Consider the following 57,671-nt stretch of genomic DNA (forward strand, 5'->3'; position numbering starts at 1 on the left):
TTTCGAACCACTTTTCCAACACGTTTTTCGACATTTGGTTAAATGTGTAATCAAAAAGCGGAACAATGTGTTCCCGTATATATAAGTCTCGTGTATTGGTCATAAAAAAAGGTATATATGATACACAAGTTAAAAAAAATGAAAAGCCATTGTGTCCGCTTTAAGTTTTTTTAACAATTCGTGGGCAGCTTCACTATAAAAAACATGCGATGGTTTACCATTGCCATCTCTTGGGTATGTGTACGGTGTCCGTTACATCCGCATGCCGATGATAATGCGTAAACGGCATGTATACCGGATTAAGCCATGCACATCTCATGGAAGCAAAATCGCCTTACGTTCACGGGACTATAGGATGCGGCGTTAGAACCCGTTGAGATTCTATTCCATCTATTTTCGGAAGTATAGCAAACAAATTGCTTTAACAGGAGTTTAATAGTTAGCTAATGATTTAGTCATCTGAAAGATAGACTTTTGTACCATGAATAGTAAGCTTAGCTTTTATCTGCGGATAATGGCTGGTCTTTTCGGACTTTTTTTTGGCGCGGGATGTAGCCCAACTAGCGAATCCATCAAAATGAAGGGCTCGGATACCGAGGTTAACCTCGCCGTCAATTTAGCGGAGAAGTTTACCAAGCAGGATCCTGATTTTAATATTGCGATTTCAGGCGGAGGATCAGGACTAGGAATTACTTCTTTGCTGAATGGGCAAGCCGATATTGCCAATTCTTCACGACCTCTTTCTGCAGAAGAAATAGAACAGTTTAAACAGAAAAAAATAGCAATCCGGACGGTCGTATTCGCGGAAGATGCAACGGCTTTTATCGTTCATCGGGATCTTCCGCTGGAGGAGATTGATCTCGAAACATTAGGAAAAGTACTAAGCGGTCAGCTGAGAAATTGGTCCGAGATAACATCTGTCAATTTACCTATTAACATCTATGGGCGTCAAAGCAGCTCGGGCACACATTCGTTTGTGAAGAAAAAGCTGGCAATTGAATTTTCCACAGCAGCAAAAGAGATGACCGGGAATGCACAGATCATCGAGGGAGTTAAGGCCGATCGTTCCGGCATTGGCTATGTCGGAGCAGGATACGTAGCACACGATCCCCATGCTGTACAATACATTAAAATATTGAAAATCAAGGAGACAAAGGCGGGGGCAGCTGTGTCGCCTGTTGATCCGGGAGCGATAAAACAACGATTGTATTTCTTTCAGCGACCACTTTATCAGTACGTACTTTCATCATCTTGGGAGAAAGTTGCACCTTTTATACAATTCGAAAAAGGTGCAATAGGACAATCCGTTATCGAAGCACACGGCTATTACCTGATTAATTAATCTATCGCTCATGAAACTTAAAACGCGCCTTTCCATTGATGTTTGCTTTAAATATATATTTAAAGTTACCGGACTACTTGTTTTGCTTCTTTTAGGCGCGATATTGTTCATGTTGATCTATAATTCCATCTCTTTTTTTCTGGATGTCAGGCCTATTGATTTTATCACAGGACTGGAATGGAATCCCACTGGCGATACACCGAAATACGGTATCTTACCGTTGATTATCAGTACAACACTTGTCACGATGGGCGCGATGGCTATTGCTATTCCTTTGGGGATAGGAACAGCCGCGTTTATTGCTGAATATGCCAGTCCACGGTTAAAAAACATGTTGAAACCCATCATTGAAATGTTAGCTGCGATTCCCTCAGTCGTTATCGGCTTTTTAGGTATTGTTGTTGTCGGGCCGGGTATAGCGAACTTGGCCGATTTGCAAAACGGCCTCAACGCATTGAACGGTGCTATTTTGTTAGCGGTTATGGCTTTGCCGACGATAATAACAGTGGCCGAGGACGCGATTCACGCTGTACCGAAAACCTATAAGGAAGCGAGTTACGGCGTAGGAGCGACTAAATGGCAAACATTACGAAAAATAGTTATCCCAGCGGCTGCACCAGGCATTATAGCAGCAGTCATGCTCGGTGTTGGGCGTGCTATTGGCGAGACCATGACGGTGCTGATGGCCACAGGCAATGCTGCGTTGCTGCCAACAGGGATGTTTGCTTCTGTGAAAACCATGACAGCAACCATTGCTATCGAGATGGGTGAAGTGCCCTATCAGACTACGCATTATTATGCGCTTTATGCTATTGCGACAGTGCTTTTCTTTATGACATTGTTAGCGAATATCTTGGGAGAATATTTTATTAATAGGTTTAGAAAATACCATGCGGTTTAGAGCTGAAAGAATAACGACGATTGTCGAATGGGGGACGCTGTTACTGAGCACAGGACTAGTCTGTTTTTTTCTGGTTATTATTTTGTGGGAAATTGTTTCCAAAGGTGCAGCAGTTATCAGTGCGGAGTTTGTTTTGCAAGTTCCTAAAGAGGGGATGACCGCGGGAGGGATACTAACACCGATTATCGGTACAGTGTTACTTACCTTGCTAACAGCGCTCTTCGCAATTCCATTTGGCGTGTGTTGCGCAGTCTATCTGCAGGAGTATGCTTCAAATAACTGGTTTACGCGAACCATTAGGGCTTCTATTCGAAATTTGTCTGGCGTACCATCAATCATTTATGGACTGTTTGGTCTAGCTCTTTTTGTTCAGGGATTGCAATTCGGAACGTCGTTACTAGCTGCAGGCTTAACGTTAGGATTACTGTCGTTGCCTTACATTATCACGACCGCCGAAGAAGCGTTGATGCGTATCCCGAACAGCATGCGGGAAGCCGCGTTGGCTGTAGGCGCTACCAAATTTGAAACTATTCGAGATGTTGTACTACCCTCCTCCATGTCGGGTATACTGACGGGTGTGGTATTGACCTTATCACGCGCAGCTGGCGAGACTGCCCCGATTTTATTCACGGGGGCGGCTTTTTATATTAATCAAACGCGAGCTTCCGTCAATCAAGAATTTATGGCCTTACCCTATCACTTATATATGTTATCCACGCAACATCAGTCCATCGACGCCGTCCGTCCCATTGCGTACGGTACTGCCTTGGTGTTGGTGTTCGTTGTATTTGTGTTAAATCTTGCCGCATTTTATATTCGGTATACGTATAGAAAAAATGAAAATTAAACTGTCCGCAGAAAATTTAAATATCAGTTTTGGCTCGAAGGATGTCCTCAAAAATATTAATGTTTCTTTTGCAGAGCACGAGGTGACAGCGCTGATAGGTCCCTCTGGTTGCGGCAAGAGTACGCTTCTTCGCAGTTTCAACAGAATGCATGATCTGTCCGCTGATGCGAAGATTTCCGGAACACTCAAATTAGACGGTTTGGATCTCTACGGTAGCGAAACTCGAGTCACACAGGTGCGCAAACGCATTGGTATGGTATTTCAAAAAGCGAATCCATTTGCAAAAAGTATTTATGATAATATTACCTACGGGCTGAAAATAAATGATTTGCCCCATGGTAAAAATGTTGTAGAGAAGGCTTTGCAGGAGGCCTTTTTGTGGGATGAAGTTAAGAATGATCTGAATATGCCGGCAACACGTCTATCAGGTGGACAGCAACAGCGTTTATGTATCGCGCGAGCCGTGGCTTTACGGCCGGAAATTATCTTAATGGATGAACCCTGTTCTGCCTTAGACCCGATCAGCACGCTTAAGATTGAGGAACTAATCGTTCATCTTAAAAAAAGATATACAATCGTTATTGTTACTCACAATATGCAACAGGCGCAACGTGTAGCCGATAAAACGGTATTTATGTATTTAGGTGAAATTAAGGAAGAAGGCCCGACCCAGCAGCTATTCCATTATCCCAAAGAAGAAATGACCGCGCGGTATGTCAATGGTCAATTCGGTTAGCGGAATAAATGTTTCCATTAGGTTTCGCTAATTTCTGTATTTTGTTGATTATCAATAAGATTATGTTAAAGGATGTTAAAATGTAACAAAATAGATACGTTTGGTGAACTTTTTGAAGAAATTGATTGTTGACTTAGAAAAAAGATTATTCAACACCATATTTGTTCACTAAAAAGATCGAACTATGAAAAAGTTAATTTTAACGGGGTTAAGCTTTTTATTTGCGCTTAGCCTGACCTTTGCACAGCAAGGTACGCCAGAAGAAAAAGCGAAAGAAACAGTGGCCACATTGACGGAAAAACTGACGTTGACAGATGCACAGCAGACCGCTATCTATGACATCGTCTTAGAACATAAAAAAGCGAAATGGGCGCTAAAGTCGGATACCACCATAACACCCGATGCCGCTAAAGAGCAAGCTGCGAGCTTAAAAGCGACGGCAGATGCAAAAATAGCGGAACAATTGACGGAAGAACAAAAACCAGTGTATACGAAATGGGTGGAAGAGCGTGACGCAAAGAAAGAACAACAATAGTGCGAGCTGGATGATCCAGACTTGTATAGTGTTTCATCCCCGTCGTTCAACGACGGGGATTCTTTATACCATGGGCATGATGCTTCACGGTAGATCTATTTGGTCAGGATAGACTGGAATGCCATATCAAGGCGTTAGCTTCTTTCTCTATAATTCGCAGATTGCCGTCTTGGCCCGAAAGTGAGGCCAATTTAAGTTCGAGCGGTTTGAACGTTTGAACTTAGCTGAATGCGTGTCAGCGATAGACTTTCTGGATAAGTTGTGCGGATGTAGTCGATCATCTGCTCCCGAATAAAGCAGCGCAAATCAAAGGCTTGTCCGGCGTTGCGACAGCTCACCAAACAACGTATTTCCATGGTATGCTCCCGTAGGTCCGTAACTTGCAGCACACTGACTTTTCCGTCCCACAATGGATGCCCCTCAACCAATGTCATAAACTTTTGCCGCAATTCATTTACAGGGATATTGAAGTCGATATAAATAAAGACCGTGCCCAATATTTCCGCCGTCGTACGCGTCCAATTTTGGAACGGCTTTTCTATAAAATAGTTAATCGGAAGCACCAGACGGCGTTTGTCCCAAATGTTGACAACAACGTAAGTCAGGTTGATTTCCTCAACTTTTCCCCATTCGCCTTCGACAACCAGCACATCATCCATACGGATCGGTTGCGTAAAGGCTATTTGAAATCCGGCGAGCAAATTGCCCAACGATTTTTGCGCAGCAAATCCAATGATTATACCGCCCACGCCGACCCCAGTTAAGAGCCCCGCACCAATCTTTCGCATATTCTCAAAGCTGAGTAGGATAATGGCAAGTGTGACGAGGACAATAATTGTAATGAGGAGTTTTCGGATAAACACGATTTGTGTTCGCACTTTTCGCTCGCGGAGGTTATTCTCCTTATTTACATCAAAGCGATGGTAGAGATAATCTTCGAATACCTTGATCGAGCGGATAATCAATAAGGCAAACATGCCAATAAGCAGTATCTCCACAATCTTACTAACTGTGACGGACGTTGGTGGATTAAACCGAGTTAAAGGCAACATGCTGTTGAAAACAACTAACGGTATAAAAACACTGATAACTTTATTGAAATGTCTGATAAATGAACGAAATAACGAATAGGACGATTGTGCAATGGCCTGCTTTCTGACTAACGGAATACAGATAATCTTAATGAGAATACCCAACAGGCATGAAAAAACGATAACTACGATATTCCATACCCAGCCGGGCATTTCTTCGGACAATCTGATGAGTTCTTCGGTCATAGTATACTGTGTGTTTTTTTGTTTATAAAGGAACGGTCAGCTCGTGGCAACGTTTTTAAAAATGTAGATTTGCTCGTTGACGATCTTATTTGTACGGAATAAGTTGTAAATGTTGGATTATTGCCTTACTTTTAAGAAAAAACGAATTAGAAGACATTGAAATTTACTGAGTTTGGTTTCTCTTCGACACTTGAAGAGGGACTCGATAGCATGGGGTTTGAAGAGGCTACCCCTATACAAGAACACGCTATACCTGTCATATTACAACAAAAAGACCTCATTGCCTGCGCTCAAACTGGTACGGGAAAAACGGCATCTTACCTATTGCCTATACTCAATCGGATTGCAAATAATCCGCAAGAACGCATAAATAGTTTGATTTTAGTGCCCACGCGTGAGCTTGCTTTACAAATTGATCAGCAGATCATGGGGTTTGGGTATTTTACCGGGGCCACCTCTATATGTGTTTATGGAGGAGGAGATGGTATAGGATACGAACAACAGAAGCGAGCAATTCGTGATGGCGTGAATATTATCGTTGCAACGCCTGGTCGGCTCATCGCACACATCTCGTCGGGTAAGTTCAATTTCAGTGATTTGGAGACCTTGGTTTTGGATGAAGCTGACCGTATGTTAGATATGGGTTTTCTCGATGACTTGATGCGAATCATCAGCTACCTGCCGAAAAAAAGACAAAGCCTGTTATTTTCAGCGACAATGCCGCCTAAGATCCGAACGCTAGCGAAGAAGATTCTCCATGATCCGGCGGAAATTAACGTAGCCATATCTAAGCCCTCCGAAGGGATAGATCAGCAGGCTTACGTGGTTTACGATGAACAAAAAATTAAGTTGATTAAGCACATCTTAAGCAATCCTGTTTTTGAAAGCACCATTATTTTCGCTTCTAAAAAAGAGATCGTAAAGCGATTAACACGCGAACTAGTGAAAATGGGCGTGGTAGCAGAAGGATTCCACTCGGATTTAGAGCAAGTGCAACGCGAGGAAATCATGAACCGTTTTAAAGCTAGAAGAGTTGCTGTCTTGGTGGGAACGGACGTTATCTCCCGGGGCATCGATATTGTCGGAATAAGTTTGGTCGTGAACTATGATGTCCCGCCGGACCCGGAGGATTATGTGCACCGTATCGGGCGAACGGCTCGCGCTGCCACCACAGGTACAGCCATCACGTTCATTAATGATAAAGATCAGAATAAATTTGCTCGTATTGAACGACTCATCGAAAAAGAAGTGCCAAAACATGCATTGCCTGATGGCTTTGGTGAGGGACCCGCTTATACACCCAATGCCAAAAGCAAAAAGAAACGATCCGGAAACAAAAATAAGAAAAAGCGTCATCCTAAAGCCTCAATGCCGAAGCCAGAAGGGTAACCCGTCTATCGAAACTCCTGATAAGCGTCTGTAAGTACTCTCGTCGATTATATGTAGCATTGTTTGCTGCTGAGGCCATGGATCAAGTTTTGGAACTTCGCTTTTGGTTAAGGGGGCAAACAATCCATTCGTTCCTGCGTTTAGATAGTGGTTAAGCAATCTAAACGCAATGGTATGACACAGATCGATCAAATCGTACATTATTTAGGCGCAGAAGCAGAAGCACTTCTAAATTATCAGAGCAAGGCAATACCTCGGGATCTTTTACAACTTCCGTCTTCGACATTTATTGATGATGTTTACGGTCTCTCGGATCGTAACCCACAGGTGCTTCGAAATTTGGGATGCTTGTTCGGACACGGACGGTTAGGTGGAACAGGCTATCTATCCATCTTACCGATCGATCAAGGAATTGAGCATAGTGCGGGCGCATCATTCGCTGCAAATCCATTATACTTCGACCCCGTCAATATTGTAAAGCTAGCTATGGAAGGAGGCTGCAATGGTGTGGCGACTACATTCGGCGTGCTTGGTGCTGTTTCTAGGCGCTACGCGCACAAAATACCATTTGTCGTAAAGATTAATCATAATGAACTGCTCACATATCCCAATAAAAGCGATCAAGTTTTATATGGTACGGTGCGCGAAGCGTGGAATTTAGGTGCCGTCGCTGTAGGTGCTACCGTTTATTTCGGTTCACCGGAGTCCAGTCGACAGATTGTAGAAATTGCTCGCGCATTTGAAGAAGCGCATGCATTGGGAATGGCGACGATTTTATGGTGTTATATACGGAATGATGCATTTAAGATCGGAGATAAAGATTATCATCAGTCTGCCGATCTAACAGGCCAAGCCAATCACCTAGGAGTGACGATACAGGCAGATATTATTAAACAAAAACTGCCGGAGTTAAACGGCGGATATCGGGCGTTAAATATGGAGGAAAGCAGCTATGGAAAGCTCGATCCGCGGATGTATAGCGAGTTGACTACGAATCATCCTATTGATTTGTGTCGTTATCAGGTGCTTAATTGTTTTTGCGGGCGCGCCGGCTTGATTAATTCAGGAGGGGCGTCGGGCAAGCATGATGTCGAGGATGCGGTCCGTACGGCAGTGATAAATAAGCGTGCTGGAGGTACCGGATTGATATCAGGTCGAAAGGCGTTCCAACGTCCGATGGAAGAGGGGATACAACTTTTAAAAACTATACAAGATGTTTACCTGTGCCAAGACGTAAGCATTGCTTGATAATTTAATTTTGCACGCTGTATTGGTTCGAAATCGTTAAGTTTTCTTTTCGAATATCAGTCTCTCGATAGTCCGATCTAGCAAAAATATCGGTTTCCTGTGCAGCGACGGATAGCTTATCCCGAACTCCCGGATTAGCACTGTAATGGATGACCATTGCCTAACGTCTCCTCTATTGTCAGGGGAAAAGTGAATAATCTACACGCAAAAGAAACAGATAAAATTTAAAAGATGGTGTAACACATTTGAAAATCTTTTCTATATTTGGCGTCAATTTAAATCAAGTCTAAATAAGCTTAGAAATGACGCGTAATAGAAAGCCCTGCTTAAAACGTCTGATAACGACGGCGATGGTTGCTGCTGGCACACTAGCCTTCGGACAACAGGTTCAACGTTCCGTAATCGATACTAAACGAAATGCCCTGGAGCATGCCAATATCTGGATCAATGACGTACATGAGGGAGTAACGGACAGCCGGGGACAGTTTTATTTTTCATCTAGTACATCTGTCTGTAAAATACGGGTATCGCATACAGGCCTCCTAGAGCTTACTCGGGAAGTTTCCTTAGATACGGTGAATGCGCCTCTGCAGGTAATTCTGCAAGACCCACGCAATTTAGAAGAAGTGGTAGTTACTGCGGGACGGAAACCTGAGAGCATTTCTACGATACCATCTTCCATTTCGATTTTAACGACCAAAGAGATAGAAGCCCAGAGCCAGATCAGTACGAATATCGCCAGCGTACTAGGGAATACCGTTCCCGGACTAGGGGTCTCGGTAGGTAAGGGTACGAACTCGGGGCAAACATTGCGTGGTCGTGCCGTACTGGTGTTAATTGATGGCATACCTCAATCTACGCCACTGATGAACGGTTCGCGAGATATTCGTTCCATTGATCCCAGTGTAATCGAACGCGTTGAAGTGATTAAAGGAGCTACCTCCATTTACGGAAACGGTTCTGCAGGGGGGATTATTAACTATATCACCAAAAAAAATGATCACAATGCCCCCCTTATGGGAGGAAGTACAACTATTCGCGGTACCGTAAACCCTTTTCATAGTCGTGAAACTGAAGGATACCGTCTGTCGCAAACATTGTACGGAAGAACAAACAAATTCAGCTATACCGCTAGTGGAGCCGTGGATTATACAGGATTACAGCGCGACGGTGACGGACTGCCATTAGGGCAAACTGATGGTTTGTCTAATAATAACCAATACAATGCCTTTTTGAAACTGGGGTATGATCTGAATGAGGACGCCAGTCTGTCGTTGGTGTACAACTTCTTTAACAGTTTGCAACGTGCGCGCTACATCAGTCAGACGGGAAAATACCTAGAAACCCCAACAATTGGTGTGCGGGGTAAAGATCCTGGCGCGAATACAGGAACGCGATATAACCATAATGCAATGTTAACCTACGCGCAACACGCGCTATTTGGACAAACGTCCCTACATGCATCGATCTTTTACAATACGTTCCGTTCAATGAACCGCTATGTAGAAAAAGCAAACTCCTGGTATGGACCTGGACAATCGCAAATCAATTCCTCAAAAATAGGATTTCGGACGGATTTTAATACGCCGTTCCACGTGGGAGCAATTACTGGAGAAGCCACCTATGGACTCGATCTATTGAACGACGTGACGTATCAAGACCTCACGGACGGTCGTGTTTTTGTACCTAAAATGGATATGTTCAATTATGCACCATTCGTGCAGCTGACCGTAAATTTACTCGAAAGTTTGATCTTTAAAGGCGGAATTCGATATGAAGATGCTACGGTGAAGATCAAAAACTTTTCGACGTTACCAACGGGGCCTGGAACAGAAGGTAGTGTTGCTGTAGAAGGGGGGACTATTCCTTACAAAGGCACAACTTTCAATGCTGGTTTACGCTACAATAAGTATGCGTACCTTAACCCATTCGTCAGCTTTTCGCAGGGTTTTACAATCAATGAGCTTGGAAGGATTGTTCGAACAGCTAACGATAGTGACCTGAAAAATATTCAGACTGATCCAATTGTTACGAATAACTATGAGGTTGGATTTTCCAGTCGCATTAGTGTTGTCAATTTATCGGCAGCCTATTTCATCAGTACATCCAAATTGGGGGTTAATTTAAGGGCCGATGAGCGCGGTTACTTTTTTCCGGAGCGATCACCGGAACGTATTCAAGGATATGAGATCGCATTGGACGCACGTTTGTCCGCCGAATGGAACTTAGGAGGAACATACTCCTACGTCGACGGAAAGGCAACGCAAGACGACGACACGAAAGTGTATTTAGCCGGTAGCCGAATTATGCCTCCAAAAGCCACGGCTTACCTCCAGTTTATGCCAACAAGCACATTCGATTTCCAACTATCATGGGTGCACACCGGTAGCAGAAACCGTTTCGAACCAAACGATAAAGGGGGTTACCTGGCAAATGAAGGCCCAGTGAAGCCGATTGATTTGCTTAATTTCAATGCAGGATTTAAAATTAATAGACAATGGTCGTTAGGTGTTGCCGTCGCCAATTTACTCAATACGGATTATTTTACGGCATACAGCCAATTCGACGCACGGGATGTGAATTACGTGAAAGGAGAAGGGGCCAATATGTCTCTCAATATAAATTATAAATTCTAAGAGTGTTCAGAAAAGCTGTTATTTGGTTGCACAAATGGTTGGGTATAATCACCGGGATCATCGTATTTTTAGTGAGTCTGAGCGGGGCGGTGTACTGTTTTCAAGATGAACTCAAATTAGTGGTGTACACCGATCGCTATATGTTGCCATCATCAGAACAATCTATGCCAACTAGGCCTTTATCGGAGTTACTGGATGTGGCCAAATCTCAATTAGCAGATGGACAAGACGTGTCCCGGATCGATCTCTATCCTGCGAGAGACCGCAATTGGGTGTTTCGAGCTGTAGGTACCGACGAGCAAGCCCTTGGACATTGGAATTATTTCCGATATTATAAACGCATTTTTGTGAATCCTTACAATGCGGAGGTAGTGGGAATCGAAGATTCAAAGAACGAATTCTTTCAGTTAGTCCTGCAGCTTCACATGAATTTGCTGCTTGGAAAAACCTATGGTCATGCCGTTGTCGGCTACAGCACGGCTATTTTTGTCGTGCTCCTCCTGTCCGGTATCGTACTTTGGTGGCCGAAAAATCGGAAGCCAAAAACGTTGAAAAGAAGTTTTTGGTTCAACGCTCGAGTAAAATGGAAACGATTGAACTACGATTTGCACAATGTGCTGGGGTTTTACAGCTTTTTCATAGCATTATTATTGTGCGTGACAGGCCTCGTCTTTAGTTTTCCCGGTTTTAAAAAAATCTACCTCGGATTCTTTGATCGGATGACTTCCGAAGCCCAGACAGAAACACATCCTCAACTGGGGGAACGCATACCGTCGATTCAACCTGATGCCTTAGATAATACCGTGATCTTTTTGCTAAACAAATACCCAGAGGCGGGGATGATGTCTATTCGTCTGCGCGATGCCGAAGAACCGCTCATTGATGTACAAATACGAATGGAAGAAGGACGGAGTGGAAACTTTAAATGGTACTATGTACGACGAAAAACACTTCAAATTGAGAAGATCATACAGAGTGAAGACCTAAAGGGGGGCGCTAAGATGGCGGCTCTTAATTATGATCTGCATACCGGAAATATTGGTGGATTCGGCACAAAACTCCTAGCTTGCCTCATCGCTCTTTTTTGCGCTAGCCTGCCCGTTACCGGCTATATCTTATGGTGGCATAAAGCGAAAAAGCGCCGAAAAACGTATAAAAAATAGAAGGATTAGGCGTCACGTCACAGGCAGGTTTATTTATTTTTTAGCACGTGACATCAATATGCTTGGCGGTCCTTTACCTAAACCTTACTACGCGGTCCTGTTCGATATACTCCAATAGGTAAGTAATAAAAAAGACAGGATATTTTTTTATCCTATTCTTGCTTTCTAAATATTTAACATTTGTTTGTCAGGTATTTATACTGTCTATTTCAACATGTCATTTATGTTCGATTGAGCGAAATTTAGGCACGAATCAAGCGCAAGATAGGGTTAACGATAAGATTAGCGTTTTCGATAAATAGTGGTCTCCGCTTTATTTTCTAGATGCGGTATCGACACAGGTATCGTTATGCGCAATACTCGCGTTAACAAAGGCAGGTTTCTAGAAATAACGTGATTCGAAACTAGTGTGCTTTGATACGAACGTATAGTGATCATGGAAGATGTTCTTAATTGACGATCGCATTATAGCTTGAAAATATCTTATTTTTTTAGTTATATAAAAGTTCCTAATAATCTTATTGTTAATAGACTATATTTTTTCGTTTTGATAAATTGTCATTTTCATAATGTTTTTTTCTATCTCCTGTAACAAAATATAGAAATCTGCGACCTATTGAATAAATGGCGAAGAATCATGTACTGATCATTCCGAGGATACACGTTGTATGATTGACGGGTTCCTAACGGAGCATTTGATCAGTTTCGCATGTTCATGACCACGTATTAGTGACTTAACTCATAAAACTAAAAATATATGAAGCAAATTTTCTTTTCGATGGTATTCGTAATTTTGGGCATGACAAATACGATTGCACAAATAAAAGGGGACTGGAAAGGGACGTTGAGCGTCCAAGGTGTCTCGCTCGATATTATTTTTCATCTTACTGGACCAGATGATGCATTGCAGGCGACAATGGATGTTCCCATGCAGGGGGCGACCGGCATTCCCGTTAGTGAAGTGACGTTTGTTGACAAGACACTTAATCTTGCTGTTGAACAAGCCGGCATCAAATATTCGGGTACGTTTGCTGACAACAAAATTACTGGGACCTACAGTCAAGCCGGGCAGGAGCTGCCACTTGTGCTCGCGAAAACCATTGTCACCAAGCCGGGTGACACGACGTTGGTATCAACCAAGGAACAACTTGATTTATTAACAGCCTTTGATAAGGGTAATTTTACCTATAAAGTGGAAGATTACTTTGCTAAACCCAAGATGTCTAGCTTCCAGCTCTCGCCGAATGGAAAGTACATTTCTTATCGGGAGAAGGACGAAAAAAACAAAAGACATGTCATGGTGAAGGAGGTTGCGACAGGCAAAGTTCTCCGTGCCATTGAGGAGAAAGATGAACTCATCCGCGGCATGGGATGGATCAACGATGATCGTCTTGTATATGTAATGGATCAAGGCGGAAACGAAAATTATCACTTGTATGCCATAAATGTAGACGGAACTAACAATATTGATCTTACGCCTTTTGACGGAGTACAGGCGTCCATCCTAAATATGTTAAAGGAACAAAAGGACTATATCATCATTCAGATGAATAAGGATAATAAGCAGGTTTTTGAACCTTATAAAGTTCATGTTCAAACAGGTGCTATGGAGAAGCTTTTTACGAATGACGACCCAGCCAACGCAATTGTAGGTTACGAGTTTGATAAAGACGGGAACTTACGAGGCTATGCAAAAATGCTGAACGGTGTCCAAACTCAGTTTTACTACAAACCCTATGGCGCTACTACTTTTGAGCTCTTTCATACAACGAAATGGGATGAAACCTTTAGTGTGATATCGTTCAACTACGCATCAAAAAATCCAGACGAAGCGTATGTGTTGACCAATTTGGATTCTGACAAGACACGTATCGTTTTGTACGATCTAAAGGCTAAAACGGTTGTTAGCGAGATCTATTCCAATTCAGATTATGACGCAAATCTCATAGCATTGTCCCGTAAAAGAAATTGGGAGATTGATTTTGTAGGTTACGAAGGTGAAAAGGTCGTTATTGAACCAGTCAGTTCCACGTTTAAAAAAATATACGCCCAATTGGAAAAGGAGTTTAAAGGATACGAATTTTCCATTGCCGGTAAAACCGATAATGAAGATCAACTATTGGTAGTGGTGCAAAGTGATAAATTGTATGGTCGATATTATCATTATAATACCCAAACAGGAGCGATTACCCTGTTGGTCGACTTGATGCCGCAACTCAAGGAGCAGGATATGGCAGAAATGCGCCCCATCACGTTTAAATCTCGTGACGGTTTAACACTCCATGGTTATATTACGTTGCCCAAGCAGGCTTTAGCCGGAAAGAAAGTTCCGCTGATTGTCAATCCGCACGGGGGGCCACAGGGCGTTCGTGATAGTTGGGGATTCAATCCAGAGACACAATTGTTTGCTAGTCGCGGATATGCGACTTTGCAGGTCAATTTCCGTGTTTCGGGGGGGTATGGAAAAGAATTTTTACGTGCTGGATTTAAACAGATCGGACGTAAAGCTATGGACGACGTAGAAGATGGTATACATTATGTCGTCGAGCAAGGTTGGGCCGACAAGGATAATATCGCGATCTACGGCGCAAGCCATGGCGGTTACGCCGTGCTTCGTGGGCTAACGAAAACTCCAGACCTCTACAAGGCAGGGGTAGACTATGTTGGTGTGTCGAATATTTTTACTTTGATGAGTTCTATTCCCGAGTATTGGAAGCCTTATAAAGATATGTTGTATGAAATCTGGTACGATCTTGATAACGAAGAGGAGGCTGCGATCGCAAAAGAGGTATCTCCTTTATTCCATATCGACCAAATGAAAGCACCTTTGCTTGTGGTTCAAGGGGCTAACGATCCACGGGTAAAGATTGCGGAAGCTGACCAAATCGTAAAAGCATTACGTGAAAAGGGCGTTGATGTCCCCTATATGGTCAAATACGACGAAGGGCACGGTTTTGGAAAAGAAGAAAACCAGATCGAGTTTTATAAAGCGATGATGGGCTTCTTAAATAAGCACCTGAACTAACTACTTTGCCGATCGTATGAACAGACCGAGAGCGAGTTTCTTTACATAGGAAACTCGCTCTTTGTGTTTCTTATTTCGTCTTATTTTTTTACGATGACGACTTGAAAGAGCGTGGACTCCGTCCAAAATGCCGTTTAAAAGCAACGGTGAACGATGAAGGGGCGGAGTAGCCCACTTGAAATGCGATCTCTTTCAACGAGAGTTCGGTGTTTTTAATTAATTCTAAAGCGGTTTCCATGCGTACCACAGCGGTGTACTCGAATACCCCCATGCCAAAAAGATCCTTAAAACCCTTTTTTAGTTTATAGACATTTATAGCATACTCTTTTGAGAGCTGCTCGATGGTGTAAAAGTGTTCTGCATTCTGCCCCAAGAACGCTTTGATTTTTTGCAGTTTTTGGATATCGCTAGCTTTCCAATTGTATTGACGTATGCGTGCTGCCCCCTCAGCAGCACTGCTTGACAGTAGAAGAGCGAACAGTTGGTATACGTTACTTTTCAATCGGAAGTAGTGACGGACTGTGGATACATCGGGTTCTTCGCAGATACGGAGGATAATTTCCTTCATGGTAGAAGTTATTTCTCGACCTCTTTCGAACAGCATGGTCCGTTTGTCTGCACGTACATCATCAATAAACTGCTGTATTTCTGGTAAATGCGGAAGTTGCTCATGCAATACGTTTTTGTCCAAAAGGATATGAACGCTTTGATAGACCGTATCGCGTTTAACGTTCAACTTGACTTCCGTTCCCGAAGGCCGATAAGACACGTATAGCCTATTTTGTTGATACAGATATTCCTGCTCCTGACCCGATTCTACTGTAGAAATGGGGCGTAAAAAATAACTCAACGAAATTCGATTTTCATGCTCAAATTGAAAACGTAACACCTGATCCCGCCGAGCCGTTATTTGATATTCCCTGATTTCAACATCCACCAATGAAAATATTTGCCGTATGGTCATCTCTCCCCATTCGCCCTGAGCTAAAATTTCGGGCTTAGCCGGAAGTTCCGAAGTTTCCACTGTGCCTATTTTTCCGAAAATCTTGGTCATTGTCGTTCCATAAGACCGTATAAAGCTTTTGGCCGTTTCGGTAAAGAAACGGAATCGCTTTTATTTAAATAAAATCTAAATAAAGAAAAAAGGACGACTTATAAAAGCACCGAAGCGAAAATGATAAAAAAATTGTGATCTTGTTTCCAAAGGAACAGTATTCGAGCTTTTACGGAATTCGCTCCATCTCGCTAGACCCGTTTTTCCGGAATATGATACCGTTAGATATTGTTTTCAACTTTTAAACCGGTTAAGCCCGTAGCGCGTCTGCTTCCAGCCTGTGTACCGAGAAGCAAAATCCTGTTTTTGTATCACTAAAGCACGGGTAGACAGTTATGTCTGCGCTCACCGAACCTACCGGATGGATACGAGTCGGAAAATAAAAGGGGGATTTTCCAAAAGAACTTTCTTTCAAGGGGTATTCCATAGGGCTTCCGTCGGATCATTTTCCTTGTAGTGTTAGGTATAACATTACCCTAAAATGGATTCTTTTTGAAAAGGTGGGTTTTCAAAAAAAGACCAGAAAGTTACGATTTCTGGTCTTTTCTGTAGAAAGAACTTACTTTTTCTTTCCTTTTTTAGGGGCATCAACTGCCTCTTTAAGTGCTTTGCCTGCGGTAAACTTCGGAAGCTTCTTAGCAGCAATTTTAATAGTAGCGCCCGTTTGCGGATTTCTACCATTACGTGCAGCACGATCCGAGATACCAAATGTTCCGAAACCGATTAACGTCACCGTATCACCTTTTGCTAAAGTTGATGACACTGCTCCTGTAAAACTGTTAAGTGCTTTCTCTGCTTGTGACTGCGTAATTCCAGCCTCGCTGGCAATATGCTTGATCAAGTCTGCTTTGTTCATTATATTTAAATTTAAGATTGATAGTGTCTGTACTAATTCTATGCCACAATTCACGAACTGTTGTTTTTTCGTCCATTAAATTTCAAACAGCGAAATCCCGGCTACATATCTACACCGCAAGGTGCGTTCCCTTCTTAATCTTAACGTGAATCTATTAGGCTTATCTCGTTTATGTGTTCTAATATAGATATAAAAACATATAAAGACAAAATATTGATAATAAATACAAATTATTTTCATTAAATGTGTATTTATTCATCATAATGTAACACGTTTCGTTTTGCTGGGCACCTCCATTAGCGTGATCCGACCCGACAACGTGATCAACAGGCATGCTCCAAACATGAAAAATGCCGTAGACAAATATATAAGTAGATATCCCCATGGACTAAAGAGCTCGTCTTGTAAAATATCTTCAATCTTCGGTATACTGTATGGAAAATAGGATACGCCGTTTGCTCTTACTCGGGAATGTGACGGATCTGGACAATGTCGATTCTTCTTCCAAACCATGCTCTGGCGATTGTAGGGCCAATTTTATTTGACATAAGACAAGTTTGTTCGAGTACATTTTCTTATCTTTAAATTATGAACGACCCGAATGCGCGCGTTGAGATTGGTTGCTGTTCCGGTGTCGTGGCGCACCCTCTAGCATTTGTTGCGGAGGGATTTTATTTTTGGAGTGGATGGAATGGATACCTTAGCAGGTGGCCAAAATTTTGACCATACAAGGAGATCCACATATAGACGCACGTGACCCGGTGTATGAAATTGAATGAGCGTGCGGGGATCTATTCGAATAGCGGAGCGAACGTATGACCAAGAAGATGATACAAAGAGAAAAAACGAAACGTATATGTCCGGTCGGACATCGTTATTATAAGCGAAGTGATTGTCCGGTATGTCCCATATGTGAGCAACAGACGAAACCTACCGAAGGCTTTTTGTCAACATTAAGTAGCCCAGCACGCAACGCCTTACTCGCACAAGGAATTGACTCGTTGATAAAATTGGCTGCGTATACCGAGAAGGAAATTCTGAAATTGCATGGTCTGGGAAAGTCCTCCATACCCGTATTAAAAGAAGAACTTGCCAAGGAAGGCCTGGCTTTTCGATCTTACTGATTGGGATAACTTTAGATTTGCAAAGTCCGCCTTAATTGGTAAATTGCTGTGCTTTGTGATTGTTGCGGAATGATATATTATTCGGTGATAATCCTCACCAATAGTTCAATAAATCTAAATGCCACATAAATGCCCATGGTAAATATCGATGAGGCTTTCTTTCAAGATATGTTCTACACCTATTACGATAGGATATATGCAGGCTTCTATAAAAAAACCGGTACACATGAAGCCGCCCAGGATTTGACACAAATGACCTTCATCAAATTTTGGCGATACCGAGATTCATACAACCCTAATCTACCGCTGGAGTTACAACTGTTTCGAAAGGGAAAGCTCGTTTTTATAGATTGGCTTCGCAAAGAATCTAAGGAGCGACAATTGATGGAGAATCTCAAAATATATACAACCCTGCCAATCGATGAATTGAACACCGACATCAAGGACACATTGTATAAAGCTATGGCGCAACTTTCTCCTGTTCGACAAAAGGTTTTCAAACTGGCTTACATGGAAGGCTTCAGTCATAAAGAGATTGCAGCACAGCTCCACATATCTGTACGAACAGTCGAAACACATATCTTAAAAGCGGTCCGGCATTTGCGGAAAATTCTCGCTCTCATTTTCATTATCATGCATATGCAGTAAAAAAATAATCGGAGTACGTAGTTTTGGTGAATGTGGCGTATATAGATTAAACGACTGTATATAAACCGTGGACAAAGAGAAATTAAAGCAATTTTTTGCAAACCAATGTAGTTACGAAGAATGCAAAGTGATTGCTTCCTATTTGGAAGACAATGAAGCAGCATTGGACGAGCTAACCATGTTTGAAGAGATCGCTTCTTCCGAAATCCTTCCTACATCTTGGGCGGAGAAGAGCCATTATTATAGACAGCTCGGGATTGCACGGAGACAAAACATACAAAGACTATCGTATTCTACGGTCGCCGCTGCTATAGTCATATTGGCTTTTATTTTCTCGTTTTTTAGGCTTGGGCAGCAAAAGAACGCGATAGATTCATTGGGACACGCGTACACGATTCGTATCATGAACGATGAACCGACCATAAAATTGATCCATCTGCCGGATAGTTCTACACTGTTACTATCGCCCGCCGCGCAAATAGCTTATCGAAGCGATTTTGTTAGCAATAGACAAGTGCAACAGCTGGAGGGGATAGTAACGTATCATGTTCGAAAAGGGAGAAATAGTCCATTTCGGGTCAATTACAGGGGGCTCGAAACAAAGGCGGTAGGCACTGTTTTTACGATTCAGGATTTGGATGAGACTCATCTGTCGATCGAATTGTCAGAAGGGAAAATTGTCGTTGAAGATCAAGCCCGTTTGCGGATGGGCAAAGTATACCTGGAAGGGCACGAAAAGATCGTCGTGAATACGGTAGATTTTAGTTATAAACGTGCCGCGATGCCAACACAGAATTTCACCGAGACATGGGAATTGGAACGGGTCAAAACGACCTCAGGAATTGGTGGTGGACAAATAGAGTGGACAAACAGCTTCATCAGGTTTCAAGCAGTTGATAACGCACATGTGTTTTCCATTATTGAGCGGTTATACGGTGTGAAGGTCTTAGTAGAAAGCCAGCACGTGTTGCAGGGCAATTTTACAGGAACGCTTTATAACAAAGACGACTTAAATATTTTATTCGCTAATTTTTGCCAAATGAATGGATGCACTTATCAGCTGGAACAAGCTGTTGTAATTATTAAATAGTAGTAATATGGTATAGACGAACTACGGATAATTAACACCATTATAAACACCTTTACTTAAATCTATGACAAAGAAATCAATTTACCCGTTGCTTTTCTATGGCCTTGCTTTGCTTCATCAAGGACACGCACAAACGGGTATCCGGGCCACCGGAAAGGTTATTACAACGGACGGAAGGGCAATTCCGAACGCAACGATCGATGTGGCAAATGTCCAATCGGGCAAGCATGTTACGTTTCTATCCGGCGAGGATGGCATGTTTCTGTTGAACGATCTTTCTGAACAAGAAATGTATCATATTTTCGTTCATCATGTCGGTTACGAGCGAGATTCAATCATGAACTTTACGGTTAAAAGCAATCGAACAAATTCTATCCTTATTCGATTAAAATCTGGAGAAACGGCATTGGACGAAGTGGTTGTCATTGGCTATGGATCTGTGCAAAAGAAAGATCTGACAGGCGCTATTTCTACTGTGGACGGTAAAGATATTGCGGTGCGTAAAACGACACAATTATCTCAAGCACTACAGGGGGCAATCCCGGGAGTGATGGCTACTCGTAATAACAATGCACCTGGTGCCACAGCACAAATTCGTGTGCGCGGTATTACAACCATAACGGAAGCGGGGATGGATCCATTGGTCATCTTAGACGGCGTTCCTATCTCAAATATCGATCAGGTGAATCCGAATGATATTGAAAATGTAACGGTGCTGAAAGATGCCGCATCGGCATCAATTTATGGTGCTCGAGCCGCGGCTGGGGTGATATTGATCACCACTAAACGCGGTGAAGAGGGAAAAATAGCGTTAGACTATAATACGGATCTTGGATTTGAGATGCCCACACAGTTGCCAGAATACGTTGGCGCACAACGGTATCTTCAACTCGTCAACGAATTGCGCTGGAACGACAATAATAATAATGAAAACGAATATCCCATTTATTCAAAAGAGTTAGTGGATAACTATGAGCAGCTAAATAAAGATAATCCCAACCAATATCCAATTACCGACTGGCAAGACTTATTGCTTAAGAAGCGTGCATTCCGACAAAGTCACCAACTTTCTGTCTCGGGTGCGGGTAAAAATTTGCGAACCCGTTTTTCGATGGGATATGATGATACCGATGCATTACACGTGTTGCGTAACTACGAACGACTAACGGCCCGGATAAACAATAATATCGATATTACGGATTTTCTATCGGCCGTTGTTGATGTCAATTTCAAGCGGTCGACAGATAATCGACCCTCAATTGACCCGCTTTACAGGCTTGGAATTACTGCTCCAATTTATGCAGCGTTATGGGATGATGGCCGCCTAGGGGCTGGAAAAGACGGTGATAATGTCTATGGCATGCTCACGCAAGGAGGCGAAACTAAACTACAATACAACCAACTCGGTGGAAAGGTAGGCCTCGATCTGAGGCCGATTTCAGGCTTGACCCTGACAGGGGTAATCGCGCCAGTATTCAATTTCGACAAAACGAAAAGCTTTCGTACGAAAGTACCCTATACGGCATGGGCTGACCCAGAAAGAGAAATTGGTTTTCTCAATGGTTACAATACAACCATGTTAGAGGAGAAACGCATAGAAAGTTATCAATATACGACGCAGTTCCTTGCGAACTATGTGGAGCGTTTCGCTAACCACAATGTAAACGTTTTAGCCGGTTATGAATTCTTCTATTACTTCAATGAAAACTTGCAGGCTTCACGAGACCAATACCTGTTGAGTAATTATCCTTATCTAGACCTCGGGCCACTTGAGTTTCGCAATAATGGAGGAAATGCGTATGAAAATGCATATCGATCCTATTTCGGTCGAATCATGTACAATTATGCCAATAAGTACTTCATTCAGGGAAACCTCCGTTATGATGGTTCTTCCCGATTCGCACCCGAGCATCGCTGGGGAATGTTTCCTTCGGTATCGGCAGGATGGTCCATTTCGGAAGAAAATTTCTTAAAAAATGTAAAATGGATCAATTTCTTAAAACTCCGTGCATCGTATGGTACATTAGGCAACGAACGGATTGGAAATTATCCCTATCAATCGTTGATTGAATTTTCAAACGCCTCCCTGTTTTACAAAGGAAATGAAGCCGTATCAGCACAGTCTGCTGCGCAATGGCAGTATGCCATTCGCGATATATCATGGGAAAAAACAGAATCGTTTGATCTTGGACTCGATTTCGTAGGACTCGACAACCGGCTAAATGCAACATTCGACGTTTATAAGAAGATCACAAACGATATGTTGTTGAAGTTACAGATTCCAGTGTTTATCGGCTTTGACAATCCAGATCAAAATACCGGTGAAATGCATACAACCGGATGGGAATTTGCGGTGGGCTGGAAAGATCGCACGGAAAACTTTTCGTACGGTTTGTCCTTCAATATTTCGAATTTCAAATCCGTCATGGGTGATTTGGGAGGAACGGAATTCCTGGGCGATCAAGTTAAAAAGGAGGGAAGCGAATTTAATGAATGGTACGGCTATATCTCAGATGGTCTTTACCAAACAGCGGAAGAAGTGGCCGGGTCGGCAGTTTTAAACGCAAACGTCAAACCAGGCGATATTCGCTATCGGGACATCAGCGGGCCTGATGGCGTGCCAGACGGTTTGATCTCGCCGGAATACGACCGCGTATTATTGGGGGGATCATTGCCACAGTACTTATACGGCAGTCAACTTAATTTCGGATACAAAGGCTTGGGCTTGAGTGTTGTTTTTCAGGGTGTCGGTAGGCAAAATACCAGGCAAACATCGGCGATGGTACGTCCTTATCAAGAAAATTGGGGCAATTTTTTGTCGATTTTGGATGGTAATACCTGGAGCTATTACCGTAGTGAAGCAGAAAATAGAGATGCTCAATATCCGCGATATTCAAATACGTCCGCGGGAAATAATTACGCCATGTCTGATTTTTGGATGATTAATGGCCGGTATTTCCGACTCAAGACGATCCACCTGTCTTATGGCTTACCGACCGCGTTTCTGTCAAAATACCAAGTGAAAGGACTTTCGTTGTCTTTGACTGCCAACGATCTGTTTACCGTAAATAAATTCCCAAAAGGCTGGGACCCGGAGATGACGTCGTTTACGTATCCAATCACGGCCTCGTTTTTATGTGGGCTTCATGTAACATTTTAAATATTTCGTTATGAAGATAAGTCGTATATATATAGCAGGATTTTTGCTTCTAAGCTCCTGCCAATCTTTAGATCTGAATCCCCTGTCCCAAGGGTCAAGTGAAACCTGGAATTCCAATGAGGAAGAATTGGACATGTCTTTAAATGACCTTTATCGGGAGGTTTTTTGGAAAAAGGATGCCGACGAATGGAGTGACGATTGGATGTTTCGGGATGGGCTGACGCCGATAACCGATGCGACCATAAATAGCCAAACCGAGTTTATTGCTACGTGGTGGAAGGACGTTTATAAAGCGATCTCGCGCGCCAATATCACTATAGATGGCGTATCTCGTGCGGCTGATAAATTATCGGAAAGTGTACGTAATCGGTATGTAGCGGAGGCCCGATTTGTACGTGCTTGCATGTATTCTACATTGTTGAGCCATTACCGGAACGTCGTTTATACCGAAAAGACACTAGATATTGAAGAGGCATTGAAGCTAGGACAGACGGAACCGTCGGTCGTACTGCAAAAAATTTATGAAGATTTTGATTTTGCGAGTGAACACCTAAAAGAGGCGTACAGCTCGAGCGAACTGAAAAGGGCAACGAAAGGAGCTGCATTGGCTATGAAAGCTCGTATAGCGTTGTATATGGAGGATTATGAAACAGCGAAGGATGCTGCAAAATCCTGTATCGATCTCGGCTTGTACAAATTGCATCCCGATTTTTCTACGCTTTTTTTATCAAAAACAAAAAATTCAGAGGAAGCTGTCTTTGCACTACCGAGATCGATTGAGCTTGGTGTGGCACTAGGGGGACGACAAGTGTATATTCCACGAAACAATGGCGGGTGGGCACAAGCAAATCCATCTTGGGACCTGCTCTTTGCTTTTACCTGCTCGGATGGAAAGCCAATTGATGAATCCGATCTTTTTGATCCAGCAAAACCGTTCGAAAACCGAGATCCACGATGCAAAGCAACAATTGCGGCATTTGAAGAGCCGCACTTAGATTATATTTTCAATCCTCATCCGCATGCGTTGAAAACATTGAAAATATCTACAGGACAGCAAGTGGTTAATAACGACAACAGAGCCAATGCTCCATATGCTTCGTTTAATGGCCTGGTATGGAAAAAGGGAGTTGATCAAGACTGGCTCTTGAATTCTTGGCGAATAGAAGCAGATAATGTTATTATACGTTATGCCGACGTCTTATTGCTCTACGCAGAGGCCAAGATCGAATTAAACGAGATTGACGCATCCGTGCTCGACGCCATAAATCAAGTCAGAGCGAGAGCTTACAAAACTGATGTATCGTCGTTGGACTACCCAAAAGTTGTTGATCAAGATCAACAAGAACTGCGGAAAATACTCCGGATAGAGCGACGTATGGAATTTGCTTTAGAAGGATTGCGCTACATGGATATCATTCGTTGGAAACTTGCCGAAAAAGTCCTGAACAAGGCAAATTTCGGTTTGTTGGATCCCGCGGATTTAGTTAGCAAAGTAGTTACTCCCGGTAAGTGGTTCCTGCCGGAAGTTCCCCCTATCGATACGGATGGAATAGCTGATTTTAGTGCCTTTTATAACCAAGGCCTCATCAAGCAGATCGCGGTTCGGAAGTTCGATGCACGGAAGCAATACCTTTGGCCTATTCCGACAACAGAAGTACAAATCAGCGGATTGAAGCAAAATCCTAACTACTAAACTATGTCAGTTCGCATATCCATACGAAGAAATAATGCCCTCGCGTGTCTATTGTCGTTGTTGGGGTATCTTATGGGCTTTTCTAGTTTTTCAGTAACGGCACAGCAACGCGAAAACAAACCTCCCGCCGTTGACTCCCTTTTCATGTATACAGTCAACGATACGCTGTCTTTTCCCATTTTTCTGAAGGATGAGGGTGAGGGGCACTTGTATTTTTTTACAGCGCTGAAGACGAATGTCTGCAATGATCAAGTCTGCTTACCTATCGAAGTAGACTTATATTGGGATTTGCTAGGAAACTTTCACCATTACAAGCCGGCAACAGGGACGTCGTTTACCAAATTTGATCATGCTTACTTTGCTGCGGAGGATTACAGCCGTTTACAACAGATTTTAAACGACACATTATCTGTGTTGCGGGACTATCGGGTGGAAGACCTGTTGGATCAACAAGGAACAAAGTATGCGAAGGAGGTGGACGCTGTGACTCGTCCCACGTCTCCATTATTTGCTGACGCAACTGTTCCAGGAGCGTTATATACGGTTTACACACTTTGGCATCTCGTACAAGGCCCCATCCGCGGGATGCTTCGTCACTATCTGGACAAACACTATGTAGAACGAACATGGGATGTCGTATTCGCGAAGTCGGACTATGCACCTTATCAAGAATATTTCCTGCATCATTTATCTGAAGAGGATCGGATAATGCACGAGATGGCCATCCGGCGGTTGCTGTTTGCAAAGGATACGTACGTACCCCACTACGCCATCAAAGCCTTGGATATGTCGTTTTGGAACCATCCTGATAAATATAACGACGTGCTGGCACGATTGGGCGAACTACAGCCCCATGTGGTCACACAAGTGTTGCAGATGATTGCGCATGCCAACAACGATACGAAGCGGTTGTTGCATCGTTTTACCCGCTCGGAGCAGGCTACAGAAAAACATAAAAAACTTATTCAAAAAATTATACATCATGAAAAACAATAGAAGAGACTTTTTGAAGGCCCTGGGAATCGGGTCGGGTACACTCCTTATTGATCCTGTTTTTGCACAGCATATTTCGGGGATCGAAGAGGATAAGAATGAGGCTGCCGAACAGCCAGTTTTTTCAGTTCGACATATCGAAACGGACTACGTGGTTGCGGGTGGAGGGATGGCGGGATTCTGTTCTGCGTTAGCCGCAGCACGCAACGGACTGAAAGTTGTACTTATTCAAAATCGTTCCCGTTTGGGCGGAAATGCAAGTTCTGAGATCCGTATGCACATCTGTGGGGCTACGGCACTTAACCAGGTATGGCGGGAGACCGGGATTCTCGAGGAAGTGATGCTGACAGAAGCATATATCAATCCACAGCGTTCGTGGGAAATATTTGATTATGTATTGTATGACAAGGTATTGTCGAACCCGAATATTACGCTATTGTTCGATACTATGTTATACGATGTGAAGACAGAGGGGAGGCACATAGAAGGCATTCGGGCGTATTGTTCACAAACAGAGGAAATTTATCATGTAAAAGCTATGTATTATGCAGATTGCACGGGCGATGGCACACTGGCGGCATTGGCAGGAGCAGAGTTTATGCGGGGACGGGAGGCTAAATCGGAATTCAACGAACCGTTAGGGTTGGAAAAACGAGACGATATTACCATGGGAAATAGCTTGTTATTTATGGCATCGGAGCACGATCGGGAAATGCCCTTTAAGGCGCCAACGTGGGCACGAAAGTATGACTTCGAAGATTTCAAGTTTCGAAAAATTCATTCGTTCGAGTATGGTTATTGGTGGATTGAACTAGGCGGACTGGAGAATATTGTTCACGATGGTCAAAAAATACGCCACGATCTGATGGGGGTGGTATTCGGCGTTTGGGATTATATTAAGAATTCTGGAAATCACCCTGAATCAGCAAACTGGGCGTTGTCTTGGTTTGGTGCTATTCCAGGGAAACGCGAAAGTCGGCGTATTGTGGGTGATTACATTTTAACCCAAAACGATATCCTTCAACAAAAAAACTTTGAAGATCGCGTCGCATATGGTGGGTGGCCATTGGATGACCATCTGCCAGCGGGCATGGACGACACCTCGCTGAGTCCTTTTCGATCGATTCCTTTGAAGGGGCCTTACTCGATTCCTCTACGAAGTCTGTATAGCAAATCTTTCGATAACCTCGTGATGGCCGGACGAAATATTTCTGTGACCCATGTGGCGCTGTCGACTACGCGTGTCATGGCTACATGTGCTACACTTGGGCAGGCAATCGGAACCGCCGTAGCATACTGTGTCAAGCATCGGATTACCCCGGCCAATTTGGCTAACACTAAAGAACGATTGCGTGACTACCAACAGCTTCTCTTGCGGCAAGATCAAGCCATTTTAGGAGTGGTAAATGCCGACCAGCAAGATTTAGCGCGCGAAGCGGTGGTTAAAGCATCCTCCGAATCTACAGGATTTGAAGCTAAAAAGGTGATTGATGGTGTCAATAGGGACATACAGGACGGCCATAGTCATCAGTGGCGTGGCGACCTTCGCTCCGGAGATGCGCACATTGAACTGCGTTGGTCTGCTCCCCGTACAATACGCACGGTAGAGCTTACATTTGACACCGGGTTGAACCGTCATTTGCGTCTATCTGGAGAAAATGGTACCATGAAACGACAGGTGCGTGGACCGCAACCAGAAACCATTTGTGATTATACGCTCGAATACTTGTTAGGCGAGAAGGTTATAAAAACGGAGGAGGTTCGAGACAATTTTTTACGAAAGATAGTTCATGAAACCGAATCGATCCGCGTGGACCGAATTCGTCTTACTGCCAAAAAAACGCATGGAGATCCTTACGCACGCGTTTTCGAAATCCGGTGTTACGCTTAAAAAAAACGATCCCCACAACTTTCTGTTGTCGGGGATCATTTTACGGCATATAAACGTACTTTATCCAACAAATTCAATTGCTTCGGCTTAATGGCTGAAAAATAAAAATTATAGCGCGACGTCGTTTGCTGAGTCAAATAGAGAATCGGTGATACCAGGCGTATTTAAACCTGTTGGGAACCATATTGGTTCGGTCGCGACGATATGTTTCTGATATAAGCGGATGTCGGTTCTAAAAAAATATGTCGACTAAACCGCAGGCCTGTGTTTTTCTTTTGTAATTCACGAAAAGCCGTAAATTGCCAAATAAAACTCATGGCTATGAAATCGAACCGTTTTGCCCTTTTTTATATGAGTGTGCCTCTACTTTTATGGTGCATGTCCAGTCTCCACGCTCGTGCGCAGCGCACGCAGAAACCGCCGTTGCATGGCAAACACTGGATGGCTATCACTGGGAAACCCCTGGCAGCCACAGCGGGAGCGCAGCTTTTTCAACAAGGTGGTAATGCTGTTGATGCTGCATGCGCTATGTTGGCCGCTACGTGCACAATGTGGGATGTGCTAAGTTGGGGAGGGGAAACACAGGCTTTGATTTATCATCCGAAATTAAAAAAAGTTATTGGTATCAGTGCGCTCGGCGTGGCTCCGAAAGGAGCTACGGCTGAATTTTTTAAAGAGAAGGGATATGATTTTCCGCCAGAATATGGCCCGTTGGCGGCGGTTACTCCAGGAACACCCGGGGGGCTTTGTCATATGCTGGCCGAATATGGAACAAAGAGCCTGAAAGATGTATTAGCTCCCGCCATGGAAATGGCTAAAGGCTACCCCATAGATGCACAGACGGCAAATAGTATTGAGCGGGGAAAAGACTGGATTAAGCAGTGGCCCTACAGCAAACGGGTGTTTTTGGTGCATGAGGGTCAAGAACGAGAGGCACCCCACGCGGGTGAAATCTTCGTGCAAGAAGATCTGCTCAGGACGTTACAAAAAATGGTAGAAGCGGAACAGCGGGCGCTGGCTGCCGGAAAGAATCGTAAAGCGGCGATTATGGCGGCTTTCGATCGATTTTACCGCGGAGATATCGCCGAAGAATTTGTACGAGGAAGCCAAGAACAAGGGGGCTTGATCACTAAAAATGATCTTGCGAATTGGAAGCCTGTCGAGGAGGAACCATTGCATATCACCTATAAAGGGGTCGAGGTTTATAAGCTTCAGGAATGGACACAAGGACCGGTTATGTTACAAGCGTTACAGATGTTAAAACAAGTTGATTTGAGCGGAATGGGCTATAATTCGGCGTTATACATCCATACCTTATATCAAGTGATGAACCTCGCTTTTGCAGATCGTGATTTCTATTACGGAGATCCACATTTTACACCTCGAGCTCCAATAGAAGGGCTACTAAGCGAACAGTATGCAAAAGCGCGTGTCGCGACAATTAATCCAAACCGAAATAATCCGACCGTAATGCCGGGCGACCCGTACCCATTTGAAGGTAAGGTGAACCCGTACCACAACCTACTCCGCGAACGGGAGAGGCTAGTGCTTCCAACTACAGAAAAAAAAGAAAATTTTGTGCCTAAACACGACGCGGCTTCAACGGTAGTTCCAAAGAGAAAGCGTATTTACGAAAGGGTAGCCTCGATTTCAGTTGATAGCGTTTATATGGATCGACTGTGGCGCGGAACAACAAGTGTAGAGGCGGCAGACGCAGAAGGGTGGGTGGTCTCCATTACTCCGAGTGGAGGGTGGTTGCCCGCCTGTATCGCTGGGCGGACGGGGGTAGGGATGAGCCAACGACTGCAAAGTTTTGTGCTGGATTCACTTCTCAATCCTTTTAATACATTGGAGCCCGGAAAACGTCCGCGTGTTACGCTGACGCCAACCCTAGCGCTCAAAAATGGAAAGCCATTTTTATCTTTTGCTGTGCAGGGAGGAGATACGCAAGACCAAAACCTGCTTCAGTTTTTTCTGAATGTCGTGGAATTCGGCATGAAGCCACAAGAGGCGAGTGAAGCGGCTAATATAAACAGTAACCAACTTTGGCTATCACTTGGGGGGACGAAAATAACCGATAGGAAGCCGAGAGAAGGTAGTCTGTTGTTGCACAAACAAACGTCTAAAGAGGTGGTGGAGCGACTACAGGAAATGGGATACACCATACAATTTGGCGAGCGGACAAGTGGGCCGATCAATGCGATTTATTTCGACGAACGGCATGGCACCCTTTGGGGAGGAAGCAGTAATAACGGAGAGGATTACGGAATAGGATGGTAAACCACAGATGTTCGTCTCTCGAAGCGACGGCGAAGCGATGTTCCGATGGACATCCACCTAAAAACAGGTGTTAAGTTTCGATAGATCGCTTCGCTTTCGCTGCATGGAGTTGCTAGAACAATAGTGCAATTGTTGGAGATTCGTTTCGCTGAAGTGGCGATGTAGAACCTTATTTTTTTACCACTTGGCCCCCCGACGACCTGTCAACGGAAATGGTCTTGGGCGTTCCGATATGTACAATTTTTCCCGAAGAAGATACACTGCCCGTCAACTTACCCGATACGTTTACCGTCGCAGATCCTGAAGAGCCTACTTCGATCGAGGCTGAAGCGATAGGCATTTGTCCTAGGTTTGCTGCGCCGGAGGACGTGATTTCCAGTTCGGCCGTTTCTGCAGAACCGAGTAGATTTATCTGTCCTGAGCTTGAGCAATCGAGATCCAATCGTCCGGTTTTTATGCGCCCATCAAATCGTCCAGATGAACTGACTTCTACATTAGTCTTCTCTGCGACGATATCCTGTGCAAAAAGTTTCCCAGAAGATGATACCTCAATGTCTAGAGCCGACACTCGGAAGGCATCTTCTATCCGAAGTGATCCGCTTGAAGATACTTCGATATCCGTGAGCTCTCCGCTGGAGTATACGGTAACTTTGTTGGACTTTTTCGTACGGATGTTTGACAAGGGTTTGTACCTAATTTTCAATTCCCCGTCTTCTACGACAGTTTCCAATTTTTTTAAGTGATCTGGGTTCTCCACTTCAACGACTACTTCGTTACGGTTTGAACGTACATAACGGGTTTCGATAGAAGTAGCGACCGAAATGGCTGTTGGTGCGGCAATCTTGCGCGTCTCTCGATGCTGGGCCTGTGCGACTAGGGCGCTGGCAAGTAAAGCAATGGTTAGTATTCTTTTCATGAAAATAAATTATGCATAGTTATCTGCTTCGGTGATCTTGTATGAAGATGCACGCTAAAACAATCTAAATTATCTATATTCTTATTCAAAAACAAATGTTGTCATTCGAGATAATTTGACGATGATCGTTAGGTCGTAAATAGTTGTTTATTAAACTTTCTGTTTTTTGTGCAAGAATTTCGCGTTTTTCGTAGATTTGGCATCTTTCAGAAATTATCTACTTTTTATATATGTTCTTTATTTATACTATTTACGATTATGTGCTGGGCGAGAAAGAGATTTCCGCAACATTAAAAGATGATATGGAAACGAAGCCCTATACCTTGCAGATTGTGACACAGGCGCGTCGATTTCTAGGCTTGCCTTTCGGCGGAGGGCTTGTCAAAATGTCACGTGTGTATGATGTGCGAGGTAATCTAATAAATACGACTCGCTATTCGAAGGACTTGAAAGCAACGATCAAGGCGTTTAAGAAAGAATGTCCAATTCCGTTTTTCAAGCTGTGGAAAGGTTTCGTTTTTGTTGCTGCTGCCGTCGCCATCAGTAGTCTTATTTTTAGCATCAAGACCAATATAGAACGCAATAATAGCCAAGAGAAAATAGCACACACCGTAGAAAAACTGACGCATATAAAAACGGGGCAACTGTATGCTGTATCCTACTTTGCCAACGTGGACGGCCAAAGTATTAACGGGTTACCAGAGGGATGGCTTCGTGTGGTACAGGTAGTGGGTGATACTATTTTTGCGCAGCGGTCTAAGCAAAAAATCGATGCTTCGCCGTTATTTGCTATTGATAAACTTCTGCCTATACTCCCACAAACAGAAGAAGAGTGGGAGCCCGCTATTGAACGTTTTGACTATCAAATATTGCGATCGCATATAGAAAACCCATCTCCGCGGGGACGATTTGATCTTTTGTACGTGGAACCAGATAGGAAGAAGTACGACGGCGTTGTCTTAACAATACACGAGGCATTGTCAATGCCATAGCGTTCAACGACGTTCATCGGGCAGAATGGTGATTGTTTATATGTTCCAGTATTCTATAAGCTATGAAAATAGAGTGATCCAAAAACAATAATTCCCTGTATGGGACAGGGAATTATACCACCTATTAAATAATAGAACACAAATAATTGTGTAAATCGAAATGTAATGCATTTAAAGTTACATATATAAATTCAATTCACCAAGAATTGAATAAGTAATAATTTTGTTATCATTTGATGCTCGCCGTCGGTGCTTGAGGTGAATCTAGGAGGGGTATTGTTTCTAATGGTAATGGCGGTTCAACCAATACCTTCTGCTTTCGGAACGTTCATTTTTAGTCTTCCAACGATTTTCAGTATACATCTGGCGCTTTTCATTTGGAATTCTATGGGAAAAAGTCCAGATATCTTGGACTCCCATTCCGAAGCAGGCTTAATTGGATCCGGTCGCCTGTCGGCAACGCCTTATATCGGATGCGATCGGGAACGTTTATTTGCATCTGCATTTGTCTCCATCCGAACTCTCAGCAGGCCGTTTCCGGTTGTTCCCAGCGTTAACTTATGGCGCTTTTTTTTGATCCGGTCTTACAAACGGCTTAACACATCCCTCAATGGTCAAAAAAGGATAGAACAACGGCACACTGCATGGAGATAAAAAGTAGGACGCCCATGCCGGTGGAATCAATGATACATGTTGTGTCGAGTGCAATCAATGGGAGGCTTCTAGCAGGATGCGCTCGGCATTTGCAGCATTATGTTGACGACAAACGGCACCATGTTTGAATGGTTGCACATTGCTTCGCCGGCATTGCGCACATGTATTGTCGCACAACATGACTGCAATATGAATATGTATAAGCGGTTTATAGACCAACGTTATTGTATTGCCGAGCAATGTGACCTGTTATTCCCCAACATAAGCTGTTCGCGCACGAATCATAGGCGCGGAGCGGACAAACGTGAGCTGTTTGTCGCACTGCATGCAGGTTATGTCAACAAACGTATGTGCAATGCTTACGAAGCAATGTGCGACACCTTCCAGCATACGCTGCTCATGATAAACAGCATGCTGCAAATGAAGGTTTGTTTTTATAAGTCCTTGTAAAATAGCTTTTAATAAAATTTTAATTGAGATATTCCAACCGTGCTTGGAGTTATGGTACAGATACTTGCACTTAAGAATATCTCCCAGGCGTTCAGGCGTCAGTAAAAGATCGAAATTTACTTTTGGCATGCAGCAAGGGGTATCCGTAGAAAAGATGTAAATGCGTATCGTTGCCAATCGCTCAAGTTTCGGTTCGATCCTTCTTTTTCATTTTCGCTTTCTCGTAGAAAACCCAGAAAAAGGCGAAAGGGTTTAGAACTTTCTAAACCCTTTCATACTCCGTTGTCTTGACTTCCTTTTTTTCCGTTTCTGTGTTTCTTTTTTCGAATGAGCCCTTTGCTCATTCTTTTCGGAAACCACAACGAAGCATTTATCGTGAAGATGTTTGTCACTTCAACATAACATCTAAAAATTACTTCATTTATTAATAAAACGTTTCTGTATTCAAGATATTGTATAGCACTACATTTTTTTTAATTTTATTTATTGATACAGTAATCAATAAGATCTACAACCATGAAAAGATGCGCTCTATATATTGCCCTCATTTTGATCAACGGCCTCTTATATGCACAAACACGTGAAAAACTAGACAAAGGATGGTTAGTAGCATGTGGAGACGATCAGGTCATAGTCATCGATCCCGAACGTGGGAACGATTCATCCACCATTGTATGGAAATGGAAAGTCGAGGAGTCTGTCGCAGAACTTCCAGCTATGTATAGGCGATTATTGGTTCCGCTCGACGAATGTAAACCTATTCGAGACAATACGCAACTTCTGCTAACTTCCTCAGGGGGTGCTACATGTGTTTTGGATATTGCAACGAAAAAGATCATTTTTTACGCCCAAACGCCGATGGCTCATTCTGCGGAACTTCTTCCTTTTAATTTATTGGCCGTAGCGAATTCGACACACCCCAAAGGAAACAGTGTGGAATTGTATGATCTTTCGAAGTCGGAGAAACGCGTCGATAGCGATAGCTTATATTCGGGACACGGTGTGGTTTGGCATGCCGGTTTAGAACGCCTTTTTGTGTTGGGTTATCAGGATTTACGAACATATCGGTTGTCTATTTCAAGTGCAGATACCGTGCTGGTACAGGAAGACGTAGTCACTATTCCCGATGAAGGAGGGCACGATTTGTCAAGGGTAAATTCCAAGCAACTCCTAGTCACTACACACCACGGCGTTTTTCTATACAATATACATCAGCGGGCTTTCTTGCCGTTTAAGCCATTACACGGTATGCAGCATATTAAGTCTGTTCACTATGATCCGTCGTCTGCTCGTATCGTCTTTACGAAGGCGGAAGAGAGCTGGTGGACACACACAATCTATCAACGGACTCCGAACCACTCCATACATATTCCTTCGATAAAATTGTATAAAGTGCGTCCGGTGCTGTAAAAAAAACTCCTGATGTTCACCGCATCAGGAGTTTTATTAAACTAACCAATTAAACCTAAAAATATGTCTCTATAGTGCAATACAAATGCCAATATGAAATTGTCACGGTAATATTACGCTAAAGAATCGACGGATCAGACCCGTACAAAAAACTCGTAAAGCGGGGAGCTTTACGAGTTTACTAACTAACCAATTATTAACCTAAATTATGAATTACTAGATTTTTTCAAATTAGATGCCAATTTATGCTTGCGCATGTTTTTTAACAAATTTTAACACACAGGGGTAGGGTTATAGAAGCATCAATTTTGGTAAAAATATCGTGATACCAATACAAACGGCAACGATGGACGATACTAATACGGCAGCTGCACTTATGTCTTTTATTTTTTTTATACGTAGATCCCGTTCGGTGGTGAGATAGTCTGCGATATGTTCGACCACCGTATTCCACATCTCCGAAATAAGCACCAATGCTATCGCGAAAATTATGGCAATCCAATCGTACATGGACATAGGCAGTACTAATCCCAGTGCAATGACAAGCAGGCTCGCGAATAGGTGAATTTTCGCATTGTGTTCTTTGGAAAAGGTTTTAAGTCCGTCTAACGCATACTGAAAGCTTTTCAGGCGACCGGTGAGGGAGAAATGTGATTCTTTCATCGTTTTTTAAGTATATCGTTGTTTACCACAGGATGAAGGCGACAGCGGTTGTTTGAGCAAATATTCCTGAACAATAGGTATATCGGCTGCAGCCCAGTCGTATTGGAATAGTTCGTCTGGCGATACCCATTTTGCCTGACTATGTTCGACCAATTGCAATTGACCGGCTTTCCATGTGCAAATAAAAGGATGCAACCGAATAGAAAAATCCGGATAGGTATATACGGTTGGTGTTAACGGTTCTCTTATGTATATACCTAAGCCCAGTTCCTCTTTTATTTCCCGAATTAGACACATTTCATTGCTCTCGTTTGATTCGACTTTTCCGCCCGGAAATTCCCATTTGCCGGGAAGTTTCATATGTGCCGACCGCTGGCAGATCAATATGCAGGCATTATGTTCGATGATTGCGCAGGTAACCTCTGTCATGATCGTCTAAAAATAGACATTCCCATCGGAATTAGAAATGTTAAACAAGATAATGTGTACATGAACATGAACCAAAACTACTTGCTGGATATTTTCGCTTTTAGCTGATGAGATCCAGAACCTACTGAAATTTCTTTTACCGTCTGTTCCACATTCTCCGGCAAGTGAATGGTTGCAGTCGTATTGGGTGGAACGCGCACCGATAAAGAAAATTGCCCGCCTTCGACTCGCCAGGAGGAGGACACCTCTCCATAAGGCGTTTCCAATGTAGATGCGGTAGATGTAATTCCCGGTCCTGGTTTCGGAGCGATCCTTATCTTTTTATACGAGGCCTCCGCCGCCTGGATTCCAGCCATGTGTTTGTACATCCAGTCGCCAATCGCACCGTAGGCGTAATGGTTGTAAGAGTTCATGCTTGGAGTCTGGAAGGAACCATCGGGTTTGGTGCCATCCCAGCGCTCCCAAATAGTGGTCGCACCCATTTTTACGGGATACAGCCATGACGGATAGGTTTCTTGCAGTAGTAGGTCATAGGCGACGTCTGTATACCCGAATCGGGTTAATACATGACAGAGATAAGGCGTCCCCAGAAAACCAGTAGTTAAATGGTTCCCGTAAGTGCGTATATTGTCGACGAGCCGCTCTGCAGCTTGTTGCCTAAGATTTTCCGGAAGCATATCAAACTGTAATGCCAGCACATAAGCAGTCTGTGTGGAAGAAACCAATCGTCCCGTCGCTGTCATATATTCATGCTGGAAAGCGTTTTTAATATCGTGTAATAGACGGGTGTATTGTTGTTCGTCGGCCGTATATCCTAGTACACGCGCAGCTTGAATCAATAATTGCGTTGAATGTGCATAAAAACATTGTGCAATAAGGTACTTGTCTGTCACAGCGGCTCGTCCGTCGTTGTCGTCATCGGGACGATAAAATAACCAATCACCAAAATGGAACCCTGTATTCCACAGGTTTTTCGGTGATTTTGATTTGATGAAGTCTACCCACGCTTTCATGCTGGGGTATTGATCGCGGAGAATGCCCGTGTCACCGTAGCTCCAATACATACCCCACGGGATAATGGTTGCTACATCCGCCCATCCAGCGGAACCGGCATCCTTCGGCCCTAGGACGTTGGGGACGACAAACGGAATGCTCCCATCGGGCAATTGATCCGCTTTCACATCCTGCATCCATTTCGTGAAAAAAGCGCGGACATCCATGTTAAATGCGGCGGTGTTAAAAAAAGCTTGCGCATCTCCCGTCCAGCCCAAACGTTCGTCCCGTTGCGGACAGTCCGTAGGAACGTCAAGAAAGTTTCCTTTCTGTCCCCAGGTAATATTGTGTTGTAACTGGTTCAGTAGAGGGTGCGATGTTTCGAAAGTACCTGTTTTTTGCATATCAGAATAAAGAGCAACTGCTGTTATATCCGCAAGGTTGGGCTCGGTCGAATATCCTTCGAGTCTAATAAAACGGAAGCCCTGAAAGCTGAAATGCGGTGCAAACACCTGATCTTTGGCGCCGTTCAAGATGTAGGTATTCTGTTGTTTAGCCGATCGGAGGTTCGTTGTGTAAAAATTTCCAGCTTTATCCAAAACCTCAGCATGGCTTATCGTGATTTTTGTTCCGGATGGACCATTGGCCCGGATTTCCACCCAACCCACCAAGTTTTGGCCAAAATCAACCACCAGCTCTCCTTTTGGCGTGCGTTTTATTTCTTTGGCTGGGAATCGTTCTTGTTTCTTTACGCCCGGACTTTGGGTGCCGACAAGATTGGTGTAACCGTAATCTACAACGTTAACCGGTTTCCAATCACGATCTTCGGCGTAAGTCGGAAATAACCAGTTTTCCTTTTCTTTACGGGCGTCGTAAATCTCCCCGTCATAAATATCCGACGCGAGGATAGGACCGTATGCGGTTGACCATGTACCGTCCGTGCCAAGGACTTGTTGGCTTCCGTCGGTATAGGTGATATGGACTTGCGCCAAAAGTGCCCGGGTGTCTCCGTAGAAGGCGCGTTGGTTCGTAAAGCCGATACGTCCTTTGTACCAACCGTCACCCAAAATAGCCGCCAATGTATTGTTTCCCCGCTGCAAGTGTTCCGTCACATCAACGGATTGATATTGCATGCGTTTATGATAGCTTGTCCAACCTGGAGTCAGGAAATCGTCCCCGATACGTTGTCCATTGATGAAAAATTCATAGAGACCGCGTGCGGATATGTAAGCTGTTGCGTGCTTAACCTCTTTATTGATTCCATATGTTTTCCGAAACATAGGGCTAGCAGCGATCGTATCAGGAGTTGGCACTGTAACCCATTTCGCTTGCCATCCTTCCGCTTTAATACCAGTCTGCCAAAACTGTGGAGAACTCCATGCGGAGGTGTTGTGGTGGTTGTCGGTAACACGAACCTGCCAGTAATACCGAGTATTGGGTTTCAATGCAGGACCGGCGTAAGGAATTAAGATAGATTGATCGCTTTCCGTGCGTATTTTCCATAAAATACACTTATTGGCCTGTAGCTGCTCTTTATCTTCTCCGACACGGATCTCGTAGGACGTTTGCACGGTATTTGCGATTTCTGTATCCAGTTTCCAGCTTAAACGAGGCTTTGCCGTTTCGACGGTCATGGGATTTTGTTGATGCTCGACTTGCAGGTCTTTGACACGCAAAGCTTGGCCAAACGCCGACGAGCTCCATACCGAAAAAAAAAGAAGTAATTTGTACACGATATTATACATAGCTTATAATTGTTAGTAACTAGCGAAGGTTTAAGCGACAGATTTCTCTAGTCTACCAAATATAACTGTATTTTCTGAATGAGCAGAATTAAATCGTGTCGATCCAAATCTAAACCCAAGTTATAGGCGGGAGCAAAAAACGAGCGAAATCCGACGTGTTCATTCCAGATCTCGCACTTTAGGCCAGAAACTGCTTTAAAAGCGAATGTATGCTTTTAATGTCATGCACGTCTTGCCGATCGATTTGCCCCACGGCCGAATGCTGTATTGGTCGATCTGTGCAGGGACAATAAAGGTCTCCGCATAATGCACGACAAACGGCTCAAAAGCTTGGGTGTCGCTTTCGACGACAACTTCTTCTCCTTCCACGAGATTCAGGACGTGTACGCTACCATTCCCGCGATGGGTAACCTTGGTAGAGAAAGTGTGGCGTCGGGTTTCAATAAACTCATTGGGATGTAGTCCTGTGCGTTCTTCTTTCCAACCGTCGCCTTCGTCGATCGTGCTAATCACATTGAATAGCTGGTTTTTCGTATAGGTAGTATCTCTGTTCCAATCTATTACCTGTAGACCGCGTTCAACATTGATCGGTCTGGGCTTTCCGTCAAGTCCAACACGCCCCCAATCCCACATTTTAAACGTGAAATGATTGGGTGTAGCGCTAATTTCCAATACAACTCCTTCTGGACCGGAACAATGCACGGTACCGGCCGGGATCAAAAAGTGATCATGTTTTTTTGCCGGCCATTTGTTTGCATACTTTTCCGTGTCAAACACCAATTCTCCGCAGGCTGCCCGGCGTAAATCCGAGGCCATTGCATCACGGTTTACCCTATTTTTTAAACCGAGATAAACCGTAGCATTTTTCTTCGCTTCCATCATGTAATAACTCTCATCTTGTGTGTATGACATGCCGAAGTGGTCTTTAATGAAAGTGGTTGTCGGATGTACCTGGAAACTAAGATAGCCGCCACCCATGGTGTCTAAGAAATCAAATCGGATAGGAAATTCTTGTCCAAATCTGGATTCGACAGGCTCTCCAAGCAATTCTCTGCTTCGAAGAAAGACCAGGTTGATCGATGGTAACTCAAAGCGTTCGCCGTCGATATCAAATAAAAGACTATTTTCCTCGGGAACGCAATCAAAGCACCAACCATAATTGCGTTCGTCCTTATCGAGATGGAACATTTCTTTCATCCACTGTCCCCCCCACGGGGCAGGGGCGAAGTAAGGGACCACGCGGAAAGGTTTATTTACGGTACGCTCAATCCCTTCAAAGAACGTGGCTTTGTCGATCAGTTTAGGTTGGGTAGGGACATGTGTATCCAGCCAATAGGAGACGCGGTCAAATAGTGTTTTTTTGTGCGCGTCACAGACTGGCCAATCGTTAAAATAAGCCCGTTTGTGTTGGTTGGAGAACCCTGTGTCCCGAATATCGATGCCCAATGCGCTTACCGCATTGTTTTTCATACGCTGTTGATGTTCCCACCTGGCGAGATCGGCATAGATAATGGGCGCAAACGGTGGTGCGACAAGTGATGCTCCCGGTCCAATTATAACTGCGGTTCGGTCTGGCGTGTCCCTCAACAGCTGCTCGATTTCCGCTACCTTTTTTTCATCCAAATAGTCGGATAACGTTAACGAACTCCGGTACCCGAAAATTGGATCATCGGTCACGAACCGCTGCGTCATCGTTTCCACGTCGGAAGTTGTTTTAAATAGATCTGGCGTCTGCAGAAGCAGGTCTGGAGCTAACTGGCGAAGTGCCTCTACAATTTCTGACAGGTGTATTCCCACGTATGTTTCCACAGCTAGGACGGGACCATGGCTGCGGATCAGCCGTTCGAATTCAGGAAGGATGTTGTCCCATCCGAGTCGGATGTAACCGGACAATGTTGTCGCTGGAAATTTATCGTAATTGGATACGCTCATGATCAATTTTAGAATATATGTATATACAATACAAACATAGGTTTAAATTTCTATATGCGAAAAGAAAAGTTCATAATGTCTTGTTGTTTTATGCGTTTTAATACTATTGGACGTTTTTTCTTTTTTATAGCATAAAATAAATTATACATTTGTTTGATGTTTTTTTTGTAAATGTATGGACATTTGTTTTGAAAAATACTAACCGAAATAGATTGATAGATTAAAGGACTGCATGATGAGTAGAGCGACTTATACCAAATTTTTCTTGTTCTTCGGGACTTACTTTATAGCATTGGCGTCAATTTTCGCGCAAACGCGTGTTATTTGGAAAATCGGTGAACCCGATAAGGGTATCAAGGAATTTGCATTAGCCCCAGCAAGCTACCGAGATTTTCTCAAAGAAGATTTCGGCTGGGAAGATCGTTTTTTTCTGGTAGGATACTCGGAAATAGGACGGGACTGGCCCTATATTTTGCCAGGCCCCGCGGATGCATGGGGCGGGACAAGCAACACGGCTGGATTACGAACACATTTTCTGAACGTGTTATTCCAATTGGACAACGTCAACCACAACGACCAATTTTATTTGATTATTGATGCACTTGATCGAGATTTGCAATCTCCTCCATTTCTGAAAATCTCCATCAATGGGATGCTGACAAAGATTTTGCTGCCTAAGGGGAGTGGCGGTGGCGCGTTAGAAGGCGACTTTAGTAAGTCGGTAAATCACACGATTCGAATTCCTATTGATTTAGGAACATTAAAAAATGGCTCAAATTCTATTCGTTTAACAGTACTCGAAGGATCTTGGTTAATCTTCGATGATATGCGATTGGAAAGTAGTACGGGGCAGGCTGTGCTTCGACCGGTTAATTCGGAGGTATATCTTCGACAGGTAGAGGCCGCTTCCTACGAAATCGCGGGGCGTGATGCGCCCGTTCAACCACTTTTGATCGATGCGGAGCGGCTTTCAGGTTCGCCAATGCTTCAGGTTACGCTAGATGGGCAGAACATTTTGCAACAGCAATTAGAGCAGGGCCGGTACATCTTGGAAGCGCCTATGCCGAGTGTTTCGGAGGAAACGAAGAGCACGTATGTGGTTCGGGCAGACGGAAAAATCCTACAAGAGGGAGAAATTATCCGAAGTCCGCAGCAAAAACGTACATCGGCAGATTATGTGGATACGCGACTGGGTGCTGCACACTCGCGATGGATGATTGCTCCTGGTCCATGGATGCCTTTTAGCATGGTGAAATTAAGTCCCGATAATCAAAATGCAGGATGGCAGGCGGGTTATGAGCCGTCCTTCGAGAGTGTAGGCACCTTTAGTCATGTGCACGAGTGGACCATGGGTGGTTTAGGTATTATGCCCGTCAACGGACTACTGCGGACAGATATCGGAGACCAGTCGGAGCTTGTGCATAAAAATGGTTATCGTTCGCTAATCGATAAGCGGACGGAGGTGGCCTCATTAGGCTATTATCGTGCGGATCTAACGGACTACGGCATACAGGCCGAGCTGACTGCGACCACACGCTGTGGCTTTCAGCGGTATACCTATCCAACGGACAAAGATGCGCGGATCATGATCGACTTGAAAATCCCTACGGAGTACGATTACGATATTCTGTCGGCAGAGATCCGGAAGGTAGGAAAACGTCGTATTGAAGGCTATAGCAAACAACGTTCGAAAGGTGTATGGTCTACTGATGCTGATCAGGAGTATACCCTGTTTTTTGTGATCGACTTCGACAGGGATATAAAAAAAATGGGTGGTTGGATCGATGAACAACAAATCGTGAAGTCGATCGTGTCAGCGACCGATCCTTCAAAATTTGGTGCTTTTGTGGAATTTTCGACCAGTAAGGAAAATGTCGTTCAAGTTCGGTCTGCCATATCCTACGTGGACATGGAAGGGGCAAGGAAAAATCTGTTAGAAGAGGTGGCACGTCCTTTCGGTTGGGATTTTTCTGCGGTAGTCAAAGCTAATGTACGCACATGGAATGACCTGTTCGGACGGGTCGCCATTAAAACGAACGATGCACGGGAAAAAACACGCTTTTATACAAATATGTATCGCGCTTTTTGCCGCAACACGTTTTCTGATGTCGATGGACGATGGGTGGATGCTGCAGAACGTGTCCAACAATTTACGGACAACGATGGAGTAGCCTTGGGGTGTGATGCCTTTTGGAATACGTTCTGGAATTTAAACCAGTTATGGAACCTCGTCGCACCCGAGTGGTCGTCGCGGTGGGTCAAGTCCCAGCTGGCGATGTACGACGCTCATGGATGGCTCGCTAAGGGGCCCGCCGGAATGGAATATATCCCGGTCATGGTTGGCGAACATGAAATTCCGTTACTGGTGAGTACGTATCAGATGGGGATACGGGACTACGACGTTGAAAAAATGTACCAGGCTGTCCGTAAGATGCAGACGACACTGCCGGAAAAAGTAGGCGATGGCTTTGCAGGTAATCGTGACTTAGCGGTTTATCTAAAGTATGGATTTGTACCAGCGGACAGCGGCAGATTTTCCAATACATTGGAATACGCTTACGACGACTGGACGGTTTCGCAATTGGCAAAGGCGTTGGGCAAGGAATCCGATTACGCATTGTTTGCGGATCGGGGAAACTGGTGGAAGCATGCGATCAATCCCGAGACGGGCTATGCGCATCTGCGCTACAGCAACGGCAATTGGGAACGGGCATTTGACCCGTTTAAAACAGGTGCCAATCATCATTATGTGGAAGGAAACGCGTGGCAACTGACGTATTTCGTGCCGCAAGACATTCCTGCCCTGGCAAACCGCATAGGAGTAGACCAGTTTATCACACGGCTAACGTGGGGATTTGAATCAAGCGAGCCTTGGCGCTATAATGCCCCGGGAGATCAATACTGGGATTTTCCGGTTGTGCAGGGAAACCAACAATCTATGCATTTTTCGTTTTTGTTCAATTGGGTTGGTCAACCGTGGCAAACACAACGCTGGTCCCGATCCATTTTGGATCGATATTATGGTTTCGAGATGGACAACGCTTACTTGGGCGATGAAGATCAGGGACAGATGAGTGCTTGGTTTATAATGGCGGCCATGGGGCTGTTTCAGACAGATGGCGGTTGTACGGTAGATCCCGTTTATGAGATAGGCAGTCCGCTTTATCCCGAAATTAGCATCGATTTGGGGGAGCGATACGGAAGGGGCAAGAAATTTGTCGTCAAAGCAAACAAGGCATCCAAAAAGAACAAATATGTGCAATCCGCACGGCTCAACGGGCGTCCACTGCGTTCGTTTAAATTTCCTGCCAAAGAACTGCTAAAGGGCGGCGTGCTCGAATTGGAAATGGGGGAGCAACCGAACTTGCTATGGGGCATGGAACGCTAGGGATCCGAATATGGATTTTCCAAAACGAAAGGGAGCCGAACAATGTTCTTGCTCCCTTTGTTAGCTCTTATGGCGTTGCGGTTAATGTGTCCTGAAACATACGTATGCTTTTCCAAAGTACGCCTGCTGCACCACGGAAACTACTGGAGCCGGCTGGCTGACCGTCAATAGTCCACCATTCGTAAAAACCTTGGTGCCGGACGACAAGGTCAACCATCGGTTGGATGGATTCGTAAGCTTCTGCATACATGCCATGCTGAATAAGTTGCTGTACCATCCTCGCACCAAACCACGTCCAATCCCCACCATTTTGATAGCTATATTCGCTGAGGCCTTTGTTTTGAAATGTACCATTTGGATAGGGGGGGTAGACGGTTAATCCAATAGATGGTGCTCCTGCCTTTCGAACATTTTCCTGCATATCACGGTAAGCCTGCCTGATTTCATCCCGTGTTAGGAATCCCGCTTCTATAGCCGTAAATGTGCCGCCGTGGTAATAAATCTCGTCTTCGTCAAACGTATTCGGGAAAGGAGATCCCTTATCCAAATAAATATGCGGCTTGTATTTCTTTCTGTGGGCATCCCAGAGGTGTTTTCTGGTATTGGCTGTAATCTGTTTTTTTATTGTTGTCCAATACGCAACTCGTTTGGTGTTTTTCGTAAGTTCAAGGTAATTATTAATGGCGATAACAAACATGGCATTATCATAAATGTCAATGGCCGGGTGTGACGAACTGTCGAGTTCTACACCCCAAGCGTGCTCCGGTTGTACATCGCCCCAATCCACCGTTGTAGCGCCCCAAAGTAAACCATACTCGTTGTTAAAGCGAAAGTCAAGAAGATATTGAAGTGCGTCGTGCATGCGTTCATCGATCGTTTTACCCCCAACATCCTGCTGAAGGAATGTGCGATCGCCCGTGGCTAGGATATACTTGCTGACAGCCTGTACCAGAGATGTTTCTTGATCCGTTTCCACCGTATTTTTGTGCGCCACATAACCTGGAGCTAGCGCGGAACTTCGATAGGCATAGCCGGCTCCTGCCTGAGAGGCGGGGATGTATCCATCGGGAATGTCGCCGTTCGCCTCCTGAAACTTGAAAAATAACAGCAGTGTTTCTCGAATTTTTTCGTGTCCATTGACCTGTGTAGAAAGCTCAATAAAGGAATTTAGATCCCGGATCCAGACCTCGCCATAACCATCTCCGGCCGTGAATCCTGTCCGGACAAGCGTCTCCGCCATCTGCATCACCTGCGCAAACTTGTCGTTTGTGCGGATTTTTACACGAAGCTCCGGGTCAATTTGCGGTTGTGCTTGGGCGAGGGTTAACAAGCCCGCTATGCCGCAGACAATTGCATAGTGTCTTTTTCTCATCATAAAATTAGTTGTATGTAAGTGTGTTTCTTGCTATCTAACATAGCGTGTTAAGAAGGGCGAGGATTGTTCCGCTGTTCAAAATCATCTCTCCAGTATTTTTCCATTTCCTCGAGTTGCTTACCTTTGGTTTCGGGTAGAAGGAAGTACACCGTAATGAAAGCCACTGCGCAGCAGCCTGCAAAAAATCGGAATGTCCAGGAGGCTCCCCATTGATCGAGTAAAATTGGCGTTAGTTGCCCGACGAGGGTGTCTGCGATCCACATGACTAATATGCTGATCATCATTGCGCGCGCGCGTATAGCACTGGGGAAAATTTCAGATGCTACGACAAATTTTAACGGACCGATCGAACAAGCAAAACAGAATAGGAACGCGAGGATCGAGCACATCAGCAATAGGCTATATGCTTGCGGGTTCAGCTCTAGAAACCAGCCTGTAGCCAGTAAACTCACTGTCGCGCCGACGGTACCTACAATGTAAAGGGGGCGTCGCCCCCACGTATCTACTTTCCATATCGCAAAGCAGGTGAATAGTACATTGGCGACACCGAAAAATACCTGCGCCTGTAACGAACTATCCATCGAAAGGCCTGATTCCAAGAGTATGCTGGGGCCAAAATAAACGATGGCATTGATTCCGCTCAATTGTGAAAATAAGGGAAGCAGCAATCCGATCAAAAAGGCCTTACGGTACCTTGGTGCGAATAGGGAAGCATTGTTTTCTACGTTTATTTCAGGCGCTAATACAGGCGATTCTATTTGTAAGTTATGGTAAACAGCTTGAGCGTCGGACATACGCCCCCTACTGATGTACCAACGCGGACTTTCGGGAACGAAAAATAACCCTAAGCAGAGAAGGATTGCGGGAAGACTCCCGATCAAAAACATCATTCTCCAATAGTCGGAAAGGAACGGCAAGTTGAATGTTAAGATGGATGCATTGCTCAAATAGGCAGCAAGGATACCGATGGTGATTGCTAGCTGATAAATGGTTACGGTTCGGCCGCGATACCTGCTTGGGGATATTTCTGCAATATAGAGGGGGACAACGATCGAGGCGATACCTACACCAATCCCACCTATCCATCGGCTACTTAAAAGAAGAGGAAAGGAAAAACTATATGCACATCCGATAGCAGATATAAGAAACAAGATAGCAGCAACGATCAGTGTCGGTCTGCGACCAAAGCGATCGCTTGCAGACCCGGCAAACAACACACCGACAATGCAACCGACCAACGCTGAGGATACAAATACACCTTCTTGAGTAGGGCTTAACGCGAACGAATGCTTTATCAACGGAATAGCACCGGAAATGACAGCCATGTCAAAACCGAAAAGAAAACCACCCAAGGAAACCGTGGTGATAATGAGTTTAAAAAGTGAATTCATAAAGTTTATAGAACGGGTAGCTTTTATGTATGTACATATATACAAACATAGCCGGTTTTTTCTAATTATCCAAAAACTTAGTATTTTAGTCAAGAAAATAAATAAAATGAATCTTCAAATCGATCATAAAAGTCCGATCCCTTTACACGTGCAAGCGGAAATGTTGTTACGAGAAATGATAAAGGATCCCGCATATATCAATGGAAAGCTGTTGCCGAACGAAGTAGAACTCGCGAAACGGCTGGCGATTTCCAGGACCACATTGAGGCTGGCTATCAATAAGTTGGTATTCGAAGAATTACTAGTGCGTAAAAAGGGAATCGGAACCAAGGTGGTCACGGCAAAGTTTAGCTCTAAATCAAAAAATTGGTTAAGCTTTTCGCAAGAAATGAAAAATCGGGGTATGGAAGTTAAGAATTTCGAACTACACGTCAGTTGGGTAGTTCCAGAAGCTCCGATAGCCAACTTTTTTGGCATCAAAGACGGGCAGAAGGTTCTGAAGATTGAACGATTGCGTGGGAAACCTGATGATCCTTTTGTCTATTTTATTTCCTATTTTCATCCCCGCGTCGGGCTCACGGGAGAGGAAGACTTCAAACGCCCTCTGTATGAGATCTTAGAACAAGATTATCATGTGGTAGCCGATCTGTCGCAAGAAGAAATAGATGCGAAGGCGGCCAATAAATTTATAGCTGATAAGTTGGAAATCACGCCCGGCGACCCTATTTTATCGAGAAAACGTTTCGTATTTGATCGATCGGGACGGCCAATTGAATACAACTTGGGGTTTTACCGTGCAGAGAGCTTTACTTATAGTGTGGAAAGCCGTCGCGACTATTGATCGGACGATGTACCGCGAACATTATCGAGCTTATTGTGTGTCCTGTACCTCTTTTGCCCAATTCGTAAACAGTGTGATCGATTTAGCAAGTACGCCGGCTGACCCCTTGAAGTTACCGGATCCGCTGGGTTTGTTATTCTTGTCATACCATTCGTAAAAGCCTTGGTTCTTGATGACTCGATCCAGCATAGGGCGAACCGCGGTATACGCGTCTTCGACAAAGCCATTCACGATAAGCTGCTGAATCATCCGTCCACCGAACCATGTCCAATCTCCACCGTTTTGGTAGATGTACGGTTCCGCCATAGTTCCATGGAAGAATCCGCCGGGATAAGTCGGGTAAAGCGTCAACCCGATGCTGGGCATGCCAGATTTTTGGACATTTTCCACCATCTGTTGATATACGTGAGTGATTTCTTGTGGGGTAAGGATGCCCGCTTCAATCGCCACAGCCGTTCCACCATGATAATGTATCGTATTTTCGTCGAATTTTTTTGGAAGCGGCGACCCATTGGGATAGATATGGGGAATAAATTTCAGCCGATTTGCATCCCAAAGGTGCTGGCGGATATGTGCGGCTGTTTTTTGTTTCCATCGTTGCCATGCGTCTTTCCCCGGATGGCGTGGAGCAAAAGCGATGAGATGTTCTAAAGCGATGACCAGCATAGCATTATCGTATACATCGATTGCTTGATGTGACAATGTATTCCAGTCGCAGCCGAAATCGTCATGAGGCTGTACGTCGCCCCAATCGGCCGTCATAGCTCCCCATAAAAGTTCGTAATCTGCATGATGACGTTCCCTATGCAAATAATCCAACATGCGCTCGATCCGCGTCATGACCGTTTGACCAGCAATGGATTCTGTCAGAATTGACGTATCTCCGCTGATTTGGATGTACTTGCCGAGCAACTGTATCAGTGAGGTCTCTTGATCCGTCTCGACCGTATTTTTGAACCCAACATGGTTCGGTGCAGCGTCGCTATAGTAAGGCGTGTCATCGTGCCAAGTAAAGTCCTTCTTCAATACATAGCCATCCACCATCTCGCCATTGTCTTGCTGTAGTTTAAAAAATAATAAGATTGCACCTCGCACTTCCGCAGCAGGGCGCTCCTCAAGCGCGGTCTCTATAAATGTATTTAGATCCCGGGCCCAAATTTGGGAATATCCACTACCGGCATGAAAGCCTTCTTTAATGAGTATCCGGGCCATTTTGTCTACATGCGTTAAGCTGGTATCCTTTAAAATCCGGTCCGCAAGCACTTTTTTCTTGGTCGACTGTGCATCGCAACAAGCGGTCAGTACCAAGAGGAAGACGAAAAGACCGCTCACAATGCGAATAAAAAAAGAATGGCCGCGACGCAAATTGTTGATCATAGTATTGTTTGTATGTACATACAAGTTTACGATTTTTTTTGTGAAACTGCTATCTTTAAAACTTTTGGTGTAATTTGGAAGTGGCTGTTACAGAGAGACTGTTGTCTTTCCTGTTCATTACCTTCCTGTAATCGAGAAGAAATATTTGGTAATTATGTATATACATTGTAAACTTGCAAGACGTTTATAAATCTAATATGTTATGAGGTGCTGCTATTTCGTTTTGCTTACCATGTTTTGTATATCTAGTGCGTTTGCGCAGTCTACGGATTACACCCGTTGGGTGGATCCGAATCTGGGATCTGCGCATAGCCGATATTTCTTTTATACACCGGCTGCGTTGCCCTTTGGCATGGCGAAACTAGCACCGAGTACAAACGGCTCCTATGGGAATGCGTCCGGTTGGGAAGCCGTGGGTTATGATGACCGGCATACCTCGATCGAGGGTTTTGCCAATTTTCATGAATTTCAGATTGGAGGCGTTTTGTTTGCCCCAACCGTTGGTATACTCCAGACCCGCCCAGGAAAGCTCGAGGAACCGGAAAAAGGGTATCGCTCCCGATTTGATAAAAAAGATGAATTTGCAACAGCTGGGTATTATTCTGTCCTGCTTAAGGACTACGCCGTACGGGCTGAGCTGACGGCCACCGAACGTGTGGGATTCCATCGTTACACCTTCCCCAAAACAGATTCGGCTAATATTATTTTTGACATCGGACATACGCTGGGAGAGAGTGGCCCTGTATCGTATGCAGAGGTTCAATTTAAAGACAATGTGATCTCGGGCTACGTGATCACGCGTCCTGCTTACGTGCAGAAATATCAGCCCGACGCGGATATTCGTATGTATTTTTTCGCGAGATTGGATAAAGTGCCAAATCTGGTTGGCGTTTTTAACGATACGGTGCAGTATGCGGGAAGTACGCAGATCTCCGGCGTGGGGTCTGGATTGTTCTTACGGTTTAAGACAGAAGACAATGAAGCGATCACTATTAAAACTGGGTTATCGTACACCTCAGTGGACCATGCTCGTCAAAATTTATTAGCAGAGGCTGCCACCTTAAGTTTCGATGAGGCGAAGCAGCAAGCGGCGGATCGATGGAATAGCTTATTATCGCGAATTAAGGTGGAGGGGGGGAAACAGGCGGATCGCGTGAAGTTTTACACGGGATTATACCACGCCCTTTTGGGAAGAGGGCTGGCGAGTAATGCGGACGGCTCCTATCCAAAGAACGATGGTTCTATCGGACAAATTCCGAACACGGGAGGTCGTCCGATACATCATCACTACAATACAGATGCCATTTGGGGAGCCTTTTGGAACCTGACTCAGCTTTGGGCGATCGCTTATCCGGAGTACTATCGAGAATGGGTGCAGAGTCAACTGGTCGTTTTTAAAGATACGGGTTGGTTGGGCGATGGAATTGCCAACAGCAGATTTGTTTCGGGCGTAGGAACAAATTTTACAGGACTTGCGATTGCTGCAGCGTATAATGTAGGTATACGCGGTTTTCAGAAGGAGAATGCTTACGCGGCGGTACGCAAAAACGAATTGGAAAGTCGAAATCGGATTCCCGGCGCTGGAAAATTGGATGTTGGCGTTTTTGTAGACAAAGGATATGTTCCCTACGTCCCTGATCAAACTGGAAAGCCGGAGCTTTTGACGGAGGGCTCGCCGTTCGGTGCATCGCATACCTTAGAGTATGCGTTTTCTGCCTCGGCAGCAGCACAGTTTGCGAAGACCCTTGGGAAAAATGCCGATTTTCAGATATTCTCGAAACTGGCGGATGGCTGGCAACAGTTGTACGACGAACAGACACAATTTATCCGGCCAAGGGACAGTTCGGGACGCTTCTTGTCGTCGTTCAATCCTTTTCAATCTTGGCGCGGTTTCCAGGAAGGCAATGCATGGCAGTATACCTTCTATGTTCCTCATCAACCAGAAGCACTGGTGCAACGCATGGGGTCGGAGCGTTTCGTCCAGCGATTGGATAGCATATTCCGAATGTCGCAGCAACATGTTTTTGGCGGCGGGACACATATCGATGCATTTGCCGGAATAGAAGGCCTATATAACCACGGTAATCAACCCAACTTGCATATTGCCTGGTTGTTTCATTTCGCGAACAGACCGGATCTGAGCCAAAAGTGGGTGCGGGCTATTTGTGATGAGTTTTATGGAACCGACGGTACGCATGGTTATGGATATGGACAGGATGAAGACCAAGGACAGCTTGGGGCTTGGTACGTGTTGGCAGGCATAGGCTTGTTTGATGTAAAGGGGTTGACCGCTTCCGACCCCAGTTTTCAAGTAGGCACTCCGCTGTTCGACAGGGTAACCATCAACGTGCCGAATTCTCTTCGAAAGCGACCTTTAATTATTGAAACCTCTAATACGGATGCCGGTTACATCTATATTGATCAGGTCGTGTGGAACGGTCAGCCGCAAAAAAAGTTGTCTTTGCCATTCCGTGCCCTAGAAGAAGGAGGCGTTTTAACGATCAAAACAACAGGAAAGGCTAACGCAACATCCGACGGCAATTAATCGCTGTAATTGTTTTCAACAGCTGTTATTAGTCGTAGACAACAGCTGTCGCACCCATAGACATGAAAACACCTGAAGCGGGGAGCAACAGGTGTTTTACTACTAACCAATTATAAACCTAATTATGAATAATTCTTTATCTACAATCTGTATGCCGAAAGATAATTGGCAGTCCTCACAACAAAAACAGTTCTTCCACGCAGGCGATATTTCACAGCGAAACGTCTCACATCCGACCAAAAAATAACTATAGCGTACAGATAATCAATATGTTATTTAGATAGTATCGAAAAACTGAAAGTTCATGCCGTGATTTCGAGGTTTTTTTAGCTTGTCAAATAGGCAGATGGTCTGTCAGGCTGGCTGAGGAATCTGTCGCATACAGTCGTTTACCGAGCTCGTGAAAGGCTATTTTCACCACCCAATATGCATACATCGGGCGATCGGGACAACCATCTTTCGCAAAATCAGCTATTATTATGTTTTTGTTAATCATGGATGCGAACGAAACAAAACAGGTCATATCCTGTTTTCTTTTTAATCAATTCTTATGGTATAAAACGAACTCTTTTGTATGAAAATTAACCAACTTGTAGGCATAGCGATGACCATGGGTCTTCTGTCTTGTCAAAAAATCGATCTGTCAGAATCCAATTCCAGTCAAGAACTTCAAGAACCTGCTTTTGCAACAAGTGCGTTAGCTGACGCCGTGAGCGTTAACAGCTACGTAAACACATCATCGTATGTGCAGACTGGGTTTAGTTTCTTGAATCCAACGCAGGTGAATAAAAACCGGCAAGCCATAGGCGGCAGTTCATATACGCAAGTGTATGGTTTTAATGTGCCTGAGGAAAATCGAGTCCGCGGAATACGCTGGAATACCGACGATGAAACGACCGCTATTTGGCGTCCTCAAGGGATTACCGGTTTCTCTAGAAATGGTGTTCGTTATCTGTTGATTACTTGGTACGCACGAAACGAGGCTGAATATAAGGGGGCGCGGATTACGTTGATTGATATCAGTCCGAGTTCCAGTACCTACCTGACCTATCGGCATATCTTATTGGTGCAACCCACGATTCCCCCGTCCGTTTCCGGGTACACCCAATATGGAAGCTATGCCCCGCTGAAGGTACATGCCGGCGGTGTTGCGTACTTCAATGGAAAATTATACGTCGCAAGCACGTCGTTGGGGCTACGTGTATTTGATTTGGATAAGATTATTGAAGTGAAAACGGGCGAAACGACCAGTACAAAATGCGGAAAAGATGCGCAGGGTAATTCGTACGCGTTCAACTACCGATATATCCTTCCGCAGATTGGATATTATAAAATAAACGGGGCGAATCCATTTTCCACGGTACAGGTGAATGCAGAAGGCACACAGCTATGGACTGGTCAGTATTATGCAGGAAGTGCTGATGCCGCAATAGTGCCGAAGATCTTTGGTTTTCCAATAGATGCTAATGGTACATTGCTGAATACGGGTATCCAAACCGTTGTTCCAAAAAATAGTTTATTCGATGATGATCACGCGCATGGTATACAAGGAGTATTCCGGAAAGGGAACCGTACGTGGCTCTCGTGTACGGGCTCGCCAAGTAATTCGTACGGATCGAATGCCCGCTTGGCTCGCTATACCGACGGAGACAGCAATACAGTGCGCTATAGATGGCCTTACGGAGCAGAGTCATTATATTATGAAAGTCAATACGACTACCTGTGGAGTCTGACAGAGTATGAACCCAACAGTGGAGCAGCTAATGGAAGTCAGGTTAATCGATGTATTTTCGCGGTTGATTTTTCGAAATATGACTAGCAGGATGCGAAAAAATAACCCCGTCGATTTCGACGGGGTTTGAACAACACTATATACTAAACAAACACAGTCTTAATAAATGAGTGATATCAGTCGCATGTCAGATGCCTATCCATCCACTTACTTATGTTTTGTAGCAAGGTCGGTGTTACCTGCTGTACGCGTTCTAAATCTTTAATGAACAATTTATCTTCTATAGGTTCGGCAGCAGATGCCGTAATTTTAACAACACCGGCACGGGGTATCTGAGGTGCGTAATACGTTTTTAATACAACGAAAACAGTATCCGGATTCTCGTCAGGATAAGGCGTATGGAAACGAACGATATCTCCTGCTTCCAAATTGTAATTGTCATAGGTTCTTACTTGCTCCATATGAGTTCAGGTTTTGATTATGGTTTAAAATTACTAAAAATATTAGTATTCACCAAGTGTTTTTTATTTTTTTTCTAGAGATGATGTTCGACGTTGGACGGTGTCGCAAGCCGTCCATCGACTTTGTCTGTAAAAGTTCCTATTTTTGTAAAAACGGTGTGCCATGCTAATTATTGATTCGACCTCCTCTGATCCTTATTTCAATATCGCGTCGGAAGAGTATTTGTTGCGTACGTATCCGGATACGGATATCTTTTTATTATATGTGAACGCACCTTCGATTATAGTGGGTAAATTTCAAAATACCCTGTCGGAGATCAATTTGGATTTTGTTCGGCGAAAAAATATTAAGGTGGTTCGGCGCTTATCGGGAGGCGGCGCGGTATATCACGATTTTGGCAATTTGAATTTCTCGTTCCATACGTTACTTGCCGAGAACGATTTTATGGATTTCTCGACGTTTACACAACCCGTCATCCGTGTGCTGAACAGATTAAATATACCTGCTAAATTGGAAGGAAGAAATGATTTATTGGTTGATGGTAAGAAGTTCAGCGGCAACGCCAAATTGGTCAAGGATGGTAAAATGGTGCAACACGGAACGCTACTGCTTGATTCACAGATGGGGGTTCTAGCAGATGCCTTGCAGGTCAACCCGCTTAAATTTGTTGATAAAGCGGTCAAGTCGAACCGTGCCCGGGTCACGAATCTGATTGACTACTTTCCCAAAGATCTGACGCCACTTGCGTTTAAACGGCAATTGCTGGAGGAGATGTTTCGAACGAACCCCGACGCCAAAACATATACGTGGAACGATCTTGATAAACAAGCTATTCAACAATTAGCCGCCGAAAAATATGCAACATGGGACTGGAATTTTGGATTTTCACCCAATTACAATTTTCGTCAAGCGGTTAAGATTCCGGCTGGATTTATTGAGCTACACCTTGATGTACATAAAGGATATATCCAAGGGGCAAAGGTATATGGCGATTTTTTTGCAACACTACCCATTGAGGAATTTGAGAAACAACTGCTTGGAAAAAAACATGATATCGCGGAGTTGACCGATGCAGTTAGCCGCCTCGATCTGACTGGATATTTTGGTAAGGTAACGCTTTCGGAAATTCTACAATTGTTCGAATAATAACCGTTAGGATAGTATGTAACTTTTCAATACGGATAGATTGTTTAGGGCGTCACCTATGGTGTTGTTAAAGTAAACGTACACTTCTTTTCCATTACTCAGCCAATCGTTGACATAAGACGCATATTCAGCGAGGGTCGCCTCGTCGTAGCTTCCTCGATAGTCGCCATCTGGGCCGTGTAATCTTAAATAAACAATATCTCCCCAAGCCTGTTCCAGACGTATGCCCGTAGCTCCCTTATCGTGGAGCACCATAAAGGCTCCATGATTGCGAAGCAATTGTATTGTTTCGCAACGATGCCAGGAAGAATGCCGGAATTCCACACAAAGTGGCCATACGTATTCCGGGTCGGACTGACGGAGGGTGTTCAGTAGCTTCTCTAGCTGATGGAAGCTAGAAAAGCTCATAGAAGGTGGAAATTGGATCAATAGACAGCCGCGTTTCTCCGCTGCTTCGCGGACAATCTGCATAAACAGGTGTACATCTGCCGGATTGAAATCCAGATTTTTGAGATGCGTGATGCCTTTCCACAGCTTGAACGTAAATCGGAAATCACCGGCCACTTCCGTACACCATCGGGCTACTGTTCGGGCTTGTGGTATCTTGTAAAATGAGCTATTTACCTCTAAGGAATTGCACAGTACACTATACACGCCAAGCCGACTTTTATCGTGTAACGATGCTGGATAAAAGGACTTATTTTTGTAGGGCAAAACGATGCCGCTGGTTCCTGTATAGAAAGCACTTTTCATGGATTAAACCCGAGTGTCCGTAAGAGGCGTGTCCGACAACGTGCCGTCCGGTATAGTATGAAAACGCAGAACAACTACTTTCGTTTGGGCAGTTCCTTTAATTTTTTGAAGAAATACGTGGTATTGCAGTACATGCCGTTTGGAAAGAGCGCATAATCGGGAATATGACCAACAATGGACCAACCTTCCCGCTGGTATAAATAATAAGCGGCGCTTTCCGTCACCGTATCTAAAACTAAGAGAAAGCGGCCTAGCCGTATGGCTTCTGCTTCTACTGCGTGTAGTAGAAGACGCCCGATTCCCTGACGGCGGGAACCGCTATGTACCTGCAGTTTAGCTACATCGGCCCGATGTGTTTGGTTCGCTGGCAGATCGATCAACAACTGGATGGTGCCGACGACTTTGTCCGTGGATACCTGCCGTGCAACAAATAAGATCAGCTGTTGACGCGCTACACGTTCAAAAACATTCTCCCAAAAAGCGCAGGCTTCCTTTTTTGTCAGGGTTTCCATAAATCCAATGGATGCACCATGGCAGACCGTGTCAAGGGTCAATGTAGCCAGCTCCTTTTGGAGATGGTTGTCCTCCGCTGTCAGGCGGATGATTTCAATTGTTTCGTTCATAGTTGCGTTATGATTGGATACAAGATCGCATTTTTCCTGCTCAAAATGCGCTAAAATAAGGATAATTGACTGGTTGAGGTCGTAAAGGGAGGTTGTTTGGCGTCTCCCATGACTGTCCTTCCACCGTATTTCCAAGCGTCCTGTCTTTCCTGCGTAATCACGTGGTCGAGATCAAAATTCGGCGTAAAATGCGGTTCGGTATGCAGCACGATTTGATGTAGTTTCTGAATGGTTTTTTTCTTGTCATGGTTGCCCAATTTGGATCGCTCAATGCCTTTTTTTATCACTTGAATGCTCTCATCATAGATGGTTAGGGGCACGGGAAACGGATGCCCGTCCTTTCCACCGTGTGCGAACGAGAAACGAGCTGGATCCTGAAATCGCGCTGGTGCGCCATGGATCACCTCGCTCACCAAGGCTAGGGACTGTAGGGTGCGCGGACCGACGCCTTTTAGTAAAAGAAGATCCTCAAACTGTTCGACAGGGTTTTCTCGAGTCACATAGAGTAAGGCCCCAAGTCTTTTCAGATCAACATCCGTGGAGCGTAGATCGTGGTGTGCGGGCATCACGAGGCGGGCATACGCCTGTACGATGCTCGTAGGATTTTCTTGCGTTATCGATAAGATTCCTGCTCGATTGTCTGCGGCCTGGGACGCGGTCAGATTTAAGATAGTGCCCTGCGGTTTTCCATTAATTCCGGTATGCGGTTCCTCTACAAAAGAAGAGAGGTTTTCCGAAAGCCAATGATAGCGCCTCGCCGTTCCATCGTGACTATGCATACCTTGCTGCACTACGGCCCATTGGCCGTTATCGGAAAGGATGAAGTTATGCAGGTACAACTGGTATCCGTCGTGGATAGCCGTATTATCTACCTTAGCCACCAATTTGCTAGCTCGGATTAGCGGTGCAGCATCCAGGCCTGTTTTTTCGGCCGTATGTAGTAGCTCCGCCGGTGTATTTCTAGAAAAGCGCCCTTTGCCACCACAAATATAAAGGCCAAGGGAAGATGCATGTGGATTTATTGCTCGTTTCAGTGCGCCCATGACCGAGGTGGTAATGCCGGAAGAGTGCCAATCCATGCCGAGTACAGCACCAAAACTTTGAAACCAAAAAGGGTCAGCCAGCCGGCGGAGTACCTCGCTTTTTCCATAATCCATGAGAATCGCTTCGACAATAGCATGCCCTAGGTCAGACATACGCTCATATAACCAAGCGGGTACTTTTCCGTAGTGAAGTGGTAGATCGGCAATTCCGGATTGTCTCATGTTGTACTAAAATTATTAGTACAAATATACGAGAAAGTAACGAGATCTGGGAGTAATACACGCAGGTCACTAAACATCAACCTAGAGTTGATGTATTGTGTTCCGTTCTTCGGATCGGGATGGTAAAACGATCGTAAACCTCCGCTTGCATCAATTCGGGTGTAGTAAAGACTTCAGGAAGACAATAATAAGTTCCTGAAAGCTGTAATTGGCTCTGCACGCGCTCGATGGTTAGTTGCAAAAAGCCAAAATGACGGTCGCAAAAAGCCTTAAGTTCGATGTTGTCACTGCCCGGAAGACAGTCCACTCGCGGATCTCCTAGTGTTGCAATAGCATGTAAATCCGCATAGCCCCCGGCACCCGCTACAATGTATGGTGTACGGTGACCGTCTTCATCGGATTTTTCGAAACGCTGATAGTTATGTACATGGCCACTAAATACAGCGTCCGGGCGCACGCCCGTTTTTTGAAAGGCATCTTCTAGAAAAGCAATCATCGCCAAACTCGACCCGTGATTCGTATCTGCCGAATAAGGTGCATGATGTATACATACGATAACCGCTTGTTCCGCACGGTTTGCCTCGGCGTGAAGCAACTCTTCAACAAACCAATTGCGCTGCTCATCCGTGACCATACCGTATTTTGTAACGTTTGCATACAGCCCAATAAAACGAGCTAAAGGCGTCTCTAATGTCCAATAC

At 44.4% G+C, this 57,671-nt stretch carries 45 protein-coding genes (2 of these 45 cut by a window edge); 25 read left to right on the top strand and 20 right to left on the bottom strand.

Translation table 11 applies throughout. From position 1 onward, the window contains the following. A protein-coding gene (locus ACFSR5_RS01620; protein WP_380900024.1) for a MutS-related protein crosses the window boundary here: on the bottom strand, positions 1-103 show its 5' portion. The gene continues 1,208 nt to the left of window position 1, outside the view; 103 of the gene's 1,311 nt are visible here — the first part of the coding sequence; the start codon lies at positions 101-103; the stop codon falls past the left edge of the window. A gap of 378 nt (positions 104-481) precedes the next feature. Here ACFSR5_RS01620 and ACFSR5_RS01625 point away from each other — a divergent pair, with 378 nt between their 5' ends. The 5 genes from ACFSR5_RS01625 to ACFSR5_RS01645 all read left to right on the top strand — a co-directional run bounded on the left by ACFSR5_RS01625 (position 482) and on the right by ACFSR5_RS01645 (position 4,361). Further along, positions 482-1,342: a substrate-binding domain-containing protein gene (locus ACFSR5_RS01625; RefSeq protein ID WP_380900026.1), complete on the top strand. Its 861-nt coding sequence runs from the start codon at positions 482-484 to the stop codon at positions 1,340-1,342. A gap of 10 nt (positions 1,343-1,352) precedes the next feature. Continuing rightward, positions 1,353-2,243, top strand: coding sequence for a phosphate ABC transporter permease subunit PstC (pstC, locus tag ACFSR5_RS01630; protein ID WP_380900028.1), 891 nt, complete (start codon positions 1,353-1,355; stop codon positions 2,241-2,243). Next, on the top strand, positions 2,233-3,090 hold the full coding sequence (gene pstA, locus ACFSR5_RS01635) for a phosphate ABC transporter permease PstA (RefSeq protein ID WP_380900030.1): 858 nt from the start codon (positions 2,233-2,235) through the stop codon (positions 3,088-3,090). The genes pstC and pstA overlap by 11 nt, the downstream gene beginning before the upstream one ends. Continuing rightward, the gene (gene pstB, locus ACFSR5_RS01640; protein WP_380900032.1) at positions 3,080-3,826 is read left to right on the top strand and encodes a phosphate ABC transporter ATP-binding protein PstB; all 747 of its coding nucleotides are present in this window, start codon (positions 3,080-3,082) and stop codon (positions 3,824-3,826) included. The genes pstA and pstB overlap by 11 nt, the downstream gene beginning before the upstream one ends. Before the next feature lie 184 nt (positions 3,827-4,010). Next, on the top strand, positions 4,011-4,361 hold the full coding sequence (locus tag ACFSR5_RS01645; RefSeq protein ID WP_380900034.1) for a hypothetical protein: 351 nt from the start codon (positions 4,011-4,013) through the stop codon (positions 4,359-4,361). A gap of 191 nt (positions 4,362-4,552) precedes the next feature. Here ACFSR5_RS01645 and ACFSR5_RS01650 read toward each other — a convergent pair whose 3' ends face one another. After that, positions 4,553-5,638, bottom strand: a complete 1,086-nt coding sequence (locus ACFSR5_RS01650) for a mechanosensitive ion channel family protein (RefSeq protein ID WP_380900036.1) — start codon at positions 5,636-5,638, stop codon at positions 4,553-4,555. A gap of 156 nt (positions 5,639-5,794) precedes the next feature. On the opposite strand from ACFSR5_RS01650, the gene ACFSR5_RS01655 reads away from it, so the two are divergent. The 5 genes from ACFSR5_RS01655 to ACFSR5_RS01675 all read left to right on the top strand — a co-directional run bounded on the left by ACFSR5_RS01655 (position 5,795) and on the right by ACFSR5_RS01675 (position 15,099). Beyond that, complete coding sequence (locus ACFSR5_RS01655; protein ID WP_380900038.1) at positions 5,795-7,027, top strand: DEAD/DEAH box helicase; 1,233 nt, start codon at positions 5,795-5,797, stop codon at positions 7,025-7,027. Between the two features lie 174 nt (positions 7,028-7,201). Then, positions 7,202-8,275, top strand: a complete 1,074-nt coding sequence (locus ACFSR5_RS01660) for a class I fructose-bisphosphate aldolase (protein WP_380900040.1) — start codon at positions 7,202-7,204, stop codon at positions 8,273-8,275. Positions 8,276-8,577: 302 nt separating this feature from the next. Further along, positions 8,578-10,911 (top strand): TonB-dependent receptor, encoded by a 2,334-nt coding sequence (locus tag ACFSR5_RS01665; protein WP_380900042.1) that lies wholly within the window; start codon positions 8,578-8,580, stop codon positions 10,909-10,911. A gap of 2 nt (positions 10,912-10,913) precedes the next feature. Then, positions 10,914-12,074, top strand: coding sequence for a PepSY-associated TM helix domain-containing protein (locus ACFSR5_RS01670; protein WP_380900044.1), 1,161 nt, complete (start codon positions 10,914-10,916; stop codon positions 12,072-12,074). Between the two features lie 757 nt (positions 12,075-12,831). Continuing rightward, positions 12,832-15,099 (top strand): alpha/beta hydrolase family protein, encoded by a 2,268-nt coding sequence (locus ACFSR5_RS01675; RefSeq protein ID WP_380900046.1) that lies wholly within the window; start codon positions 12,832-12,834, stop codon positions 15,097-15,099. Positions 15,100-15,187: 88 nt separating this feature from the next. On the opposite strand, the gene ACFSR5_RS01680 is transcribed toward ACFSR5_RS01675, so the two are convergent. The 3 genes from ACFSR5_RS01680 to ACFSR5_RS01690 form a co-directional block, all read right to left on the bottom strand. Beyond that, a complete protein-coding gene (locus ACFSR5_RS01680; protein ID WP_380900048.1) occupies positions 15,188-16,153 on the bottom strand; it encodes a helix-turn-helix transcriptional regulator in 966 nt (321 codons plus the stop codon). Positions 16,154-16,712: 559 nt separating this feature from the next. Continuing rightward, a complete protein-coding gene (locus ACFSR5_RS01685; protein ID WP_380900050.1) occupies positions 16,713-17,009 on the bottom strand; it encodes an HU family DNA-binding protein in 297 nt (98 codons plus the stop codon). Between the two features lie 258 nt (positions 17,010-17,267). Then, a complete protein-coding gene (locus ACFSR5_RS01690; protein ID WP_380900052.1) occupies positions 17,268-17,522 on the bottom strand; it encodes a hypothetical protein in 255 nt (84 codons plus the stop codon). A gap of 314 nt (positions 17,523-17,836) precedes the next feature. On the opposite strand from ACFSR5_RS01690, the gene ACFSR5_RS01695 reads away from it, so the two are divergent. From ACFSR5_RS01695 to ACFSR5_RS01730, 8 genes are all read left to right on the top strand, one after another. After that, a complete protein-coding gene (locus tag ACFSR5_RS01695; RefSeq protein WP_380900054.1) occupies positions 17,837-18,133 on the top strand; it encodes a DNA-directed RNA polymerase subunit alpha C-terminal domain-containing protein in 297 nt (98 codons plus the stop codon). Between the two features lie 129 nt (positions 18,134-18,262). Further along, a complete protein-coding gene (locus tag ACFSR5_RS01700) occupies positions 18,263-18,781 on the top strand; it encodes an RNA polymerase sigma factor (protein ID WP_380900056.1) in 519 nt (172 codons plus the stop codon). A 67-nt stretch (positions 18,782-18,848) separates the two neighbouring features. Beyond that, entirely contained in the window at positions 18,849-19,871 is a 1,023-nt protein-coding gene (locus ACFSR5_RS01705; RefSeq protein WP_380900058.1) for a FecR family protein, read from the top strand. Positions 19,872-19,935: 64 nt separating this feature from the next. Next, positions 19,936-23,031 (top strand): SusC/RagA family TonB-linked outer membrane protein, encoded by a 3,096-nt coding sequence (locus ACFSR5_RS01710; protein WP_380900060.1) that lies wholly within the window; start codon positions 19,936-19,938, stop codon positions 23,029-23,031. 10 nt (positions 23,032-23,041) lie between these two features. After that, positions 23,042-24,724 (top strand): RagB/SusD family nutrient uptake outer membrane protein, encoded by a 1,683-nt coding sequence (locus tag ACFSR5_RS01715; protein WP_380900062.1) that lies wholly within the window; start codon positions 23,042-23,044, stop codon positions 24,722-24,724. Between the two features lie 3 nt (positions 24,725-24,727). Continuing rightward, positions 24,728-25,720, top strand: a complete 993-nt coding sequence (locus ACFSR5_RS01720; RefSeq protein WP_380900064.1) for a hypothetical protein — start codon at positions 24,728-24,730, stop codon at positions 25,718-25,720. Beyond that, positions 25,707-27,608, top strand: coding sequence for an FAD-dependent oxidoreductase (locus tag ACFSR5_RS01725; RefSeq protein WP_380900066.1), 1,902 nt, complete (start codon positions 25,707-25,709; stop codon positions 27,606-27,608). The genes ACFSR5_RS01720 and ACFSR5_RS01725 overlap by 14 nt, the downstream gene beginning before the upstream one ends. Positions 27,609-27,929: 321 nt before the next feature. Continuing rightward, the gene (locus tag ACFSR5_RS01730) at positions 27,930-29,888 is read left to right on the top strand and encodes a gamma-glutamyltransferase family protein (RefSeq protein WP_380900068.1); all 1,959 of its coding nucleotides are present in this window, start codon (positions 27,930-27,932) and stop codon (positions 29,886-29,888) included. 169 nt (positions 29,889-30,057) lie between these two features. On the opposite strand, the gene ACFSR5_RS01735 is transcribed toward ACFSR5_RS01730, so the two are convergent. Next, positions 30,058-30,804, bottom strand: a complete 747-nt coding sequence (locus ACFSR5_RS01735) for a GIN domain-containing protein (RefSeq protein WP_380900070.1) — start codon at positions 30,802-30,804, stop codon at positions 30,058-30,060. 230 nt (positions 30,805-31,034) lie between these two features. On the opposite strand from ACFSR5_RS01735, the gene ACFSR5_RS01740 reads away from it, so the two are divergent. After that, complete coding sequence (locus ACFSR5_RS01740; protein ID WP_380900072.1) at positions 31,035-31,796, top strand: hypothetical protein; 762 nt, start codon at positions 31,035-31,037, stop codon at positions 31,794-31,796. A 903-nt stretch (positions 31,797-32,699) separates the two neighbouring features. On the opposite strand, the gene ACFSR5_RS01745 is transcribed toward ACFSR5_RS01740, so the two are convergent. Beyond that, positions 32,700-33,029: a hypothetical protein gene (locus ACFSR5_RS01745; protein WP_380900074.1), complete on the bottom strand. Its 330-nt coding sequence runs from the start codon at positions 33,027-33,029 to the stop codon at positions 32,700-32,702. Positions 33,030-33,416: 387 nt separating this feature from the next. Here ACFSR5_RS01745 and ACFSR5_RS01750 point away from each other — a divergent pair, with 387 nt between their 5' ends. Further along, on the top strand, positions 33,417-34,310 hold the full coding sequence (locus ACFSR5_RS01750; RefSeq protein ID WP_380900076.1) for a DUF6528 family protein: 894 nt from the start codon (positions 33,417-33,419) through the stop codon (positions 34,308-34,310). 291 nt (positions 34,311-34,601) lie between these two features. On the opposite strand, the gene ACFSR5_RS01755 is transcribed toward ACFSR5_RS01750, so the two are convergent. The 4 genes from ACFSR5_RS01755 to ACFSR5_RS01770 all read right to left on the bottom strand — a co-directional run bounded on the left by ACFSR5_RS01755 (position 34,602) and on the right by ACFSR5_RS01770 (position 40,072). Then, positions 34,602-34,973 carry a diacylglycerol kinase family protein gene (locus ACFSR5_RS01755; RefSeq protein WP_380900078.1) on the bottom strand — a complete coding sequence of 124 codons (372 nt, stop codon included), beginning with the start codon at positions 34,971-34,973 and terminating at the stop codon, positions 34,602-34,604. A gap of 6 nt (positions 34,974-34,979) precedes the next feature. Further along, positions 34,980-35,402: a (deoxy)nucleoside triphosphate pyrophosphohydrolase gene (locus tag ACFSR5_RS01760; protein WP_380900080.1), complete on the bottom strand. Its 423-nt coding sequence runs from the start codon at positions 35,400-35,402 to the stop codon at positions 34,980-34,982. A 77-nt stretch (positions 35,403-35,479) separates the two neighbouring features. Beyond that, a complete protein-coding gene (locus tag ACFSR5_RS01765) occupies positions 35,480-38,140 on the bottom strand; it encodes a family 78 glycoside hydrolase catalytic domain (RefSeq protein WP_380900082.1) in 2,661 nt (886 codons plus the stop codon). 195 nt (positions 38,141-38,335) lie between these two features. Continuing rightward, positions 38,336-40,072 carry a class I mannose-6-phosphate isomerase gene (locus ACFSR5_RS01770; RefSeq protein ID WP_380900084.1) on the bottom strand — a complete coding sequence of 579 codons (1,737 nt, stop codon included), beginning with the start codon at positions 40,070-40,072 and terminating at the stop codon, positions 38,336-38,338. 232 nt (positions 40,073-40,304) lie between these two features. On the opposite strand from ACFSR5_RS01770, the gene ACFSR5_RS01775 reads away from it, so the two are divergent. Continuing rightward, positions 40,305-43,460 carry a GH92 family glycosyl hydrolase gene (locus ACFSR5_RS01775; RefSeq protein ID WP_380900086.1) on the top strand — a complete coding sequence of 1,052 codons (3,156 nt, stop codon included), beginning with the start codon at positions 40,305-40,307 and terminating at the stop codon, positions 43,458-43,460. Positions 43,461-43,527: 67 nt separating this feature from the next. Here ACFSR5_RS01775 and ACFSR5_RS01780 read toward each other — a convergent pair whose 3' ends face one another. Together ACFSR5_RS01780 and ACFSR5_RS01785 are read right to left on the bottom strand one after the other, a co-directional pair. Beyond that, entirely contained in the window at positions 43,528-44,835 is a 1,308-nt protein-coding gene (locus ACFSR5_RS01780) for a hypothetical protein (protein ID WP_380900088.1), read from the bottom strand. 47 nt (positions 44,836-44,882) lie between these two features. Continuing rightward, positions 44,883-46,226, bottom strand: coding sequence for a sugar porter family MFS transporter (locus ACFSR5_RS01785; RefSeq protein WP_380900090.1), 1,344 nt, complete (start codon positions 46,224-46,226; stop codon positions 44,883-44,885). A 106-nt stretch (positions 46,227-46,332) separates the two neighbouring features. On the opposite strand from ACFSR5_RS01785, the gene ACFSR5_RS01790 reads away from it, so the two are divergent. After that, positions 46,333-47,067 (top strand): GntR family transcriptional regulator, encoded by a 735-nt coding sequence (locus ACFSR5_RS01790; RefSeq protein ID WP_380900092.1) that lies wholly within the window; start codon positions 46,333-46,335, stop codon positions 47,065-47,067. A 30-nt stretch (positions 47,068-47,097) separates the two neighbouring features. On the opposite strand, the gene ACFSR5_RS01795 is transcribed toward ACFSR5_RS01790, so the two are convergent. Then, a complete protein-coding gene (locus ACFSR5_RS01795; protein ID WP_380900094.1) occupies positions 47,098-48,444 on the bottom strand; it encodes a hypothetical protein in 1,347 nt (448 codons plus the stop codon). Positions 48,445-48,646: 202 nt separating this feature from the next. On the opposite strand from ACFSR5_RS01795, the gene ACFSR5_RS01800 reads away from it, so the two are divergent. Continuing rightward, positions 48,647-50,989 carry a GH92 family glycosyl hydrolase gene (locus ACFSR5_RS01800; protein WP_380900096.1) on the top strand — a complete coding sequence of 781 codons (2,343 nt, stop codon included), beginning with the start codon at positions 48,647-48,649 and terminating at the stop codon, positions 50,987-50,989. Between the two features lie 334 nt (positions 50,990-51,323). On the opposite strand, the gene ACFSR5_RS01805 is transcribed toward ACFSR5_RS01800, so the two are convergent. Continuing rightward, on the bottom strand, positions 51,324-51,512 hold the full coding sequence (locus ACFSR5_RS01805; protein WP_380900098.1) for a hypothetical protein: 189 nt from the start codon (positions 51,510-51,512) through the stop codon (positions 51,324-51,326). A gap of 51 nt (positions 51,513-51,563) precedes the next feature. Here ACFSR5_RS01805 and ACFSR5_RS01810 point away from each other — a divergent pair, with 51 nt between their 5' ends. Next, positions 51,564-52,808 (top strand): hypothetical protein, encoded by a 1,245-nt coding sequence (locus ACFSR5_RS01810; RefSeq protein WP_380900100.1) that lies wholly within the window; start codon positions 51,564-51,566, stop codon positions 52,806-52,808. 89 nt (positions 52,809-52,897) lie between these two features. Here ACFSR5_RS01810 and ACFSR5_RS01815 read toward each other — a convergent pair whose 3' ends face one another. Then, complete coding sequence (locus tag ACFSR5_RS01815; RefSeq protein WP_380900102.1) at positions 52,898-53,182, bottom strand: hypothetical protein; 285 nt, start codon at positions 53,180-53,182, stop codon at positions 52,898-52,900. A 163-nt stretch (positions 53,183-53,345) separates the two neighbouring features. Between ACFSR5_RS01815 and ACFSR5_RS01820 the strand changes: the two genes are divergently transcribed. Continuing rightward, the gene (locus tag ACFSR5_RS01820) at positions 53,346-54,329 is read left to right on the top strand and encodes a lipoate--protein ligase (protein WP_380900103.1); all 984 of its coding nucleotides are present in this window, start codon (positions 53,346-53,348) and stop codon (positions 54,327-54,329) included. Between the two features lie 6 nt (positions 54,330-54,335). On the opposite strand, the gene ACFSR5_RS01825 is transcribed toward ACFSR5_RS01820, so the two are convergent. The 4 genes from ACFSR5_RS01825 to ACFSR5_RS01840 all read right to left on the bottom strand — a co-directional run. Continuing rightward, positions 54,336-55,082, bottom strand: coding sequence for a DUF72 domain-containing protein (locus ACFSR5_RS01825; RefSeq protein ID WP_380900105.1), 747 nt, complete (start codon positions 55,080-55,082; stop codon positions 54,336-54,338). Between the two features lie 74 nt (positions 55,083-55,156). Further along, positions 55,157-55,705, bottom strand: a complete 549-nt coding sequence (locus ACFSR5_RS01830) for a GNAT family N-acetyltransferase (protein WP_380900107.1) — start codon at positions 55,703-55,705, stop codon at positions 55,157-55,159. A gap of 50 nt (positions 55,706-55,755) precedes the next feature. Beyond that, on the bottom strand, positions 55,756-56,970 hold the full coding sequence (locus ACFSR5_RS01835; protein WP_380900109.1) for a DUF763 domain-containing protein: 1,215 nt from the start codon (positions 56,968-56,970) through the stop codon (positions 55,756-55,758). A 76-nt stretch (positions 56,971-57,046) separates the two neighbouring features. Then, positions 57,047-57,671: the 3' portion of a metallophosphoesterase family protein gene (locus tag ACFSR5_RS01840; RefSeq protein WP_380900111.1), read on the bottom strand. 518 nt of this gene lie beyond the right edge of the window; 625 of the gene's 1,143 nt are visible here — the last part of the coding sequence; the start codon falls outside the window, past its right edge — the gene reads right to left on this strand; the stop codon is at positions 57,047-57,049.

This window comes from Sphingobacterium suaedae (assembly GCF_042684625.1).
Taxonomy (GTDB): domain Bacteria; phylum Bacteroidota; class Bacteroidia; order Sphingobacteriales; family Sphingobacteriaceae; genus Sphingobacterium; species Sphingobacterium suaedae.

Coding starts and splice junctions, on each gene's coding strand:
- ACFSR5_RS01625 (WP_380900026.1), top strand. CDS start 482: ATGAATAGTAAGCTTAGCTTTTATCTGCGGATAATGGCTGGTCTTTTC.
- pstC (WP_380900028.1), top strand. CDS start 1,353: ATGAAACTTAAAACGCGCCTTTCCATTGATGTTTGCTTTAAATATATA.
- pstA (WP_380900030.1), top strand. CDS start 2,233: ATGCGGTTTAGAGCTGAAAGAATAACGACGATTGTCGAATGGGGGACG.
- pstB (WP_380900032.1), top strand. CDS start 3,080: ATGAAAATTAAACTGTCCGCAGAAAATTTAAATATCAGTTTTGGCTCG.
- ACFSR5_RS01645 (WP_380900034.1), top strand. CDS start 4,011: ATGAAAAAGTTAATTTTAACGGGGTTAAGCTTTTTATTTGCGCTTAGC.
- ACFSR5_RS01650 (WP_380900036.1), bottom strand. CDS start 5,638: ATGACCGAAGAACTCATCAGATTGTCCGAAGAAATGCCCGGCTGGGTA.
- ACFSR5_RS01660 (WP_380900040.1), top strand. CDS start 7,202: ATGACACAGATCGATCAAATCGTACATTATTTAGGCGCAGAAGCAGAA.
- ACFSR5_RS01665 (WP_380900042.1), top strand. CDS start 8,578: ATGACGCGTAATAGAAAGCCCTGCTTAAAACGTCTGATAACGACGGCG.
- ACFSR5_RS01675 (WP_380900046.1), top strand. CDS start 12,832: ATGAAGCAAATTTTCTTTTCGATGGTATTCGTAATTTTGGGCATGACA.
- ACFSR5_RS01680 (WP_380900048.1), bottom strand. CDS start 16,153: ATGACCAAGATTTTCGGAAAAATAGGCACAGTGGAAACTTCGGAACTT.
- ACFSR5_RS01685 (WP_380900050.1), bottom strand. CDS start 17,009: ATGAACAAAGCAGACTTGATCAAGCATATTGCCAGCGAGGCTGGAATT.
- ACFSR5_RS01690 (WP_380900052.1), bottom strand. CDS start 17,522: ATGGTTTGGAAGAAGAATCGACATTGTCCAGATCCGTCACATTCCCGA.
- ACFSR5_RS01695 (WP_380900054.1), top strand. CDS start 17,837: ATGATACAAAGAGAAAAAACGAAACGTATATGTCCGGTCGGACATCGT.
- ACFSR5_RS01700 (WP_380900056.1), top strand. CDS start 18,263: ATGCCCATGGTAAATATCGATGAGGCTTTCTTTCAAGATATGTTCTAC.
- ACFSR5_RS01710 (WP_380900060.1), top strand. CDS start 19,936: ATGACAAAGAAATCAATTTACCCGTTGCTTTTCTATGGCCTTGCTTTG.
- ACFSR5_RS01715 (WP_380900062.1), top strand. CDS start 23,042: ATGAAGATAAGTCGTATATATATAGCAGGATTTTTGCTTCTAAGCTCC.
- ACFSR5_RS01720 (WP_380900064.1), top strand. CDS start 24,728: ATGTCAGTTCGCATATCCATACGAAGAAATAATGCCCTCGCGTGTCTA.
- ACFSR5_RS01725 (WP_380900066.1), top strand. CDS start 25,707: ATGAAAAACAATAGAAGAGACTTTTTGAAGGCCCTGGGAATCGGGTCG.
- ACFSR5_RS01730 (WP_380900068.1), top strand. CDS start 27,930: ATGAAATCGAACCGTTTTGCCCTTTTTTATATGAGTGTGCCTCTACTT.
- ACFSR5_RS01735 (WP_380900070.1), bottom strand. CDS start 30,804: ATGAAAAGAATACTAACCATTGCTTTACTTGCCAGCGCCCTAGTCGCA.
- ACFSR5_RS01740 (WP_380900072.1), top strand. CDS start 31,035: ATGTTCTTTATTTATACTATTTACGATTATGTGCTGGGCGAGAAAGAG.
- ACFSR5_RS01745 (WP_380900074.1), bottom strand. CDS start 33,029: ATGCCAAAAGTAAATTTCGATCTTTTACTGACGCCTGAACGCCTGGGA.
- ACFSR5_RS01750 (WP_380900076.1), top strand. CDS start 33,417: ATGAAAAGATGCGCTCTATATATTGCCCTCATTTTGATCAACGGCCTC.
- ACFSR5_RS01755 (WP_380900078.1), bottom strand. CDS start 34,973: ATGAAAGAATCACATTTCTCCCTCACCGGTCGCCTGAAAAGCTTTCAG.
- ACFSR5_RS01760 (WP_380900080.1), bottom strand. CDS start 35,402: ATGACAGAGGTTACCTGCGCAATCATCGAACATAATGCCTGCATATTG.
- ACFSR5_RS01765 (WP_380900082.1), bottom strand. CDS start 38,140: ATGTATAATATCGTGTACAAATTACTTCTTTTTTTTTCGGTATGGAGC.
- ACFSR5_RS01770 (WP_380900084.1), bottom strand. CDS start 40,072: ATGAGCGTATCCAATTACGATAAATTTCCAGCGACAACATTGTCCGGT.
- ACFSR5_RS01775 (WP_380900086.1), top strand. CDS start 40,305: ATGATGAGTAGAGCGACTTATACCAAATTTTTCTTGTTCTTCGGGACT.
- ACFSR5_RS01780 (WP_380900088.1), bottom strand. CDS start 44,835: ATGATGAGAAAAAGACACTATGCAATTGTCTGCGGCATAGCGGGCTTG.
- ACFSR5_RS01785 (WP_380900090.1), bottom strand. CDS start 46,226: ATGAATTCACTTTTTAAACTCATTATCACCACGGTTTCCTTGGGTGGT.
- ACFSR5_RS01790 (WP_380900092.1), top strand. CDS start 46,333: ATGAATCTTCAAATCGATCATAAAAGTCCGATCCCTTTACACGTGCAA.
- ACFSR5_RS01795 (WP_380900094.1), bottom strand. CDS start 48,444: ATGATCAACAATTTGCGTCGCGGCCATTCTTTTTTTATTCGCATTGTG.
- ACFSR5_RS01800 (WP_380900096.1), top strand. CDS start 48,647: ATGAGGTGCTGCTATTTCGTTTTGCTTACCATGTTTTGTATATCTAGT.
- ACFSR5_RS01805 (WP_380900098.1), bottom strand. CDS start 51,512: ATGACCTGTTTTGTTTCGTTCGCATCCATGATTAACAAAAACATAATA.
- ACFSR5_RS01810 (WP_380900100.1), top strand. CDS start 51,564: ATGAAAATTAACCAACTTGTAGGCATAGCGATGACCATGGGTCTTCTG.
- ACFSR5_RS01815 (WP_380900102.1), bottom strand. CDS start 53,182: ATGGAGCAAGTAAGAACCTATGACAATTACAATTTGGAAGCAGGAGAT.
- ACFSR5_RS01820 (WP_380900103.1), top strand. CDS start 53,346: ATGCTAATTATTGATTCGACCTCCTCTGATCCTTATTTCAATATCGCG.
- ACFSR5_RS01825 (WP_380900105.1), bottom strand. CDS start 55,082: ATGAAAAGTGCTTTCTATACAGGAACCAGCGGCATCGTTTTGCCCTAC.
- ACFSR5_RS01830 (WP_380900107.1), bottom strand. CDS start 55,705: ATGAACGAAACAATTGAAATCATCCGCCTGACAGCGGAGGACAACCAT.
- ACFSR5_RS01835 (WP_380900109.1), bottom strand. CDS start 56,970: ATGAGACAATCCGGAATTGCCGATCTACCACTTCACTACGGAAAAGTA.